The organism is uncultured Apibacter sp. (genome assembly GCF_946479295.1).
In the GTDB taxonomy this organism is placed as follows: Bacteria; Bacteroidota; Bacteroidia; order Flavobacteriales; family Weeksellaceae; genus Apibacter.
In genome coordinates this window covers 1-57,671 of sequence record NZ_CAMLFD010000003.1, presented here as the reverse complement: position 1 = coordinate 57,671, position 57,671 = coordinate 1, and the positions used below count along the sequence as shown (strand labels likewise).

Annotated in this window: 45 protein-coding genes, 3 tRNA genes and 1 riboswitch (1 of these 49 running past the window's edge); of the genes, 30 read left to right on the top strand and 18 right to left on the bottom strand. The window is 28.9% G+C overall.

The genetic code is table 11. The annotated features are described in order from the left end of the window. The 6 genes from purH to Q0T35_RS03950 form a co-directional block, all read right to left on the bottom strand. Positions 1–1,362, bottom strand: partial view of a bifunctional phosphoribosylaminoimidazolecarboxamide formyltransferase/IMP cyclohydrolase gene (gene purH, locus Q0T35_RS03975; RefSeq protein ID WP_295841049.1) — the 5' portion only. It extends 147 nt beyond the left edge of the window; only the first 1,362 of its 1,509 coding nucleotides appear in the window; it begins with the start codon at positions 1,360–1,362; its stop codon lies beyond the left edge, outside the window. A 16-nt stretch (positions 1,363–1,378) separates the two neighbouring features. Then, the gene (locus Q0T35_RS03970; RefSeq protein ID WP_295841048.1) at positions 1,379–2,359 is read right to left on the bottom strand and encodes a hypothetical protein; all 981 of its coding nucleotides are present in this window, start codon (positions 2,357–2,359) and stop codon (positions 1,379–1,381) included. 239 nt (positions 2,360–2,598) lie between these two features. Beyond that, positions 2,599–3,003 (bottom strand): DUF1573 domain-containing protein, encoded by a 405-nt coding sequence (locus Q0T35_RS03965; protein WP_293918238.1) that lies wholly within the window; start codon positions 3,001–3,003, stop codon positions 2,599–2,601. A gap of 33 nt (positions 3,004–3,036) precedes the next feature. Continuing rightward, complete coding sequence (locus Q0T35_RS03960) at positions 3,037–3,396, bottom strand: DUF1573 domain-containing protein (protein ID WP_293918237.1); 360 nt, start codon at positions 3,394–3,396, stop codon at positions 3,037–3,039. A 106-nt stretch (positions 3,397–3,502) separates the two neighbouring features. Then, positions 3,503–4,570, bottom strand: a complete 1,068-nt coding sequence (namA, locus tag Q0T35_RS03955; RefSeq protein WP_293918235.1) for an NADPH dehydrogenase NamA — start codon at positions 4,568–4,570, stop codon at positions 3,503–3,505. 771 nt (positions 4,571–5,341) lie between these two features. Next, a complete protein-coding gene (locus Q0T35_RS03950) occupies positions 5,342–6,067 on the bottom strand; it encodes a DUF6882 domain-containing protein (protein ID WP_295841047.1) in 726 nt (241 codons plus the stop codon). Positions 6,068–6,184: 117 nt separating this feature from the next. On the opposite strand from Q0T35_RS03950, the gene Q0T35_RS03945 reads away from it, so the two are divergent. From Q0T35_RS03945 to Q0T35_RS03900, 10 genes are all read left to right on the top strand, one after another. Then, positions 6,185–7,558, top strand: a complete 1,374-nt coding sequence (locus Q0T35_RS03945; protein ID WP_295810919.1) for a TolC family protein — start codon at positions 6,185–6,187, stop codon at positions 7,556–7,558. Positions 7,559–7,566: 8 nt separating this feature from the next. Further along, positions 7,567–8,559, top strand: a complete 993-nt coding sequence (locus Q0T35_RS03940) for an efflux RND transporter periplasmic adaptor subunit (RefSeq protein ID WP_293918229.1) — start codon at positions 7,567–7,569, stop codon at positions 8,557–8,559. Further along, positions 8,559–9,725, top strand: coding sequence for an ABC transporter permease (locus Q0T35_RS03935; RefSeq protein WP_293918227.1), 1,167 nt, complete (start codon positions 8,559–8,561; stop codon positions 9,723–9,725). Before Q0T35_RS03940 ends, Q0T35_RS03935 begins: the two co-directional genes overlap by 1 nt. After that, entirely contained in the window at positions 9,718–10,908 is a 1,191-nt protein-coding gene (locus Q0T35_RS03930) for an ABC transporter permease (RefSeq protein WP_295841046.1), read from the top strand. Before Q0T35_RS03935 ends, Q0T35_RS03930 begins: the two co-directional genes overlap by 8 nt. Positions 10,909–11,116: 208 nt before the next feature. Next, positions 11,117–12,709 carry a phosphoenolpyruvate carboxykinase (ATP) gene (gene pckA / locus Q0T35_RS03925; protein ID WP_293918223.1) on the top strand — a complete coding sequence of 531 codons (1,593 nt, stop codon included), beginning with the start codon at positions 11,117–11,119 and terminating at the stop codon, positions 12,707–12,709. Positions 12,710–12,847: 138 nt separating this feature from the next. After that, the gene (locus Q0T35_RS03920) at positions 12,848–13,432 is read left to right on the top strand and encodes a DJ-1/PfpI family protein (protein ID WP_295841045.1); all 585 of its coding nucleotides are present in this window, start codon (positions 12,848–12,850) and stop codon (positions 13,430–13,432) included. Between the two features lie 712 nt (positions 13,433–14,144). Then, positions 14,145–16,466 (top strand): ATP-dependent helicase, encoded by a 2,322-nt coding sequence (locus Q0T35_RS03915; RefSeq protein ID WP_295841044.1) that lies wholly within the window; start codon positions 14,145–14,147, stop codon positions 16,464–16,466. 596 nt (positions 16,467–17,062) lie between these two features. Continuing rightward, positions 17,063–18,505, top strand: a complete 1,443-nt coding sequence (locus tag Q0T35_RS03910) for a catalase (RefSeq protein ID WP_295841042.1) — start codon at positions 17,063–17,065, stop codon at positions 18,503–18,505. Between the two features lie 64 nt (positions 18,506–18,569). Beyond that, positions 18,570–19,049, top strand: coding sequence for an ankyrin repeat domain-containing protein (locus tag Q0T35_RS03905; protein WP_295841041.1), 480 nt, complete (start codon positions 18,570–18,572; stop codon positions 19,047–19,049). Between the two features lie 146 nt (positions 19,050–19,195). After that, positions 19,196–21,127, top strand: a complete 1,932-nt coding sequence (locus Q0T35_RS03900; RefSeq protein ID WP_295841040.1) for a site-specific recombinase Gcr — start codon at positions 19,196–19,198, stop codon at positions 21,125–21,127. 61 nt (positions 21,128–21,188) lie between these two features. Here the strand turns inward: Q0T35_RS03900 and Q0T35_RS03895 are convergent, their stop codons facing one another. The 3 genes from Q0T35_RS03895 to ribA all read right to left on the bottom strand — a co-directional run bounded on the left by Q0T35_RS03895 (position 21,189) and on the right by ribA (position 24,953). Further along, on the bottom strand, positions 21,189–22,754 hold the full coding sequence (locus Q0T35_RS03895) for a S8 family serine peptidase (protein WP_295841038.1): 1,566 nt from the start codon (positions 22,752–22,754) through the stop codon (positions 21,189–21,191). Between the two features lie 20 nt (positions 22,755–22,774). After that, the gene (gene pepT, locus Q0T35_RS03890) at positions 22,775–24,019 is read right to left on the bottom strand and encodes a peptidase T (protein ID WP_295841036.1); all 1,245 of its coding nucleotides are present in this window, start codon (positions 24,017–24,019) and stop codon (positions 22,775–22,777) included. A gap of 346 nt (positions 24,020–24,365) precedes the next feature. Next, positions 24,366–24,953 (bottom strand): GTP cyclohydrolase II, encoded by a 588-nt coding sequence (gene ribA / locus Q0T35_RS03885; protein ID WP_295841034.1) that lies wholly within the window; start codon positions 24,951–24,953, stop codon positions 24,366–24,368. A gap of 157 nt (positions 24,954–25,110) precedes the next feature. On the opposite strand from ribA, the gene Q0T35_RS03880 reads away from it, so the two are divergent. The 9 genes from Q0T35_RS03880 (at position 25,111) to Q0T35_RS03840 (ending at position 36,238) form a co-directional block, all read left to right on the top strand. Continuing rightward, positions 25,111–26,292, top strand: a complete 1,182-nt coding sequence (locus Q0T35_RS03880) for a sigma-54 dependent transcriptional regulator (protein WP_295810892.1) — start codon at positions 25,111–25,113, stop codon at positions 26,290–26,292. Between the two features lie 513 nt (positions 26,293–26,805). Continuing rightward, positions 26,806–28,338 carry a glutamine-hydrolyzing GMP synthase gene (guaA, locus tag Q0T35_RS03875; RefSeq protein WP_295810890.1) on the top strand — a complete coding sequence of 511 codons (1,533 nt, stop codon included), beginning with the start codon at positions 26,806–26,808 and terminating at the stop codon, positions 28,336–28,338. A 181-nt stretch (positions 28,339–28,519) separates the two neighbouring features. Then, on the top strand, positions 28,520–29,581 hold the full coding sequence (locus tag Q0T35_RS03870; protein WP_295841033.1) for an ATP-grasp domain-containing protein: 1,062 nt from the start codon (positions 28,520–28,522) through the stop codon (positions 29,579–29,581). 72 nt (positions 29,582–29,653) lie between these two features. Further along, the gene (locus tag Q0T35_RS03865; protein ID WP_295841031.1) at positions 29,654–30,307 is read left to right on the top strand and encodes a DUF2461 domain-containing protein; all 654 of its coding nucleotides are present in this window, start codon (positions 29,654–29,656) and stop codon (positions 30,305–30,307) included. Between the two features lie 222 nt (positions 30,308–30,529). Next, entirely contained in the window at positions 30,530–31,759 is a 1,230-nt protein-coding gene (locus Q0T35_RS03860) for an FtsX-like permease family protein (RefSeq protein ID WP_295841113.1), read from the top strand. A 2-nt stretch (positions 31,760–31,761) separates the two neighbouring features. Next, the gene (locus Q0T35_RS03855) at positions 31,762–32,886 is read left to right on the top strand and encodes a DUF3810 domain-containing protein (protein ID WP_295841029.1); all 1,125 of its coding nucleotides are present in this window, start codon (positions 31,762–31,764) and stop codon (positions 32,884–32,886) included. 240 nt (positions 32,887–33,126) lie between these two features. Continuing rightward, complete coding sequence (locus Q0T35_RS03850; RefSeq protein WP_293918271.1) at positions 33,127–34,737, top strand: Ig-like domain-containing protein; 1,611 nt, start codon at positions 33,127–33,129, stop codon at positions 34,735–34,737. Between the two features lie 35 nt (positions 34,738–34,772). Continuing rightward, a complete protein-coding gene (locus tag Q0T35_RS03845; protein WP_295841028.1) occupies positions 34,773–35,222 on the top strand; it encodes a heme-binding domain-containing protein in 450 nt (149 codons plus the stop codon). Positions 35,223–35,317: 95 nt separating this feature from the next. Continuing rightward, positions 35,318–36,238 (top strand): LD-carboxypeptidase, encoded by a 921-nt coding sequence (locus tag Q0T35_RS03840; RefSeq protein WP_293918275.1) that lies wholly within the window; start codon positions 35,318–35,320, stop codon positions 36,236–36,238. Between the two features lie 197 nt (positions 36,239–36,435). Here Q0T35_RS03840 and Q0T35_RS03835 read toward each other — a convergent pair whose 3' ends face one another. Then, a complete protein-coding gene (locus Q0T35_RS03835) occupies positions 36,436–36,855 on the bottom strand; it encodes a GtrA family protein (protein WP_295810881.1) in 420 nt (139 codons plus the stop codon). 133 nt (positions 36,856–36,988) lie between these two features. On the opposite strand from Q0T35_RS03835, the gene Q0T35_RS03830 reads away from it, so the two are divergent. Continuing rightward, complete coding sequence (locus tag Q0T35_RS03830; protein WP_295841027.1) at positions 36,989–38,077, top strand: agmatine deiminase family protein; 1,089 nt, start codon at positions 36,989–36,991, stop codon at positions 38,075–38,077. 287 nt (positions 38,078–38,364) lie between these two features. Here the strand turns inward: Q0T35_RS03830 and Q0T35_RS03825 are convergent, their stop codons facing one another. The 4 genes from Q0T35_RS03825 to Q0T35_RS03810 all read right to left on the bottom strand — a co-directional run bounded on the left by Q0T35_RS03825 (position 38,365) and on the right by Q0T35_RS03810 (position 43,649). Next, entirely contained in the window at positions 38,365–38,745 is a 381-nt protein-coding gene (locus Q0T35_RS03825; RefSeq protein ID WP_295841026.1) for a VOC family protein, read from the bottom strand. A 143-nt stretch (positions 38,746–38,888) separates the two neighbouring features. Beyond that, on the bottom strand, positions 38,889–40,283 hold the full coding sequence (locus tag Q0T35_RS03820) for an NADH-quinone oxidoreductase subunit N (RefSeq protein WP_295841024.1): 1,395 nt from the start codon (positions 40,281–40,283) through the stop codon (positions 38,889–38,891). Between the two features lie 214 nt (positions 40,284–40,497). Continuing rightward, on the bottom strand, positions 40,498–41,622 hold the full coding sequence (locus tag Q0T35_RS03815; RefSeq protein ID WP_295841022.1) for a DUF5074 domain-containing protein: 1,125 nt from the start codon (positions 41,620–41,622) through the stop codon (positions 40,498–40,500). After that, entirely contained in the window at positions 41,619–43,649 is a 2,031-nt protein-coding gene (locus Q0T35_RS03810) for a TonB-dependent receptor (protein ID WP_295841021.1), read from the bottom strand. Before Q0T35_RS03810 ends, Q0T35_RS03815 begins: the two co-directional genes overlap by 4 nt. Before the next feature lie 118 nt (positions 43,650–43,767). After that, positions 43,768–43,959, bottom strand: a riboswitch (cobalamin riboswitch). Positions 43,960–44,077: 118 nt separating this feature from the next. On the opposite strand from Q0T35_RS03810, the gene Q0T35_RS03805 reads away from it, so the two are divergent. After that, complete coding sequence (locus tag Q0T35_RS03805) at positions 44,078–44,410, top strand: MerR family transcriptional regulator (RefSeq protein ID WP_293918287.1); 333 nt, start codon at positions 44,078–44,080, stop codon at positions 44,408–44,410. Between the two features lie 21 nt (positions 44,411–44,431). Then, complete coding sequence (locus Q0T35_RS03800; RefSeq protein ID WP_293918289.1) at positions 44,432–44,668, top strand: hypothetical protein; 237 nt, start codon at positions 44,432–44,434, stop codon at positions 44,666–44,668. 182 nt (positions 44,669–44,850) lie between these two features. Here the strand turns inward: Q0T35_RS03800 and Q0T35_RS03795 are convergent, their stop codons facing one another. After that, positions 44,851–45,879, bottom strand: a complete 1,029-nt coding sequence (locus tag Q0T35_RS03795) for a glycosyltransferase family 2 protein (protein WP_295810868.1) — start codon at positions 45,877–45,879, stop codon at positions 44,851–44,853. 4 nt (positions 45,880–45,883) lie between these two features. Then, positions 45,884–46,837, bottom strand: a complete 954-nt coding sequence (locus Q0T35_RS03790; RefSeq protein WP_295841020.1) for a glycosyltransferase family 2 protein — start codon at positions 46,835–46,837, stop codon at positions 45,884–45,886. Positions 46,838–47,347: 510 nt separating this feature from the next. Between Q0T35_RS03790 and Q0T35_RS03785 the strand changes: the two genes are divergently transcribed. Continuing rightward, positions 47,348–47,908 (top strand): 1-acyl-sn-glycerol-3-phosphate acyltransferase, encoded by a 561-nt coding sequence (locus Q0T35_RS03785; protein WP_293918295.1) that lies wholly within the window; start codon positions 47,348–47,350, stop codon positions 47,906–47,908. Positions 47,909–48,253: 345 nt separating this feature from the next. On the opposite strand, the gene Q0T35_RS03780 is transcribed toward Q0T35_RS03785, so the two are convergent. Then, positions 48,254–48,952, bottom strand: a complete 699-nt coding sequence (locus Q0T35_RS03780) for a hypothetical protein (protein ID WP_293918297.1) — start codon at positions 48,950–48,952, stop codon at positions 48,254–48,256. Between the two features lie 75 nt (positions 48,953–49,027). On the opposite strand from Q0T35_RS03780, the gene Q0T35_RS03775 reads away from it, so the two are divergent. After that, positions 49,028–49,405, top strand: a complete 378-nt coding sequence (locus Q0T35_RS03775) for an RNA-binding S4 domain-containing protein (protein WP_293918299.1) — start codon at positions 49,028–49,030, stop codon at positions 49,403–49,405. 13 nt (positions 49,406–49,418) lie between these two features. Here the strand turns inward: Q0T35_RS03775 and Q0T35_RS03770 are convergent, their stop codons facing one another. Next, positions 49,419–49,937, bottom strand: coding sequence for a shikimate kinase (locus tag Q0T35_RS03770; RefSeq protein ID WP_295841016.1), 519 nt, complete (start codon positions 49,935–49,937; stop codon positions 49,419–49,421). A 115-nt stretch (positions 49,938–50,052) separates the two neighbouring features. On the opposite strand from Q0T35_RS03770, the gene Q0T35_RS03765 reads away from it, so the two are divergent. The 6 genes from Q0T35_RS03765 to Q0T35_RS03740 all read left to right on the top strand — a co-directional run. Then, positions 50,053–50,125: transfer RNA gene (locus Q0T35_RS03765), tRNA-Lys, on the top strand. Between the two features lie 54 nt (positions 50,126–50,179). Then, positions 50,180–50,252, top strand: a tRNA-Lys gene (locus Q0T35_RS03760). Between the two features lie 46 nt (positions 50,253–50,298). After that, positions 50,299–50,371: transfer RNA gene (locus Q0T35_RS03755), tRNA-Lys, on the top strand. A 1,841-nt stretch (positions 50,372–52,212) separates the two neighbouring features. Further along, a complete protein-coding gene (locus tag Q0T35_RS03750) occupies positions 52,213–54,063 on the top strand; it encodes a leucine-rich repeat domain-containing protein (RefSeq protein WP_295841014.1) in 1,851 nt (616 codons plus the stop codon). A 296-nt stretch (positions 54,064–54,359) separates the two neighbouring features. Beyond that, positions 54,360–56,081 (top strand): T9SS type A sorting domain-containing protein, encoded by a 1,722-nt coding sequence (locus Q0T35_RS03745; protein WP_295841012.1) that lies wholly within the window; start codon positions 54,360–54,362, stop codon positions 56,079–56,081. Positions 56,082–56,377: 296 nt separating this feature from the next. After that, positions 56,378–57,671, top strand: a 1,294-nt coding sequence (locus tag Q0T35_RS03740) for a leucine-rich repeat domain-containing protein (protein ID WP_366937724.1), incomplete at its 3' end; no start/stop codon positions are given.

Sequence of the window (57,671 nt, the reverse complement as noted above, 5' to 3'; positions counted from 1 at the left end):
AAATGGAAAAAAAGCATCGGAAGCCAAAACCAAATGATCTGTCCTTTTTTCTTTAGCACGTTCAATTGCCTGTTGAGCTGCCCATATTCTGTTAGTTTGCCCGGAACCGATTCCTATGGCTTGTTGTTGAGAAGCAACAACGATGGCATTTGATTTAGCATGCTTAACTATTTTTTGAGCAAAAATTAAATCTTTTAGTTGATTTTCATTTGGAGATGTATGAGTTACTTGCTCAAAATCCCTAGTAGTACCTTTATCAACATCTTGTACTAAAAGTCCTCCATCCACTTTTACGAATTCTATAGAATCGGATAAAGAATTATTGATTTTTATGACTCGTAAACTTTTTTTTGTTGATAATATTTGTACTGCTTCAGCTGTAAATGCCGGTGCTATAACGATTTCTAAAAAAACGGTAACCAATAATTGTGCAGTTTCTTCATCAACAGTTCTATTAAATGCTACAATTCCACCGAAAATCGATATTGAATCACATTCGAACGTTTTTTTGTATGCTTCAACAACATTATTTCCAATGGCTACTCCACAAGGTGTAGAATGCTTAACAGCGCAACAACAAATTTCTGAAAACTCATTGACTACTTTATAAGCCATATCCATATCACGAAAATTGTTAAATGAAAGTTCTTTACCTTGTAATTGTTCAAAGTTTTTCATTGCCCCGTTTTTAGTTTTATCTATATAAAAAGCAGCCTTTTGGTGAGGATTTTCACCATATCTTAAATCTTCTATTTTTTCATAAGAAGTATTTAAGAATTGCGGATAATCATCGTTTAAAATATAATTGGAAATGGCAGCATCGTAGGAAGAGGTTAGATTAAAAACTTTACCTGCTAACTGTTTACGTGTAGCAAGAGAAGTATTTCCATCTTTTTTCATTTCTTCTGTTACTAATGCATAATCTTCAATCTGACAAACTACAGTTACAGAATAAAAATTTTTGGCAGCGGAACGCAACATAGTAGGTCCACCTATATCAATGAATTCAACCATTTCCCCTTCGGATAAATCAGTATTTAATTTTTCGAAAAATGGGTATAGATTTACTACAACTATATCAATAGGACGTATTTGAAGGGTATGGAGGGATTGTATATGTTCTTTATTCTTTCTTGAAGCAAGTATTCCTCCATGAATGGTTGGATGTAAAGTTTTTACTCTTCCATCAAGGATTTCAGGGAAACTCGTGTAATCACTAACCTCTGTAACTTCAATGTTATTAGATTTTAAATGCCTGTAAGTTCCTCCGGTTGAAATAATTTCATAGCCTTGAGATTTTAAAAAAATTGAAAAATCTATAATGTTAGTTTTGTCTGAAACACTTATCAAAGCTCTTTTCATAAATATAATTTTACATTTATTCGGTAATTAAATAAAAGGCCTTACCCTTAATATCATCGTCAATGGATGATGGATATTCTTGATATTCCTCCCAATAAATATTTTTAAGTTTAACGTCGTTGTCTTTAGCGTATTCCTCTAATATATAGCGAGCATTAAAAAGATTGTGAACTTTTTCATTTATAGGAGTTGTAATTGCTTTTCCATTAGGAAGTGTAATAAAATTCATTGCACTACTAGGTGGAATTATTGTTGCATCTATGGCATAGCCTGAATAAAATATAGTCTTATTAGCTATAGTATCCACCGTAGTATAATAAATTATAGGTTTTTTAATTTCATTACTTGAATACTTTAAACTATCTGTTAGGTATTTTGAAATATCCTGTAAGGATTTATGTGCGGCATTATAAACATCGGAATATTTGGATGATGTTTCCCTTTTTATACATAAAAGTTGGATTCCTTGAAAGTCAATATACTTGATGCCACCACCCTCAGATATTTGTTTACGGGAATGTACAACCTCTAATAAATTTGTAAGTTTTTCAAGACTTTCAGCTAAACTTTCTTTAAATTTATGAGAATATAAATAAGCAAAAATACGGGTAAAGTAAGAAAAATCTTCTGTCTTCAAGTGAATCGAAACGGTAGTCATATTTTCGTTAGATTCAAAATCAATATCTTCAATACAAACAACTCCAGTTTCTACAAATATAATTTGAGATTTTATATATTTATTTAATTTACTTTTTAATATTTTATATTCTCCTTTACCAATAGTATTATTTTTGGAATTGCTCCAAGTTAAGCTGCTACCGGTTCCCTTATAAGGAGAAAAATAATTTATTCTTGTATTGAGAGAATCGTCATTGATTAAAAGCCCCCAAGCTGCATATTTCTCCAATTCATTAAATTCTGCAAAAACTTCACTGATAGGATTGTTAAAATCTTTAGAAATAGTAATTTCGATATTTTTAGAAAGAAATGATGGCATTATACAGCCTGCTACAATTATCAAAAAAACTAAAAATAGAAAAATATTAACGATCTTTTTCATGTAAATTAGAGAATATTAGAGATAAAAACGAATTTAGTGTATTAACTTTTTGTTAAAACACAAAACTACAAAAAACAAACGTACACAGGAATAAAATAATTTTTAATTTTAAAAAGAAAGGACATTGTCATAAGCAATGTCCTTAGTATTAGCATAATAAATAATTAACACTATTTTTAAGGGTTAGCTGCAGCCGGAGTTTCAGGATTTATGACAGTACCTTCCACTTTAACTATGAAACTGGACTCATTTATGTCGTTAGATAAAATAGTAATCTTCCTGTTAAATTTACCGGCTATAGATGTATTGTAGGTAACTGTAATTTCTCCTTTTTTTCCTGGAGCTATAGGTTCATTTGTCCATTGAGGTACAGTGCAGCCACATGAAGTTCTAATATTGGAAATAATTAATGGTTTATCTCCGACATTTTGAATTTTAATAATTCTTTTGCCATCAGAACCTTTATCTATTGTTCCATAATCTACCGTATTATTTTCATAATTGATAATTTTTATCTCCTGAGCATTGCTGAAAAAATATGCTCCCAATAGGAATGCTGAACTTAGAATGAATTTTTTCATATTTGATTAATATTAACTATTATTTTTATAAGATTATTGTACTTCTCCTTTAATTTTTAAAAGTTTTCTGGAAATTTTGGGATCATTACTAAAAACTTCAATCGATTTTGAAAACTTACCTATATTTTTTGTATTGTATTTTACAGTTATTTCTCCTTTTTTTCCTGGTAAAATTGGTGATTTTGTCCAAGTAGGAACAGAACATTCGCAAGAAGATTTGACATTAGAAATAATTAAAGGTTTATCACCCTCATTAGTAAATTTAAAAGTTTGATAACCGTCTGAATTCTTTTTTATAATTCCATAATCTATTTGGTCTTTTTCAAACGAAATAGACTGAGCTGAAATAAAATATCCTAAAAATAAGAAAAATAATATAGCAGTTTTTTTCATGAATGCAAAGTTACGAATTTTAATTTTACTTTAGCTTGTTTTAGCTTCAAAAATAATACCATGTATATTAAAAAAGATGTAAATAAACAATTATTTTTCAATAAGCTTATCGGAATTTAGATAATTCATACTGGGGTGGCCAATCAATAGTATTCTCTAATATATTTGCTGCCTCCAACACAAAATATGGATTGCGTAATAGTTCTCTACCTACAAAAATTAAATCAGCTTCTCTGTTTTCTAGAATTTCCTCTGCTTGAATTGCATTGGTGATTAGCCCAACAGTTCCGGTAATTATTTCTGAATTATTTTTTATCTTATTAGCGAATGGAACTTGGTAATTTGGCTTGTTTGGTATTTTTGCATAAGGAATTAACCCGCCTGAAGAAACATCCATTACATCAACTCCTAATTTTTTAATTATTTCAGCTAATTCTGTAGATTCATCTACAGACCATCCATCTTCTTCCCAATCAGTAGCAGAAATTCGTACCCATAAGGAGACTTTTTTAGGAATGATTTTTTTAATCGACTCAATGATTCTGAGTAAAAACCTAATTCTGTTTTGAAAATTACCTCCATAATCATCTTTTCTTTGATTACTTAACGGTGATAAAAACTCATGAATTAAATATCCATGAGCAGCATGGATTTCAATAATATCATAACCTGCTTTAACTGCTCTTTCGGCACCTTCCTTAAAATCATTTATAATAATATTTATTTCATCAACGGAAAGCTCCCTAGGTTTTTGATAATTTATATTAAATGGAATGGGAGAGGGTGAAACTATTGCCCATTTACTATAGCCCTCCTCCAGCTTTTCACTAGGATTCCATGGAATAGGAGTACTTGCTTTTCTTCCAGCATGCGCTAGTTGTATGCCGGCTAAACAATTGTTTTCGTGGATAAAATGTACTATTTTGCTTAATTCAACAATATGTTCATCTTTCCAAATCCCTAAATCTTTATATGTAATTCTTCCTTGTGGCGAAACGGCAGTAGCTTCTTGAATGATTGCGCCAACTCCTCCTACTGCTCGGGCACCATAATGGACAAGATGCCAATTATTTGCAAATCCATCATGTGCTGAGTATTGACACATAGGAGACATTACAACTCTATTTTTTAAAATAATATTTCCCAGTTGTAGGGGGGTAAATAGTTTCGACATAATATTATAATATTTTTATAATTGTAAATAATTTTTAAATTTTTTAAAATGATGTTGTCAATTTGCTACCTGCTATTTCAGCGATCAAGTAGGAGAAATAACCTAAACCTTTTTATCATGGCTCATTTCCGGTTTTACATACTCAATTATTAAGCCAACGATTAGTGTAGTCAAGTTAACTATTCTTATGTAAAATCGTAGAGATGAAGATGATAAAATCTATTAAGGTTTTCGCTACCTTTTGGTGAACTTCCGTTATAAAACTGGTTTAATTTTCACTTGATAAGTTGCTTCGCGATATCGAACTTATCATAATACTTACTCAGTTTATTACTCATATTGGCTATTACGGTTAGGATAGATTAGAAATGAATACAAATAATGGTGGTTTGCATGATTTGATTTCATGTCACTTACACCACTTATTAGGCAAATAGCCTAAGCTGCGGTTGGGATAAATTGGAAATGAATGCAGGAAATAATGGTTTACCTGATTTGATTAGTGATATGTTTAACTGGATACCAAAAACAGAGAGAGGAATACGGCTATGTAACTATATGTAGCTAATAATTAATTTTACAAAAAGCCGGATGGGGATCCGGCGGTTAATTGTTCTTAATATAGTATATGGATTTCATATCTCAGTACAAAATCACTTAATATCAATCCCCATCGATAATTAACTAACGCGAGTAATTCATCAATGTTTTAAAAATAATAACGTTCTTTTGTTAATAAACTTTTATCTGTGTTATCACTAATAATCGTTTTTAGCCTTCTAGTCCAATTAAGCGCGATGAATTGTCAAATTCTGCGCTAATTTGGTTTTCACCTTTAATTGCGACCAGCTTTAAACCATCATCAAAGGTTATTTGATAATCTTTAGCTAGCAAATAGTGTTTTATTGCAGCATAGTGATTCACTTCATAATTGGCAATTAATTGCGGGATTACGCTAGCAATGCGGTGATGAGTGTTGTTTTCTTGATGAATTTGGTTAATATTCTCATTATTAAAAGTTAACACAAGTACACCTTGACCATAATCAGCAACATAATAACCACTTGAATCAAACATACCACTAGCAATAAGTCCAATTAGGTGTAAATTCGCTTCAGAGGTTTCAAATTTACGAATTTTAAATAAATCAATATTGTGCTCTTCACCATATTTTTTAAGCTCAAGAGACTGCTTAATAACACCTTGCGGAAGATCAGATTGTTCATTGCCCCAAGCCCAAAGCCAAGTCGTGGTCGAATGCGAAAAGGTTCCCAATAGCTGAAAAGAACAATATAAATCACCGCCAAAAACAAGTTGCTGAGCATCCATATCAATTTCCCAGGGCTTATCGTCAATAACACCATCTAAATCGATTTGCTTTTCAAAACCAAGCCCTCCATATTGTTCAATAAGTGCTTGGAATGGTTGTTTTTCTTGATGTTGTTCAGTTTGGTCGTGTTTTTTACTTTTTGAAAATAATTCTTTCAAGAATTTCATATGTATTGTTATTAAAATATTTAAAATCCAAAGTTAATAACTTTGCAATGCATACTTCAATAAAAAATAAATTATATTAAAAAATATTTTATTTTTGCACTTAAATATACAAAAAATATGATAGGATATATCAGAATTTCCTTGACATTAGTGGTATCATTTAGTTTATCCTTAAAACTCTGTTCACAATCGCTATCATTTTCTGAATCTCAGATTATTATGTACAAAGAAAATAATCTGATTAAAGCTGTCGAAAAACAGGAAGAAGCTTATCAATTCGATTTTAAATCTTCTAAAGGATTACGTTATCCTCAATTAGATGTATTTGGTGTTGGGATATATAGGGATAAAAGAATTGGGAGCAACTTAAATAATGCAAGGTCAGAAGTTGCTAATATTTTGAATATTTCGGATCCCGAAGAATTGGGTAATTGGGATGTAAGGCTTCTAAAAAGAGATATTTTGTTAGGAGGGGTAAAATTTACTTGGCCGATTTTTACAGGTGGTAAAATTAATGCAGCAATAGAAGCTTCAAAAATAAAAGCTGAAATAGGAAATAAAGAATTAGTAAGTACTAAAAACAAGCTCATTTCAGAATTGGCTCAACGATATTTTCAGGTAAAACTTGCTGAGGAGGCTGTTATAGTAAGAAAGCAAGTATTGGACGCTATGAATAAGCATTTATATAATGCATCAAAAATGGAAGAACAAGGATTGATTGCTCCTGTTGAAAAGCTTCAAGCAGATGTAGCCGTTTCTGAAGCAAATCGTCAATATCTTGCTGCCCAAAAAGACGCTGAATTGACACGACTGGCTTTGGCAAATACTTTAGGAATAGATGGGATAAGTCAAGAATTATCTACTCCTTTCTTTATTGTTCCGCTTTTACAGCCATTAGAATATTATCAGAATTTTGCTATTGATAATTATCCTGAGTTACAGAAACTTCAGCTACAAATTGATTTAGCTAATCAAGGGCTAAAATCCAAGCAATCTACTTATTATCCAACAATATCAGCATTAGGTAATTCAATTTTAGTACATAACAATCCGATAGGCGGAGTGGAAAAAAATAAAAAACCATGGTCTTTAGGAGTAGGGTTGTCTTATAATATTTTTAGCGGTTTTCAACATAAAAATGAGATAAAAGCCGCTAAGGCAACTAAAGAGAGTATTGAATTTCAACAAGAGAAAGCGAAAAAAGATATTCGTACAATGATTGAAAAAATATTTCAAGATTTACAAAAGCAGGAAGAGCAGATACAAAATTTGGAGGTTCAGATTGTACAAGCAGAAGAATTAGTAAGAGTTAGAGCAAGAGGTTTTTCTGAAGGAGTACAAACTTCTACGGATGTAGTAGATGCAGAAGTTAATTTATCAGGGATAAAACTACAAAAATTACAGGCCAGTTATGATTATGTAGTTGATTTAGCATCTTTATTAGAATATAGCGGATTAAGTCAAGATTTTATAAAATATACGAATCAATAGTCATTTATATGAAAAGTAAACTTATAAGTTCAATCATAAGTATTATTATAATAGTAGCAATAATAGGACTATCCATATGGTTTATGAATAAACCAGCAAAGGAAACTATTCAAGGACAAGTAGATGCTACTCAAATTAATGTGTCTCCTAAAATAGCTGGAAGATTGGAACAAGTTTTAATAAAAGAAGGAGATATGGTGAAAGAAGGAGATTTATTAGCTGTTTTAAGCACACCTGAGTTAGATGCGAAATTAGTACAAGCTGAATCAGCAAAAGCTGCTGCAGAAGCTCAAGATAAGAAAGCGAAGACAGGAACCAGATATGAGCAGATCCAAGGAGCCTTAAACCAATGGCAACAGGCAAAAGCTTCTGCTGAATTAGCAGAAAAAACTTACCAAAGAATGCAGAATTTATACAATGATAAAGTTATTTCTGCACAAAAAAGGGATGAAGCCTATACACAAAGTAAAGCATCTAGAGAGCAAGAAAAAGCAGCTTATGCAAATTATGAAATGGCCTTAAACGGATCTAGAAGTGAAGATAAAGAAGCGGCATCGGCACAAGTAAATCAGGCACAAGGAGCAATTGAAGAAGTGCTGGCCTATAAAAAAGAAGCAAAAGTTTTGTCTCCCGCAACCGCAGAAGTTTTAAAAATAATTCCTAATAGAGGGGAGGTGGTTAGTGCTGGATATCCTATTGTTAACCTTGTAGATTTAAATGATGTCTGGGTTGTCTTTAATATTAAAGAAAATTTAATGGGAAGCTTTAGTAAAGGAACCACTTTCGAAGCTCAAATTCCTGCTTTAAATAATAAAAAGATCAAATTACAAGTTCGTTATATTGCTGCTCAAGGTGATTTTGCCACATGGAATGCTACCAAGACTCAAGGCGATTTTGATATGAAAACCTTTGAAATTAAAGCCTATCCTACAGAAAAAGTTGAAGGATTGAGACCTGGTATGAGTGCTTTAGTAGATGAAAAATCTTTGAAGAAAAACTAATGCGAAAAGGTTTTTTTCCTATATTTTTAAAAGAATTTCAACGGCTACTGACTAGTCCAAGATTACTGTTTTTGGCGGTTATTCTACCTTGTGGAATATTTCTATATTATGCAAGTTTATTACAACAAGGAGTTCCAAGAAAATTTCCTGTTGTTTTACTGGATCAAGATAAATCTAACACTTCTAGGAAATTAGGAAGAATGTTAAATGCAACTTCTTCATTAAACATTATAACTGAAGTTGAAAATCAGCAAGATGGAGAAAAACTAATTAGGACGGATCAAGCTTTTGCGTTACTTGTCATTCCAGTAAATTTTGAAAAAAATATGTATAGAAACATAAGTTCTCAGTTAGTATGTTTCTACAATAATAATTATTTATTAGCTGGAGGACTCATTAACAAAGCCTTTCAATCTACAGTAGGAACGCTTGCTGCTCAAGCACATATAAACGGATTAACCCAACAGGGTTTAACTCAAAAACAAGCTATAGCAGCGACATCACCTATAAGTACTAAACAGCATATATTATTTAACCCTTATACAAATTATTCTTATTATCTTACTGTTTCACTAATGCCTATGGCTTTGCAGGTTATTATGATAGTAGTATCAATTTATGTATTAGGGTCTGTATTGAAAGAAAGGAAAGGAAGAGAATTATTCGTTGCAAGTAGAGGAAATGTATGGATTTCATTTTGGGCTAAATCATTACCATATACCATTCTATTTTCTATCGTTGGCTTCTTTATGAATAGTTTATTATATTATAAGATAGGAATTACTTTAAGAGGTAATTTTTTTATAGTAAATATTTATTTTATAGTTTTTGTATTAGTTTGCCAGCTATTAGGTTTATTTTACGTTAGCTTTAATAAAGATTTACGTACTGCACTTACGTTAGGTGGCTCTTATTCAGCTATAGCGTTTTCATTTACAGGATATACTTTTCCTAAAGAAGGATTACCAGATGTGATACAATACATAAGTTATACCTTTCCATTTACTTCCTATTTACGTTTTATAATTGATTATGCAATAAGAGGTATAGAAATTGGAAGCTTAAACTTCGGATATATAATAGCTTTTATGGTATTCTGCGCATTAGGATTTATTTCAATGCCTCGTTACAATCGATTATTAAAAAAAGGAGGATATTATGCTTAAAGTTTTGTTAGAATATATATCAGTAATTGGTAAAACATTTCTAAGAGAGATTCGTCTTATATTATCCGATTCCGCTGTAAAATCATCCTATCTTATAAGCCCTATTATTGTTGGATTCTTATATTCCTACATATACTCCCATGAAGTAGTTACAAAAATACCAATTGCTGTGGTTGATCAAGATCAGTCACAAATGACTCATACGTTAACACGTATGTTGAATTCCTCTCAACAGGTAAAAATAAATCATTCAGCTACAAGCTTACTAGAAGCGGAAAATCTTTTTAATTTGGGAAAAGTAAAAGGAATTATTTTATTTCCTAAGGATTTTTCCAGAGATTTACAAAGAGGAGAAGTTCCTTCTATTGCTGTATATTGTGATGCTTCTTATATGCTTTATTATAAACAGTTTTTAACTTCAGTAACGGCTTCCGTTGGAAACTTTAGTGCTCAAATAGAAGTTAATAAACTTATGGCCAGTGGGGCATCTCAAAGACAAGCAGTTGCTTCCCGAAGACCCATAGAAACCATATCTGTACCATTATTCAATATTGGATCAGGATATGCAACATTCGTAATGCCGGTTGTATTTTTAATAGCAATTCAGACATTGCAAATTTCGGCAATGGGTGTATTAGGAGGGACACAAAGAGAAAGAAAATCATTTATTAAATTATATCCTTTTATTAAAAGACCGTTGGGAGCTATTCCTGTATTATTAGGAAGATCAGGAGCATATATGTTAATATCTATGATTCTTATGGTAATACAAGTAGGTTTAGTTATGGGACTTTTTAATTTTCCGCAACGAGGAAATCCTTTTGAAATATTCATTTTTTTAATACCATTTATACTTTCAGTAACATTTTTAGGAATTTTCTTAATGAATTTTTTTAAGCAGAGAGAAGATGCTATCATGGTAGTTACTATTTTTTCTATACCCTCCTTATTTTTATGCGGAGTATCTTGGCCAACATTGGCTTTTCCTGACTGGATAAAAGGTATTTCTTATTTATTCCCGTCTACTCTGGCAGTAAAAGGTTTTTTAGAAATAACACAATTCGGAGCTAGCCTTATTGAAATTAAAGAACTTTGGATGCAAATGTGGCTAACTTGCTTCGTTTATTTTATTCTAGCTGCTTTAACTTTAAAAAGATTAGCTTTTGTTAGTTTAGGAAAATAAAATAAAAATAATATTATTTAGAATATTTTTTTTAGTAAAAGCAAGTAAATATTACTTTATGTGTTTATTTGTTGAAAAAATATTTTATTTAATGAATATAAATATATTTTCAACTTGTGAGTTATATCATATATAATAGAAAAAATTATGTTGATTTATATTATTAGATTTGTATATACAAAAAAAGAAAATTAATTTATTTTAAATTATGGAAGACTTAATAAAATCACTAGAGAAACATGGAATCTCAGGTATTACAGAAATTGTTCACAATCCTACCTATGAACAACTTTATCAAGCTGAAATGGACCCTAAAAATGAGGGATATGAAAAAGGAGAATTGACTACATCGGGAGCCGTAGCAGTTAAAACAGGAGTTTTTACCGGACGTTCGCCTAAAGATAGATATATTGTTAAAGATTCAGTAACCGAAAATACTATATGGTGGGATGGAAAAATTAATGTTCCAACAACTCCACAAATTTTTGATAATCTAAAAGGTTTAGTTGCAAAACAACTTTCCAACAAAAAACTATATGTAGTTGACACATTTTGTGGAACCAATAAAGATACAAGAATGAAAGTTCGTTTTGTTATGGAAGTGGCATGGCAGGCACATTTTGTTACCAATATGTTTATACGTCCATCCCAATACGAACTTGAAAATTATGGAGAACCTGATTTCTTTATTATGAATGGTTCTAAAGTAACCAATCCGAACTGGAAAGAACAAGGACTTAATTCTGAAAACTTTGTTATGTTTAACTTAACACAAAAAGTTCAGATTATAGGAGGAACTTGGTACGGTGGAGAAATGAAAAAAGGAATGTTCTCTATGATGAATTATTATTTACCATTAAAAGGTATGGCTTCTATGCACTGTTCAGCTAATGTAGGTGAAGCAGGAGATGTAGCTATATACTTTGGTCTATCGGGAACAGGAAAAACAACTTTATCAGCAGACCCTAAACGTTATCTGATCGGAGATGATGAGCACGGATGGGATGACAACGGTGTATTTAATTATGAAGGCGGTTGCTATGCAAAAGTTATTGATCTTTCTGAAGAGAAAGAGCCGGATATATGGAGAGCAATTAGAAGAGATGCCTTACTAGAAAACGTAGTTGTAAAATCTAATGGAGAAGTTGATTTTAAAGATAAATCCATCACTGAAAATACACGTGTTTCTTACCCTATTTACTACATTAATAAAATTGTTCTTCCATCAAAAGCAGGGCATGCTAAAAAAATCATTTATTTATCAGCAGATGCCTTTGGAGTACTACCTCCAGTATCAATTTTAGATGAAGAACAAGCACAATATCATTTCTTATGTGGATACACCTCTAAATTAGCAGGAACAGAAAGAGGAATTACAGAACCTCTACCATCATTTTCACCAGCATTTGGAGAAGCATTCCTATCATTACATCCAACTCAATATTCAAAAACTCTGGTATCTAAAATGAAACAGCATGGAGCGAAAGCATATTTAGTAAATACAGGATGGAATGGAACAGGTAAACGTATATCATTAAAAGATACTCGTGCAATTGTAGATGCTATTATAGATGGTTCTATTGAAAAAGCGCAAACCAATAAAATTCCATATCTTAACTTAACTTTCCCAACAAAATTACCTAATGTATCAGATATATTAGATCCTAGAACAACTTATTCAAATGTATCTGAATGGGAAACAAAAGCAAAAGATTTAGCAGCTAAGTACATTGCAAACTTTGAGCAATATACTGATACTGAAGAAGGAAAAAAATTAGTTGCAGCTGGACCTAAATTGTAATTTCAAAACACTTAATTATAATAAACTTTGAATTCCCTGAATTTTTCAGGGAATTTTTTATATTATGTTATTATATATTGATTAAGAGATAAATAATTTAATAAATTCTTATTTTAGTAAGATAAATGATTATATGAAATGAAAAAGAATATGAAAATTTTAATGTTAGCCGGAGATTTTGTTGAAGATTACGAAATAATGGTTCCATATCAGTCACTATTATCTTTAGGAGTAAAAGTAGATGTAGTATGTCCGGATAAAAAAGCCGGTGATAGCATAGTAACTGCGATTCACGATTTTGTTGGATTTCAAACTTATCAAGAGTTAAGAGGTCATAATTTTATAATCAATAAAACTTTTTCAGAGATTAATCCTGATGAATACAACGGGCTGTTTATAACAGGCGGAAGAGCTCCCGAATATATCCGTTTAAATGATAAAGTGCTTGATATTACACAATATTTCTTTACACAGCAAAAACCCGTTGCAGCAATCTGTCATGGAATACAGGTTTTAACGGCAGCTGGCGTAATAAAAGGAAGAACAGTTACATGCTATGAAGCAGTGGCGCCCGAAGTAAAATTGGCTGGAGCCATTTATAAAAAAGTGGATGCTACAGATACTGTACTTGATGGTAATCTAGTTACTTCACCTGCATGGCCGGGAAATGCTAAAATTCTTAGAGATTTTTATAAAATGTTAGACATTATAATTACAAATTAAAACATAAATATCATCTCACTAATTGTTTATAATATTTAGAATCTAAAAAAGAATAATACTTTATAACGAAAATGCAATATCTAAAAAATATTGATTTGACATTAAGTTTATAAAAGACAGCTATTACATAAAAGATTAGATTAATATTTCACTACTGAAAAAATGAAAGTTAGAAAAGGAATTCGGTTTATTTCCAAAACATGAGCAAAAAGGAATAAAGTTTGATTTTAGTAATACATCCTAAGTAATTAATTCTCATAAATAGTTTACGAGAAATATCTTATTTACTTTTTAATAAAATCCCTTTTAAAATTGATATATAATTTAGAATTCTAAATTATCTTGTTATTTTCCTTAGAATAAAAAATAGAGCTAATCGATTATAACACATAATGATACAATTAGAGGATATATAAGATTTTTTTTAATTTATGATATAAAAGAAAACGAAGTGCATTTTGGTTTAAATGATATTTCATTTAAATTATAGAATTAGCGTTTTCGTCGTATATCAAAATAGCTGCAATAGTAAAGTAAATACCCTCTTAAAATAAAATTCAAATATATATGAACCTAATTAAATCTTTTCATAAATTAATAGTTAGGTCTAATTTAAAATAAGCGTATTCAGAAATAATACTTAACCATTAATAACCTCTTCATTAAGTAAACTGTAGTAATTTTCTTAAAAATTCATACCTTTGATTTTCGTATGAAAGATTTATTTGCAGATTTAAACGAAGTTCAAAAACAGGCAGTTAGCACAACCGAAGGACCTCTAATGATTATTGCGGGAGCAGGTTCTGGAAAGACAAGAGTTTTAACGTATAGAATTGCCCATCTTATAGATAAAGGTGTTGACTCTTTTAATATTCTAGCCTTAACCTTTACAAATAAGGCAGCTCGTGAGATGAAAGAGAGGATATCGTCATTAATTGGGGGTACTGAAGCTAAAAATTTATGGATGGGAACTTTTCATTCTGTTTTTGCAAGAATTTTACGTGCAGAAGCAAATAAGTTAGGATTTCCTTCAAACTTTACAATTTATGATCAGCAAGATTGTCTAAATGTAATTAAAAAGATAATCAACGAATTACAGCTTGATACGGATATTTATAAACCTAAACAAGTTTTAGGAAGAATATCAAGTTATAAAAATAATCTGATAACTGTTCGTGCCTACTTTAATAATCCTGAATTAATAGAAGCCGATACAGCTGCTATGCGTCCCAAAATAGGACAGATTTACCAAGCATATGTAGAACGTTGCTTTAAGTCAGGTGCCATGGATTTTGATGATCTGTTGCTTCGTACCAATGAATTGCTTACACGTTTTCCTGAATCATTGGCTAAATATCAAGATCGTTTTCGTTATATTATGGTAGATGAGTATCAAGACACTAATCATTCACAATATTTAATAGTGAAAGCGTTGGCTTCAAGATTCGAAAACATTTGTGTAGTTGGTGATGATGCGCAATCCATTTATGCTTTTCGGGGCGCTAATATCAGGAATATACTTAATTTTAAAAAAGATTACCCGGATGCCCAAATTATCCCTCTTGAACAAAATTACCGATCTACACAAATAATTGTTGAAGCAGCTAATGAAGTAATAGCTAAAAACCGCGACCAATTAGAAAAAAATGTTTGGACACAAAATCCATCAGGAGATAAAATCCCTGTTTATAGAGCACTATCCGATGCCGATGAGGCGAATTATGTAGCTTCAGAGATTTTTTCACTTAAAATGTCACAACAGAAAAAAAATAAAAATTTCGCTATACTTTATCGAACAAATGCACAATCTAGAGCCATTGAAGAAGCATTGCGAAAAAAAAATATATCTTATAAGGTATTCGGAGGACTTTCATTTTATCAAAGAAAAGAAATTAAAGATCTTCTAGCCTACCTAAGGATTTTAGTTAATCCTAAAGATCAAGAAGCTCTGTTAAGAATAATTAATTATCCTGCTCGTGGAATTGGAGATACTACTATTAATAAACTTATTGTTGGAGCCGATCAACAAGGAAAATCTTTAGATGAAATCTTGGAGCAGATAGAGTTTTATGGTAATTCATTAGGCATTAACAAGTCAACAATCGATAAATTAGCCAATTTTTGGACTATGATTAAGAGTTTTCAAGTATTATTGAAAACTGAAGATGTATATGAAGTTGCCATGCGAGTAGCCGTCACTTCCGGATTATTAAAAACTTTGAAAGAAGACGATACCCCTGAAGGAATATCCAGAGTTGAAAACATTCAGGAATTATTAAATAGTTTACAAGGTTTTGTTGATGAACAAAGACAGCTAGATGGAGGGGATCCAAGTTTGAATTTTTTTCTGGAAAATATAGCTTTAGCCTCTGATTTAGATTCGGAAGATGGAGAAGAAGATAAAGTTTCTTTAATGACTATCCATTTAGCAAAAGGATTAGAATTTCCCATTGTTTTCATTGTTGGGTTAGAAGAAAATTTGTTTCCTTCTCAAATGTCGTTGAATACTCGGCAAGAATTGGAAGAAGAAAGAAGATTATTTTACGTGGCTCTAACAAGAGCAGAAGAAAAAGCCTATTTCACTTACGCTACAACCCGTTTCAGGTGGGGGAAAATAGTTGATGGAGAACCTAGTAGATTTTTAGAAGAAATCAGTGAAAAGCATTTGGAGGTATTAAATATTAATTTTACCAATTCCAATAGAAATAATTCTGGATTAAATTTGGATTTGTTTGAAGATGATTTTGTGCCTCGCTACCCTAAAGGACCTAACCCTAAGTACCAAAAAAACGATGCTCAAGTAAAATCTCCACAAAATTTAAAACCAATTTCGAGTGCTAAATTAACAAATCCGGTTGGCGGATCGATTGCTAATTTAAAAATTGGTGATCATGTATTGCATGATCGTTTTGGTAAGGGAAAAGTCATATCAATTGAAGGTGATCCTGAAAATGCAAAGGCGCTTATTAATTTTGAAAATGAAGGGGACAAAAAGCTATTATTAAAATTTGCTAAGCTAAAAGTGTTAGAATAGAATAATATTGATTAAACTAATTAGAAATAAATATAATCAAAAAACGACCTATAAAGTCGTTTTTTTTGTTGTTAATATAATAAATTTACTACCTTAAGTCCTCATTTTTTATTTAATTCAATAAATCTATGGCGTATATACATTTTTCAAAAATATATAATAATAAATTACATTTGAGTAAGAAAATTTGTTTATAATTTTCCATTTATTAACCAATTATAAAAGATATAACTCAAACATTTCGTTAAAAGATTTATTTATCTTAAAAATATACTTTTATAAGTATAAAATAAATATTTTTTTTTAATTATTGTAATTTGCTATTTTATTTTTAAAATCAATATAATTTATATGTTATATATTATAATATATCAATTATAGTAACTTTATTTTTTTATATACATAATGTGAATTTTTTAAAATAAAAATAAAATTAGATAATAATTTGCAATTTGGCATAGTAATAGCTATATTGCATGTAAATATTATATTATGAGAGATATTTATACTATATTAAAATCATTCAATGATTTTAAGTAAAGGTTTTATTAACACTCATATAAAAAAACTTTATTAAATAATTTAGAACAATTAGAATGAGCAACGAGAAGTTGACTACTACTGCCGGTAATCCGATAGCTAATAACCAAAAATCATTGACGGCAGGATTAAGAGGTCCGGTTCTTATGCAAGATTACCAGTTAATTGAAAAATTAGCTAATCAAAACAGAGAACGTATACCTGAGAGAGTAGTTCACGCTAAAGGTTGGGGGGCTTTCGGGACCTTTACAGTGACTCATGATATTACACGCTACACAAGAGCAAAGATTTTTTCTGAAATAGGAAAAAAAACCAGAATGTTGGCTCGTTTCTCAGTTGTTGCTGGTGAGTCTGGTGCTTCAGACCTTGATAGAGATGTTAGAGGCTTTGCCTTGAAATTTTATACTGAAGAGGGAAATTGGGATATGGTTGGAAATAATACTCCCGTATTCTTCATAAGAGACGGGTACAAATTTCCTGATTTTATACATACTCAGAAAAGGCACCCCAAAACTAATTTAAGATCAAGTGAAGCCATGTGGGACTTTTGGTCATTAACACCAGAGAGTTTACACCAAGTTACTATATTAATGTCAGATAGAGGTATCCCTAAAAGTCCTATGCATATGCATGGATTTAGTTCACATACTTTTTCGTTCTGGAATGATAAAGGGGAAAGATTTTGGTTTAAACTTCATTTTAAAACTCAGCAAGAAATAAAAAATTTAACTAATAAAGAAGCTGAAGAAATAACCGGAAAAACAAGAGAGTTTTATCAAGAACAACTATATGGAGCGATAGAAAAAGGTGATTTCCCAAAATGGACAGTATATGCCCAAATTATGCCTGAAGAAGATGCTTTAAAGACACCTTATAATCCTTTTGATTTAACTAAGGTCTGGCCTCATGCTGATTATCCATTAATTGAAATAGGAATTATGGAATTGAATGAGAATCCCAGCAATTATTTTCAATATATTGAAAATGCAGCATTTTCACCTTCAAATATAGTCCCTGGTATATCCTTTTCTCCGGATAAGGTACTACAAGCAAGAATATTCTCTTATGCAGATGCACATCGTTATCGATTAGGTACTCATTATGAATTATTACCTGCTAATCATGCTTTAGTAGAAAACAATCCGTATTATAAAGATGGACAAATGCGATTTTTTGAAAATTTAAATGAAAATCCTGACGCTTATTATGAACCCAATTCTAAAAATGGTCCAGTAGAAGATCGTTCGTTTCAAGAGCCACCTTATAAAATCCATGGAGATGTTGAGAGATATGAAGAAAATGATACATACGGTGATTTTAAGCAGCCCGGAGATCTTTTCAGATTATTTACAGAACAAGAAAAGCAAAGACTATTTAATAATATTAAGGATGCCATGCAGGGGGTGTCAAGAGAAATTATTGAAAGGCAATTAAAATTGTTTGATCAAGCAGATCCGGAGTACGGGAATGGAGTAAGAAAAGCATTAGGAATTATATAATTAATGATAAATTATTTAGGTCTGCCGAATAGAATTCGGCAGATTTTTTTTAATAAAATTTTATATGGGAACAAAGGAAATTTTATTTCAAGCAATAAGAGAATATGATTTAGATTTAATTACTAAAATTTTGAAAGAAGATATATCTTTATTAAACAGTAAAGACAACCGAGGATACAATCCTTTACTTTTAGCATCTTATTATGGATATGAAGATATAGTTGATTTCATATTAGAGTTAGATCCTATGATTGATGATAAAGATACTAGCGGAAATACGGCTTTGATGGGAGTGTGCTTTAAAGGATTTGAAAATATCGCAGTCAAATTAATTAATGCTGGAGCAAATGTTAATGAAACGAATAATTGCGGTGCTACGGCATTAATTTATGCAGCTTCTTTTAATAGACCTTCAATGGTTAAATTATTATTAGAAAGGGGAGCCGATCATACGATTGCAGATATTAGAGGTAATACGGCGACCTTGCATGCGAAAATACAAGGTTTGAAAGAAATTTTAGCTTTATTGGAAAAGATATATTAACTTTATAAATTCAATACGTTTATTTTAAATTATGCGACATTATATTTATAGAAAATATATAATGGTGTATAATATTAATCATTATTTAAGTTGAATGATAAAAAAATAATGTATAATGAGTCTTATAAGTTAGTTTGAAGATAAAGATGGAAGATAATTTAAAAAAGATATTAGATACACGAGAAGAGCGTAATATTCTACTGAGCATACTGAAATACGGAAGAAAAAATTTTGATAATTCAATTGATTTTATAGATCATATCACACAAATGCTCTATAAAAATCCTTCCATTAAAGAAAAATTTATTGAGCGCCTTGTTCCTTTATTCCGAAATATATATATGCAGAAGTTTATCACGGATTTCGGAATATTTACAAATGATAAACTAATATCTTTATTTTTTAGGCAAATCGGTAATAAAATATTACCACAAATCTCAGATGATCAAACATTGTTATCGTTAGCAAATGAAGTTCTTTATTCTAATGTTAATCACAATTTTTTGAAATTAATTCCTCTTGATCGTTGGCAAAAGTTTTATGAGGTTTTATTTAGTGACGATATTGTCATTTGCAATTGCGGATATGTAAAAAAACAGATAAGAGAAGGTGCCCTTATATTAATAGATAGAGTAGTGGGCGGAGCTGCTGATCCAGAAGTATTTAAAATGAGTTATATAAGGAATATAGAAGAAAATCCTTTTCAAAAATTAACGAGTCGCTTAATAAAAATATTACAAGACCATGAATTTATTGATTTAGATAAAATAAATGTTTTATGTGAACAAATAAAATTATGTAAAATCTACCTAGATAATATTATCGACCAAAAAGAAAGTAAAGGAATATCATTGGCCATTACAATAAAAGTAACCTGTTTAAGACAACAAATTGATCGTATACTTATTCTAATAAATGCATTGTATTTATTGGATAATAAGCCATTATCCTTGGCTATGGCTAATTTAACTAAAAAATTATTGGGAATATATTCTACAAAAAGTAGTGTCACAAATTCGTTTCAAAGCACTCTTTATGTGGTAACATCATTAGTAACGTGGCATAATAGACAAGCGGGAGAGAAATATATAACTAATACTTCAAAAGAATATATGCAAATGCTTTATTCGGCGATGGGAGGTGGATTTCTAGTTGCCATATTGTGTTTTATAAAGGCACAAATAGGCATGCATACCTATACACCATTCATTCAAGCATTATTATACAGCTTAAATTATTCTTGGGGTTTTGTCTCAATATATTTAATACATTGGACATTAGCAACTAAACAACCGGCAATGACTGCAGCAACATTAGCACATGCGTTAAATCAGGATGAAAAATCTGCCAGTGATTATAAAGAATTCGGGTTGTTATTTACACGTATATTTAGAAGTCAGTTTATCGCTTTTATAGGAAATGTATTTGCTGCATTTATTGTGGGCGTAGGTTTGTATTATTTGTTATCCTATTTTACGGGTATCGAATTAATAAATTTACATAAAGCGACAGATTTTCGTGATGAAGTAGTACATATGGATTATAAAATTTTTTGGTTTGCATCCATTGCTGGAATTTTCTTATTTATATCCGGTTTAATTTCCGGTATTACAGAAAATTATACTCGTTACCATAATATTCCGGAAAGACTTTATAATCATCCCTTATTAAAACGATTTATAAAAGAAAAAAGAAGAAGAAATTGGGTTAACTGGTACAATAATAAAATTGGAGGGATTTCAGGAAATGTATTTTTAGGTATATGTTTAGGCAGCGCTTTTTTAATAGGCAATTTTCTAGGAATACCTTTTGATATTCGTCACATCACATTCTCAGGAGGTAATTATGCAATGGCACTTTCCTATTTTAATTTTAATATTTCTTGTACGGACTTTATTTTAGGTTTTATAGGTATATTTGGAATTGGATTATGCAATTTTTTGGTAAGTTTTTCTTTATCATTATGGGTAGCTATGAAATCAGTTAATGTTCCTACTAAAGAAATGGGAAAAATCTTATATTCGGCTTTAAAACTATTTATTAGAAATCCTGCGCGTTTTTTCTTGCCAATTGATTAAAAAAAAGCAACTTTCAGAATTACTGTAAGTTGAAATTATAGTTAAGGGGGGGATTTCAATTTTATTTTATAATAATTATTTTTTTATTTGTTTTCTTTCCATTTTCAAGTTTAAAATGTATGTAATAAATTCCGGGATGAGGAATATAGAAATTTTCATTTATCAAGCCATTAATCTTTTTTGAAATAACAACTTGTCCTAACTCATTAAAAATGGTAATTTGTTTCGTATTAATTGGAAAATCACAACTAAAACTCTGTCTAGCAGGATTAGGATACACCCTTATCTTATTTTTATTAGATTCATTATCTTCATTTTTAATGTTACTGGAAAGTGCTCGATAGGCATTTATTCTTCCGTACCCATAGTATTTATCCCAACCTGGCGTGTCTTCAGAAGGATCTCCCATTTGATCATCGGCCGTTTTTTCAATAATTGATTTAATTTCAGAAGGAGTCCTCTTTGAATTTTGGGCTAATAACAAAGAAGCTAATCCGGAAACATGAGGTGTAGCTTGTGAAGTTCCACTCATGTAATATACTACATTTAAAAGATCGTTGTTTACCAAGCCGAAAATAACGTCTCCAGGAGCTACAACAGATATGTATTTACCATAATTACTACCTGAAAGTAGAACATTATAAAATGGATTCGAACGATTTGATTCAGCATTTATGGCACCTACTGCTATAACCCCGGGATAAGCTGCGGGGTAGTTTATTTTTTCATTGTTATCATTACCCATAGCAGCGACTACAACAACATTGTTTTTTAATGCTTTCTCAATAGCTTTACTCATAAGAATAGAATTTTCGTGCCCTCCCAAAGATAAATTTATAACTCTGGCACCATTGTCAACAGCATAATGTATCGCTTCACTAATATCAGTATTATAACCTTCTCCATTGTTGTCTAAGGTTTTTAATATCATTAATTTACAATTCCAATCTATCCCAGTATAGCTTAATTTGTTGTTAGCATGAGCACCAATAATTCCTGCTACGTTAATAGCATGATCATTTTTGGAAGATAAATCATTAGAATCCTCATTTTTAATAAAGTTTTTACCCTTTTTGATCCACAATCGATCTTTAATCTCAGGATGATTTACATTTAAACCGGTATCTATTATTGCTACTATAATTGAGTCATTTCCTGTTTCAATTTCCCAAGCTTTTTCTATATTAATATCTACTCCGTTTTTAGAGTGAAAATTTCTTAAAGCAGTAGAGATAAATCCATCATTATTTAACCCCCACTGATATCTGTAATTGGGATCATTAGGACTAATCACAGCTTGTTTAATTTGGTGGACTTGTGTTTTATAAATATAGTTTGGCTCTGCATACTCAATCTCTCCTGTTTTATAATATTCATCTATAATTTTCTGAATATTGGTTTCGCTTGAAAATTCAACGGTATATATGCTTGAATTATCTTTTTCACTGAGTATGATTTTCTCTATTTTATTGGATGAGAAGAGCTTATTTATTTTAGATATTCCTTTTGCTTGACTTATTTCTCCATTAGATTTATCTTTTAATTTAACGATGATTTTAGTAGGAGTTTGTCCTTTAATGTAAAGCAGTGATAATATAAAAAAAAGAACAAAATATGAATTTTTCATTTCGATTTTAAAAATAGTTTCTAATATATATTTTGAGATATCTCAATAATGACTTTTGTAGCCTTAATCATTGATTCAAGAGGAATAAATTCATATGGACCGTGAAAATTAAGTCCACCCGCAAAAATATTTGGACAAGGTAAACCCATATATGAAAGTTTAGAACCGTCAGTTCCTCCTCTAATAGCTTTTATATTTGGTTCAACACCTGCTTTCTCCATGGCATTTTTTGCAATATCAATGATAAACATTTTATCTTCTATTTTTTCACGCATGTTAAAATATTGATCTTCAATCTCAATTTTGAAAATTCCTTCCCCATATTTAGAGTTGAGCTGTTTAATAATATTCTTCATTTTTTCCTTACGTGATTCATATTTTTTTAAATCATGATCACGAATGATATACTGTAATTGAGCCTTTTCAACATTTCCGGTAATTTTTGTTAAATGATAAAATCCTTCATATCCCTCTGTGTTTGCAGGCGTTTCTAAAGGTAATGAATTAGAAAACTCAACCGCAAGTAATCCTGCATTAATCATTTTCCCTTTAGCTGATCCGGGATGAACGCTTTTTCCTGTTATAGTTATTACAGCAGCGCCGGCATTGAAATTTTCAAATTCGAGTTCTCCCACTTCTCCACCATCAACAGTATATGCCCATTTTGCGCCAAACTTTTTAACATTAAATAGATCGGCACCTTTTCCAATTTCTTCATCAGGAGTAAATCCTACAGCTATTCTTCCATGTTTAATATCATTGTGTTGTAGCAAATATTCTGCAGCCGTAACAATTTCGGCTATTCCGGCTTTATCGTCAGCTCCGAGTAAAGTTGTTCCGTCTGTAGTTATTATTGTTTCTCCGATGTGATCTTTAAGTTCCGGAAATTCGTTAACTCTTAATGTGAAACCTGTAATTTTATTCAAAATTAAATCTTCACCCTCATAATTTTCCCATATTTGCGGGTTTACATTTTCGCCTGAAAAATCAGGTGAAGTATCATAATGAGATATAAAACCGACAGTTGGCAAATCTTGAGAACTATTAGAAGGTACATAGCCCATTACATATCCATTTTCATCAATTGAAACATTTTCCAAGCCTATAGACAGTAATTCTTCATATAAATAATTAGCTATTTTCCACTGTCTTTCAGTACTTGGTATTTTATCAATACCTGGTTCACTAGTTGAGTGAAAACTTACATATTTTAAAAATCGATTAAGAAGTTTGTCTTTCCAAAGAGATGATAAATTTGTTGACATTAGATTATGATATAGTGATAATTTTATCAAATTTATAAAAAAATCTATTTGTTAGTAAATTATTTAATCTAAATATACATACCGTTAATCAAATCTTATAAATATGTTTTTAGATTGAATATTATATAAATGATGTAAAAAACAAAATAAGATTTCTTTAAATATGGAAAAAGAATAATTTTTATCTGTATTGAAGTGAATAATATAAATTATTTTCAAATAAAATTTATATATTATAAGTTTCTTATATTATTAATCCCCCAAAAATGGGATAATAAGCCTTAGTGTATATTCTAAGATCTATTTAATAAATAAGGAAATGAAAGTCTTTGAATGGAATAGATAGCTAAATATTATTCAGTAAATGGCCAAAGTAATCTTTTTTAGTTTTCAAATAATCCAGATTTTCTTTTTCAGGATTTATTTCTAGAGGTATTCTTTTTACTAATTTAATTGAACTTTCACTTATATAGGAAATTTTTTCGGGATTATTAGTTAATAAATTTATAGAAGTGATTCCTAAATCTTCTAATATTTCCACCGCAATTTTAAAATCTCTTGCATCTGCAGGAAAACCCAATTCAATATTTGCCTCTGCAGTATTGAGCCCTTTGTCTTGAAGATTATATGCCTTTAATTTATTGATGATGCCGATATTTCTTCCTTCTTGTCTTAAATAAAGAAGAATACCTCCATTTTCATGTATATATTTCATAGCTGCGTCAAGCTGCTTTCCACAGTCACATCTTTTAGAGTGAAATAAATCTCCAGTTATGCACTCAGAATGAATACGAATATTTACGGTTTGATTTAAGTTGGTATTCGCACTTATCATAGCTAGATGAGGCATCCAGTCATTTTCATTATCCGAGTAAGCTATTATTTGATATTGTCCCCATTCAGTGGGTAATTTTGCTTCCGCTTGTCTTTTCATCTTCATTATTTACAAAAAGCAAAATTAACATAATTATTAATATTAAAAATGCAGATTCCAAATTAATTCATTAATTAGAGTTCAAAATGACTAACTATATAGCAATCAATTTTTAACCTAAAAACAGTATCTTTGTATATATAAATAAATTAATTTTATGACTAAAATTTTAATTGTTGAGGATGAGGAAACTATACGAAGAGTATTAAAAAGCATACTTTTAGAAGAGGATAAAAAATTTGAGATAGACGAGGCTCAAGATGGATTAGAAGCTAAACAATTAATTGATAAAAATGAGTATGACTTGGTAATATGTGATATTAAAATGCCTAAGATGGACGGTGAAGAATTACTTTGTCAAGTAATGGAAGAAAAGCCGCTTTTACCTTTTATAATGATTTCAGGACATGGTACTATTGAGATTGCGGTAAATTGTATAAAGAAAGGTGCATTCGATTATATCTCTAAACCTCCCGATTTGGGTAGATTGTTGAGTGCCGTACGAAATGCATTAGATAAGAAAAATCTTATAAGTGAAAATCAAAAACTTTTTTCACAGAATAAAATTTTGAAGAAAAAAGTAAGCAAAAAATATGAGATGATCGGTAACTCTAAAAAACTTAGAGAAATTAAAGAAATGATTGAAAAAATTGCTTTAACTGATGCGAGAGTTCTCATAACAGGGCAAAACGGTACAGGAAAAGAATTAGTTGCCCATTCTATTCATGAAAAAAGTGAGAGAGCAGCTATGCCTATGGTAGAGGTTAACTGTGCGGCCATCCCTTCAGAATTAATTGAAAGCGAGCTTTTCGGCCATATGAAAGGCTCTTTTACAGGTGCAGTAAAAGATAAGCAAGGTAAATTTGAATTAGCTAATAAGGGTACTCTTTTTCTGGATGAGATAGGAGATATGAGCTTATCCGCTCAAGCTAAAGTACTGCGAGCTCTACAAGAAGGAAAAGTCTCCAGAGTAGGAAGTGATAGTGAAATTTCTGTAGATGTACGTGTACTTGCAGCTACTAATAAAAATTTAAAAGATGAGATAAAGGATGGTAGATTTAGAGAAGATTTATATCATCGATTATCAGTTATAGAGCTTAAAGTTCCTTCATTAAAAGATAGAATTGATGATATACCTATCTTAATCGAACATTTTTCGGAAATTATTGCAGAAGAATACGGATCTAAAGCTAAGAGATTCGATATAGAAGCGATTGATTTATTAAAAACCTTTGAGTGGACGGGTAATATTAGAGAACTTAGAAATGTGGTTGAAAGATTAATTATTTTAGGAGCTGATCCTATTACTAAAGAAGATGTGGAAAATTTTTGTAAATAACAGGTAATTAAACTAAAAAACTTTTAGCATACATAACACAAAAAACAGTTAAATTATTATTTTTTATAATTTATGAAAAAAGGAAATAAATTATTATAGTTTATTAAAAAAACATTTTATTTATTTAATTCTGATTACTAGAGGCTTCGTTAAAAAAAAAATTAATAGTTTGTTTATAAAATGTTAAAATAGCTAAGTCATTTTTTTAAAAGAAAAAATAAGTTTATATTTATAAATTATGTTAATTTTTATTTGAAAAATAAAAATATGTTATAAAACTATACAAGCATATTATAAAAAAACGATATGAAAATTTTTTAAATTTGTAAGATTAAAAAGTTACAACTTTATTTATAATTAAAGTCGATGCTTAGATTAAGTAATGTAAACTCTTAATAATTATTTTGATTTTTATTTGCAAGAATAAATTTGCAATTAATGTATACAGATTATAAGATTTCCTAGTTAATAAAACGTCGACATAAACATACAATTTTATATATACGATACTTGATGAAAAATGGAATTATCATTTTGGATTTTGGTTCACAATATAATCAATTGATTGGACGGCGAATCCGAGAATTTGGTGTATACACGGAAATTTTGCCTTATTATGCTCCACTAGATGAAATACTATCTCATCAACCCAAGGGGATAATACTTTCGGGAGGTCCTTCTTCGGTAAATTCTGAGAAAGCTCATTTGGTGGAAGAACAATTATTTGAACAAAATATACCGATTTTGGGTATCTGCTATGGGATGCAGCTAACGGCTAAACTTTTAGGAGGTGTTGTATCTGAAGGAACAAAAGGTGAATATGGAAAATCTGAATTTACAATTGTTAAAGATAACGTTTTACTTTCTAATCTTCCACAAACTTCCATAGTTTGGATGAGTCATTTTGATGAAGTAACGGTGTTGCCTGATGGTTTTGAACTTATCGGAACTTCAACTAATTCTATGGCAGGTATGGCAAACGATCTAAAAAAGATATATACTGTTCAATTCCATCCGGAGGTTTCTCATACTGAATACGGAGAGCAAATTTTAAAAAACTTTGTTTTTAGTATATGTGGATGTACTAAAAATTGGGAAATTTCGAATTTCATTGAAACTGAAGTAAAAAAGATAAGAGAAAAAGTAGGAAATAAAAAAGTAATGCTTGGTCTTTCGGGAGGTGTGGATTCATCTGTTGCAGCAGTTCTAATACATAAAGCAATCGGAGATCAATTAAACTGTATTTTCGTTGATACGGGTTTATTACGCAAAAATGAAGCAGAGAAAGTGATGCAAGTTTATGGTGAGCATTTTAATATGAACATAAAAAAAATCAATGCTGAAGAAAGATTCTTCTTTAAACTTAAAGGAGTAGATGAACCCGAAAGGAAAAGAAAAATTATAGGCAATGAATTTATAAGGGTTTTTGAAGAAGAAGCCTTTAAATTGGAAAATATTGATTTTTTGGCACAAGGGACTATTTATCCGGATGTTATCGAATCCCAGTCAGTAAAAGGTCCTTCAGCCGTTATTAAATCTCATCATAATGTAGGTGGACTACCTGATGAGCTTAAATTAGAATTATTGGAGCCTTTGCGAGAATTATTTAAAGATGAAGTTAGAAAAGTAGGGATAGAATTAGGAATTCCTAAAGAGTTGGTATATCGCCATCCATTCCCGGGACCTGGTTTAGGTATTCGAGTAATAGGTGAAGTAACGGAAGAAAAAGTAAAAATACTACAAGAAGCTGATGATATATTCATTGAAGAATTATGTAACCATGATTTATATAATAAAGTGAGTCAGGCATTTGTAGTTCTATTGCCTGTAAAATCCGTTGGAGTAATGGGAGATGAAAGAACTTATGAATATACGGCAGTAATTCGTTCTGCAAATACCACTGATTTTATGACTGCTACCTGGTCTAAATTTTCTTACGAATTTTTAGAATTAGTTTCGAATCGTATAATAAACGAGGTAAAAGGTATCAACAGGGTCGCTTATGATATTTCATCTAAACCCCCTGCCACAATTGAATGGGAATAAGAATTATTAATATAAAATCCTGGATAATTAGATTCAGGATTTTTTTATATTTTACAATATTTTTAATGACAATTATATCTATATTAATGTAGAATGATATCTATATGAAAAAAATATTTTAAAATTTAGAGTTCTATGTGAAAAATTCTAAAAATCAAATAAAATATGAATAGAGATAATTATGAAAAATTTAAAAATAGCCATCTTATATCAGGCAAATAATCCTCCATTAGTGGATGGAATTTATAAGCCGATGAAACCTGGCGGATATTCAGACAGTGGAGCAGATATAGCTTTTGCTTTATATAAAGATTCCTTTCCCATTATAACTCCGGTAAAATTTCCTAATATTACTGTTGATATGGATTGGGTATTTCCGGATACCGAAGAAGGTATAAATCATGCTATTAATAAAGGAGCAGAGTTGCTATGGCTGAATACAGTATTATATAAGGGACATCCAATTGAAAAATTTTTTTCTAAAAATATAGGTTTTATTGGTCAGTGTCCTAATAGAGTTGATAGGTATGATAATAAAATTATCACTAATGAATTACTAAAAGATAATGGAATACCTGTTCCCGATTTTTTATTATTAAACGAGGTGAAAAAAATAAACTTAAATTTTAATTTTTCATATCCCATACTATTGAAACCGGTTCGAGGTAGGGGAAGTCAGGGAGTGATAAAAATAGATTCCGGTAAAGAATTATGCGAATGTCTCCAACAAAATCAGAAAACATATTCAAAAGATCATTCGTTTTACATTGAAAAATATTTATCTGGAAAGGAATTAACGATTACTGTAATGCCTCCAGGAAAATATAGATTTGGTAACCAATATAAAATTATGTCAGATTATTGGAGTCTTCCTCCGGTCAGGAGATTTAATCATATCAATGGAATTGTTCCCTATAATGGAACAGTTGCTGTGGTGAAAAATAGTGAAGTTTTAAATAAAGATGAGATTAAGAATAAAAAAATTAAAGAGTTATTTTCTCATTGTGAAAAAGCTGCATCTTTAGTAAAAGCTAAAGCTCCTATTAGAATAGACTGCCGATCAGATGAAAATAGTGATTATTATTTATTTGATTTAAATATGAAGCCAAATATGACAGGAAATGTTAGACCACATAGAAAAAACCAGATAAGCCTTACGGGTATTGCTGCTCAAAGCATAGGATGGGCTTATCAGGATTTATTATTTAATATGATGAATCAATATTGGTACGCAAATAAATAGAATATATATCATAAATTAAAATTAAATATAAGGTAAAACTCTATATTTATAACATTAGTAAATAAGAATATTATGTTACAAAAAGAAACTTTAAATTTCTTATCGGAATTAGAAAAAAATAATAATAGGGAATGGTTTGCAGAAAATAAAAGTTGGTATGAAAATTCTCGTAATGATTTTGAGCATTTAGTATCTGAGCTTATTCAATCAATGGCTCAAATAGATTTACAAATAAAATATTTAAATCCCAAAAAGTGCATATTTAGAATTTATAGAGATATTCGATTTTCTAAAGATAAAACACCTTATAAAACTCACTTTGGTGCAGTTTTAAATGAAAAAAAGGGTTGCGGTTATTATATACATATCCAGCCGGGAAATAGTTTTCTGACCTGTGGGTATTATGATCTAACATCTAGCCAGCTAAAAAATATACGAAAAGGAATCTATGAAGACTATGAGTCCTTTCAAAATATCATTTCTGAAAAAACATTTAAAAAAGAAATAGGGGATTTGTCACAAGATGATACGAAGCTAAAAAGGATTCCTAACGGTTTTGATAAGGATAGTCCTGCTGCCGAATATTTAAAATTAAAAAATTTTTACGTTATCAAAAATCTACCTCAGGAAAAATTATTTAGTAATGATTTTATAGCATATGCTACACATATCTATACATTAATGCAACCCTTCTATGAATACCTTGAGGAATTTGCTCGCGATTGATTATTTTTTTATTCAAACGAATCTAATTTAGCTAATTATAGGAGTATTTGTTGATAATTAATTAAAATTTTTAAGGGCGATTGGAAGGTTGGCACTAGGTGTGAAATATTTTTTATAATCAAAAAATAATAATGCATTATATAATGCTCTCAAAAATAATCAAATAGAGTAAAAAAGGTAATAATAATAAACAATTGAGTATATTTGAAAAAAATATTCGAGTTGAACTTTACCTGGTTTATATCCAAGAAAATTGCTTTATCTAAAAGCAATAAAAACAACCTATCTCAAACTATAATTCGTATAGGTCAAACAGCTATAGCCATAGGAATTATTGTTTCTGTTATAACAATGGCTATAGGATTTGGCTCAAAAAAAGCAATTAAACAAAAAATGGCCGATTTTAACGGCCATGTAACTATTAGAAGTTTCGACAGTAACAATTCCTTTAATAGTTCAAAATTAAATAAAAGTAATGTTTTATTACAGAAAATAAAGGAAGATCCCGATGTTTCCAACGTTCAAGCATATGCTACAAGAAGTGGAGTTATTAGGACAGAATCAAGTTTTGCCGGAGTAATATTAAAAGGAGTTTCAGATGATTTTGATCGAAATCGATTTAAAGAATTTATGATTAAAGGAGATATTCCTAACTATTCTAAAGATTCAATAAGTAATGATGTAATATTGTCTGAAAAAATAGCAAAAGAAATGAAACTTGATATTGATTCTTCTTTTGTAATGTTTTTCGTAAGAGAAAATACAACTCCAATATATAGACGTTTTATTGTAAAAGGTATTTTTAGAACGGATATTAAGCAAATTGATGATGTTTTTTTAATAGGAGACATACAACATATACAGAAATTAAATCATTGGAATCCTGAAGATATTGGAGGATATGATATTTTTACTAAAGATATTGAGGATTTGGATCATGTTTTTCCTGAAATAGAGGAATGTGCCGGATTTAATAATTATGCAGAAAAGGCTACAACTACCTTTTCGCAGATAAATGATTGGATTCGAATTTTTGACACAAACATATTTATTATTATGTCTATAATGATGATAGTTGTTGGTATCAATATAATAATGGTGTTACTTATCTTAATTATTGAGCGAACAAATTCTATAGGAATGTTGAAAACCCTGGGAGCTTCCAACAAACAGATTAGAAGTATATTTATAAATTATACTCTTTTTATTATGATTCCCGGTTTACTGATAGGAAATTGTATTGCTATTGCATTGCTATATATTCAAAAATATTTTGGGGTTGTAAAGTTAGATCCGGATAATTATTATGTAAGTTCTGTGCCTGTTTATATAAATTTCAGCTATATTTTTTTAATTTCTTTGGCAACCTTAGTCATCAGTGGAGTCGTATTGTTGTTACCTTCCTTTATAATTTCTAAAATGACTCCAATAAGATCTATAAAATTTCAATAAACATGTTAGTTAAAAAAAAAATAAAAGTAAGTATAAACGGTTTATTGTCTTCACTTTTATTACAATTTTTCCTATTTCAAGTGTTGAAAATGAGTTTAAAATCAACTAATAGTTGGTATTTTCATTTTGTCATAAAAGTTAAGCATATATTAAATACAATTTTTGGAATCACATCTTTTTCTATAGGAGATTATTTGTATATTTTTTTGTCGGCACTTATCATAATTTGGCTTCTACTTGCATTCATAAATTTTATTAAAAAAAATAAGGATAAAATAACCTCTTATTTTATTAAAATTTTGTTTCTTTTAAACATTTTGTATGGATGGTTTATGCTTTCCTTTGGCCTATTATATAATTTTAAAACCTTTATACAATTTGAAAATCCTCAAGAAAAATTTTTTTTAAACGATTATAAAATAGTTGCGAAACATTTATTTAATGAATGTTTGAAGTTAAAAGAAGAAGTATCCAATAATAAAAAGGGAGAATTTACTGTAGATCGTTACAAAATGATTAGAGAAATTAATATAGAACAAAATGCTTTTTATGGAATATCCAGACAAAAAGAAAATGTAAAGGTATCTTTATTCAATCCCATTATGAATAAGTTAGGTATATTAGGTTATTATAACCCATTTACCGGAGAAGCACAGGTAGCAAAAGGAATTCCAGATACATCAGTTCCCTTTACTATAGCACATGAAATGGGACATCAGGCAGGAGTAGCAAGGGAGGACGAAGCTAATTTTTACGCCTTTTATATGGGAGAGTCTTCTCTTAATAAAGATTTTCAATATAGTGTTAAATACAAAGCTCTAAACTATTTATTGAGAGAAATATACGTGAATGATTCTGCCTATGTACATATAATTATAAAAAATTATTCCGAAGGAATGAAAATGGACCGAGAGAAAGAAAAAAAATATTATTTAAGAATGTCGAGGGGAGGATCTGATGTATTTTCATATATCAATAATATTTATCTTAAATCAAATTCGCAAAAAGAAGGAATTATTGCTTATAATAATGTTTCAAAAATGATTGTCAGCTTTTATAAAAATCAATATCCGTCTCTTTTTGAAGAAGAAAATCCAATTTATGGAAAGGATTTTAAAATGGAATAATTTTTATATATTATAAACGTAGCTGTAAAATAAATTAAATAATTATTCCATGAATAAAATCTAAATGATGAAATACAGTAGAAAACCTAATATCAATTTATAATTATCTTTTTCATTACTGCTATCTTGATTACTTTAATCAATAATAAACGGGAAATAAGATGAAGATAAAATAAGAAATAACTAATAGAATGGTTACAATAAGTATATTTGTAAACACTATACTAAACTTTGTTTTATATGTATAAAATAATTAAATTTTTAGTACTAAGCAGCCTAATAGTTTCATGTGCAAGGGTAGGCTCACCAAGTGGAGGAGCGAAAGATATTACCCCTCCTAAATTTATAAGCTCAAAGCCCGATACCTTAGCGACCCGTGTTAATCCAGCAATTAAAGAAATTGTTGTAAATTTCGATGAATATGTACTACTTAAAGATATAGCACAACAAGTGATCATATCTCCATCTCCCAGAATTACTCCCTCTATAACACCGTTAAGCACAGCAAGAAAATATGTCACCGTTCGTTTTTTTGAGCCTTTATTGGAGAATACGACATATACTATAAATTTCGGATCAAGCATTCAAGATAATAACGAAGGAAATAAATTAGATAACTTTTCTTTCACTTTTTCAACAGGAGATAAAATTGACAGTCTTCAAGTTAACGGAAATGTTAAACAAAGTTTAAAAAGAGAGCTGGTAGAACCAATTATAATTTCATTATATAAAGTTGATAAAGATAAATCAGGTAAAGATTCAATTAATTTAAAAAATAAGCCTTATTATATATCAAGAGTTGATTCTTTAGGAAATTTTAAATTGGATCATCTTCATGAAGGTAAATTTCGATTGTTAGCCTTTAATGATTTAAATTCTAATCTAATTCCCGATACCGAAAAGGAAATTATTGGGTTTTATCCTGAATATATTTCTCCGGGGAAGGATATGAGATACGATATTGTTCTCTCTCCGGCAAAAGAAGTATATAAAGTTTTAGGAGCTGAACAAGATGGGCAAGGCTCTATAAAAGTGAAATTAAAAGGAAATCCCGATAAGTTATCATTGACTCCTATAGATCCGTCAATAACTTCCTATAAAGTACAGCACCAACCTTTCTCTGATAGTTTGTATTTCTATTTTAATAGTAATGAAATAAAGAAAACAGAAAAGAAGTTTAGAGTAAAATTATTATTAAAAAATAATCAAAAAGCTGATACGATTAATCTATTATACGATAATACGCTGAAATCAGATCTAGCTTTGTCACCTGTTGAAAAAGAAATTACACCTACCTCCTCATATTTAACGTTAAAATCGTCTAATTTTATTAAGTTAATCGATAAAAATAAAATAGAAGTATCTAAAAATAAACAACCTATAGATTTTAGTTCACAAATAGACTCTCTAAACGCTAAACAACTTATCATTAAATTTCCGGTTTCTTACGACACAGAATATAAAGTTACCTTGAAAGACGGTGCATGTAAAGATTTTCTAGATCAAAAAAACAAGGATACATTATCATATATTATTAAAACTAAAAGACAGAATGAATTTGGAAATTTAAAAATTCAATTAAAAAATAAACCAAGCTCAAAATTTTTCTTTCAACTTTTAAATGAAAAATATGATATTCTGGAAAATATATATGGTTCAGAGGATACTTTTACTTTTCAAAATTTGAATCCAGGTAAATATTTGATTCGCATTTTGGTTGATGAAAATAACAACGGTGTTTGGGATAAGGCAGATGTCGATATTTTTAAACCGGCTGAACCCACTTATTTATATCCAAATATGATAGATGTTAGACCATTATGGAATATAAATGAGGTATGGATACTATAATTTAAGAAATTTCTTATTTTATTGACTAAATACACATGAAAAAAATTTTAATATATGCTATCATAGTTTTTTTTATAATACAATTTATTCGAATAAATAAAGATAATCCTCCAGTAAAAAAAGAAATGGATTATACTTATATTACTAAGGCACCTTCTGAAGTGAAAGCGATTTTGAAAAAAGCATGTTATGATTGTCATTCTAATGAAATAAATTATCCTGGGTATGCGAATATTGCTCCTATTTCTTGGTATATTAAAGAACATATCAATCAAGGCAAAGAATATGTTAATTTTTCAGAATATGGTAATTATAATCAGTATCAAAAAGAACATATAAACTCAGCATTACATAGGGTAATTGAAAATAAATCAATGCCATTGTCCAGTTATATATGGATGCATAAAGAAGCTAATTTATCCCATGAAGAAAATAGAATTCTCTTACAATGGTTTAGTTCACTTCATATTAATAATAAACAATAAATGCATGCATTTTGTATTTAAACCTATAATAATAAAGTAAGTGTTGGAAATACGTTTAAATTTAAAGAAGAGCCATGCATATATATCATAGATTTATGAAATCAATAAATGAGGGAGATACATTATTAATTGTAGCTCCGGCAGGAACAGTAAAAAAAGAAGATATTCAATCGGCAATAGATTTAATTAGCGCACAAGGATGGAACTATGAAATAGGTAAAAATACATTTAATCATTATTACTTTGGATATAATTATTCAGGTACAGTTAAAGAAAGATTGGAGGATTTACAATGGGCACTGGATCATCCTACAGCAAAGGCGATATGGTTTGCAAGAGGTGGATATGGAGGAGTACAAATAGTTGATTTTTTAAAATTAAATAAATTTAAAGAAAATCCTAAATGGTTAATAGGATATTCAGATAATACGGTCTTTCATCAGCATTTTAACAGGAGAGGTATCCCCACGTTACATGCTACAGTATGCAAACCCTTGCCTGAAGGTCATTCAGAAGAGACCTATACAACAATGATTGAAGCATTGAAAGGCAATGTATTGCATTATGAAATTGATACTCATTCCTTTAATAAGGAAGGAAAAGTTGAAGGAATTATTACCGGAGGAAATTTATCGATTTTATATAGCTTATTGGGAAGTCGATCTTTGGATCATTTTGAAGATAAAATATTATTTATTGAAGATTGGCATGAAAACTATTACCATATTGATAGAATGATAATTGGAATGAAAAGGGCGGGAGTACTCAATAAAATTAAAGGGTTGTTAGTAGGGGCATTCACTAAAATGGATTCTAAAGATGAGAATAAATTTTATAATGATCCCTATGATGAGGAAGCTTATAGTGTTATATCTTCCAGATTTCAAAAGTATAATATCCCCATGGCATTTGGTTTTCCGAGTGGTCATGTTTTTGATACACGTGCTATTATAATGGGGGGGAAGTCCTTGCTGGAAATTAATAAAGATAATGTGAAGCTTAGTATTGAAATCTAAGTAAAATAAGCATGTATTAAATTTAGTTTTATATAACTTAGAAGTCCTTAATCATATAGCGAGACAGAATAATTATCTAATGTTATTTCTTAGTGAAAGATGTTTGTAAAAGAACATTTAATTTAATTAATAAACTTATCAAAGTTTATAAAAGCTATATTTTTTTGAAAAAATAAGCGTGTATTATAATCAAATTGTTAATTTGAAAAGACTAATTTCTTTTTTGCAATATAGTTTATTAAAGAAATTGCAAAAATTGCAGCGGCTTTACAGAAAACAATATCACCCATAGTATAAAAATATAGGTTAATAGGTTTATGTATAAAATAATGAAATATTGCGAAAGCTCCCCAACTCATAAACATAGTAATTATGGAAAGTGAAATAAAAAGCATAAATTCCTTTTTTTTGGAATGTTTGCCCCGTTCAAAAACATAGCGAATACTAAAAAAATAATTACTTAAAATACCTGCGCCGGTAGATAATAGATTGGATAATGGATATGCGTTGGATTTATTTTCAAAAGAAAAAAAACTAGGCAGCATATTAGGGGAACATAAAATTTTCATAAATAAAATTTCAATTACTGCACTTAAAGCTCCTGCTATAAAAAACAAAATCAATTGTTTTTTGTGCTTTTTTATGGAAGTGATCACTTATAATTTATTAAAATTTTTTACAAAAATAGATTAATTTTTTTTATTTGAGTAATTTTGAAATAAATATTTAAAGAATTAAACATGTAACTATATGTCAGATAAAGATTATATGAAATATACACCTCAAGAGTTTAAAAATAAAACACCTAAGGAATTGGGATTTTTTTTTCCTGCGGAATTTTATCCGCATAAATCTACATGGTTATCTTGGCCACATAAAGAATTATCCTGGCCAGGAAAAATTGAAAAAATTTATGAGCCCTATGCGAAGTTTATAGCTGAACTTTCAAAAGGAGAGGAGGTTAATATAAATGTTGGTAGCATTGAAATGAAAGAGTTTGCTATGGGGTATATTGAGAAAACGAATGCAGATCTTGATAAAATCAATTTTTACATACACCCAACCAATGATGCTTGGTGTCGCGACCATGGACCTGCATTTGTAATAAATCCCAATTCATTAGAACATAAAAAAGCTTTAGTTAATTGGAATTATAATGCTTGGGGAAATAAATATCCTCCTTATGATCTTGATAATGAAATACCGTTACATATAGCAAAAGAGGAGAGATTGCCAATATTTAATCCGGGAATAGTTATGGAAGGAGGATCAGTTGAATTTAACGGTAAAGGCACCGTTCTAACGTCAACATCTTGTCTTTTGAATATAAATAGAAATCCTCATCTAACTCAAGAGGAAATAGAAGAATATCTGAAAAATTATTATGGAGTAGAACAAGTTCTTTGGGTTGATGAAGGAATTGTTGGTGATGACACAGATGGACATATTGATGATACTGTTCGTTTTGTAAACGAGAATACAGTTCTTGCTGTGGTAGAAACTAATAAAGACGATGAAAATTATGAATTATTGCAGCATAACTTAAAGCAATTGAAAGCAATGAAGTTTTTAAATGGTACCCCATTGAATGTAATTGAACTGCCTATGCCGGAACCTGTCTATTTTGATGGATGTCGATTACCAGCTTCATATGCTAATTTTTATATAGCCAATAAATCTGTAATTGTACCTATTTTTAATTGCAAAAATGACGAAATAGCACTTACCATTATAAAAAAATGTTTTCCTGATAGAAATGTGATTGGGATTGATTCAACAGATATAATATGGGGACTAGGAAGTTTTCATTGCTTGAGTCAACAAGAGCCTGCAATATAAGCACGGTATATGAAGAGGCATTACATGAATTAAAAGCTAATTTTTAATGTGTTTATGTAATAAAAATAATTCGAATAAATCATATAAGGATAAAAGTCGCACTAATGTTCGACTTTTATTTTTTAATTAAAGTGTAATAATCTTATATTTTAAGATTATTACACTTTAATAATACTTTTATAATTTATAAGAATTCTTGTGATTATTTAACAAAGAATCTATTTATAGATAGTTTTTTTGCTTTAATTAATCAACAGTTAATTAAAAGCTTCGTTTGGATTTTATACTTAGTTACAGTAATTTGATAATTCAACAAGGTTACCGTCAGGGTCTCTTATATATAAACTCTTAATTTCGCCTTGCGACCCATGTCTTTTTACAATATCTTCTATGATTGGATATTCTTTTTTTTCAATCTCTTCTTTTACTAACTCAATCTCTTCTTTTACGATCAAACAATAGTCTTGACTTCCGTATTCCACATGTAAAGCAGCAGGTTGAAACTCACCCTTCTTTAAATGGATATTAATTTTCTGATTACCAAATATAAATGCATGTCGCCCCTTATTTTCTACATGTTTCATGCCGAGAAGATCCTTATAAAATGCAATGCTCTTCTCTAAGTTTTTAGTAGTTATAACAAAATGGTCTATTTTTTTAATTTTCATTTTTTCTTGTCTTTTATTAAAATATAAATTAGGGCAGCTTACTAAATCGATTTAGTAATCAGTCAAAACCAAAACCTCTATAAAAAATGTAATAACTTCTAAAAAAATCTGTGAAAAATATTTACCTATTTTATTACTAACGATTAATTAGTAAATGCTAAACAGGTAAAAACAGGTTCAGGATATACTCCTAAAAGAATAATTAAAATAACAATTACAATAGCTACAACATTATAAATAAATGGAGCTTTTTTAGCATTTTGTAATTCCTCGTATTCAGGCTTGAAATACATGGCTATTATTAATTTAAGGTAATAGCCAATACTAATTGCAGAACCTATTATTGCAATAATAACTAAAGTAGGCTGTGTATACAAGGCTTGCGAAAATAAAGTAAATTTGGCAATGAAACCGGATGTCAATGGTATTCCTGCCATAGAAAGCAGAGAAAGAGTGGTTACCAAGGCTAAAATAGGTTGTTTTTTTGCTAAACCATTAAAAGCGTTAATATCCGTAATTCCGTGAGAAATTCTTTCAATATAAATAAGGCTAATAAAAGCACCTACTGTAGAAAGCGAATAAGCTAGTAGGTAAAATGCTAAAGTATATATAGAATTAGCATCGGTATTAAAATAAATAAGTAATAGATATCCGGCATGTGAAATACTGGAGTAAGCCAACATTCTTTTTGCATTTTTTTGTAAAACACCCACAATATTTGCCGATAATAAAGTTAAAATCGCTGCATAGAATATGATATATTGCCATTGGTTTAATTGACCAATGAAAGCTGTTTCAACTAATTTATATAAAGCTACAAACCCGGAAATTTTTACCACAGATGCCATAAAAGCTGTGATTAATGAAGGAGATCCTTCGTATACATCCGGCGCCCAAAAATGAAAAGGTACTATAGATATTTTAAATAATAATCCTATTAATAGCAAAATAATACCGGTTATGTAAATGGTTGGATAATGAGTGGTTTGGATACTATATAAACGTATAGTTTGAAGATCAAATGAACTGGTAATGCCATAGATTAAAGTGATTCCGAATAGTAAAAATCCTGTGGCAAAAGCTCCTAAAAGAAAATACTTAATAGATGCCTCATTTGAACGCAAATCATTTTTATTACTTCCAGCTAAAACATACAACGGTATAGATAATATTTCGATTCCTAAAAATAAGGTAATTAAATTTTGATATGAGAATAATACAATTCCACCGCATAAAGCAAAAAGCAATAAACTATACACTTCTGCCTGATGATGGTCTATAAGACGGAAAGCATATTTTCCTAAGAAAACGATTAATAACGTGGTTATTAACGATATTTGAGTAAATATCTTTGCCGTTTGGTCAAACGCAAACATAGAAGCGTATCTTGTGAAGAAAGGAAAATCTCCGTAAAAAGAAGTTATTAAAGCAATAAGTAGCCCTATAATTGCAAATGGTTGTGAATATTTTCCATGTCCGAAAACTCCTGAATAAAGACTAAGGATGGCTGCTGCGAAAATAATGATGATAATGCTCATTATATTTTTAGTATATTTTAAAGTTTTGCAGCCAAAGTTACAATTTTTGATTAAAATGTGAAATTAAAAAAATGATAAAATAGATATCAAGGAATATTTATCTTGCTAAATTTGATGAATTTATAAAGTTAAGCAAGTCATTTATATATTTACAAAATGAAAAAGTTGTTATAACAACTCTTTCATTTAATTCAATTATTTCTTAAATAATGATTTATTTGTTTATAAGAGCCAAATGTCCAGGAATTAAACCGGTTAGTTTACACCATTGTAAATTTCCGTCTTTGGAAAAGTAATAAAGCTTACCATTTGAAGTATAATCCAGTGCATCTGTAATATAAAAACTTCCGTCAGAAGGATCCGCCAAAATACCGTAAGGAGACATAATTTCTGAATTATTTATTGAATTTATTAGATCTGACGAGATAATTTTTTGGGTATCTATATCAATAATTCCATAGGTATTTACTGTTGCTCCAGATGTATATTCAGTTCCATAAAAATAAAGTTTTTCTTTATAAAATGTTAAATCTGAAATATTGATATCCAGCTTATTGATAATCTCATCTGTGGACGGATCAATGACTGCTATAAAAGGCTTTAAGTTCTTATAATCTCCTCTGGAAGTAACCCATATATGATTATTTTTATCCGTTCTTATTCTATGCAAATTTTTGCCGACCTCTACCTCATGGACTTTAATAAAAGAATTTAAGTCAATTACTGTTACAGTATTGTCGTATTCCGGTGCATGATATCCACCTGAATTGGCAACATAAAGCTTGTTATTAGCTATAGTCATTTCTTCTGGATTAAAGCCGACAGTTATTTCATTTACAATTTTTTGGCTGTTTATATCAATTTTGGCTACATAACCTTTACCGTTGGGCGTATTACTTGCATAAGAAGTAACATATGCATAATCTCCAGAAAAAGCAATATAACGACAATTTGGTATAGCTATTTTGCCCAAATGTTTTGCAGTTTTGGAATCCATAATTTCAACGTAGTTGGACATATTGATAACTGCATACAATTTATCTTTATAAATTTTTAAATCATTTCCAGTATCTCCTAATCCTCCTTGATTAGGATTGATTTTTTCAAAATAATTATTGAAAAATTCACCCGTATCATAATTAAGATAGGATAATGAAGAGTTGTTTTGTTGAAAACTGCCCTCATTTAATATGTATAACCCTTTTTTAGCTCCCGGTTGAGGTGCAATATTATTATCAGACCAGCTGTCGTCACTATTACAAGAGATAAGGAACGTTGTAATAATAAATAAAAATGAAAATATAAATTTTCTTAATGTCATAATTAATTGTTTATTCATATGTTAAATTTAAAGCTAATTTTATAGTTTCTTCCCGGCATGGGATAATTGGCTATTATGTCATAATATTTATTAAAGATATTGTTGATTTCCAGAGATGCCCTACTTTGTATGGTCTTAAAATATAATTTTTTGGAAAGTTGTATATCATGTGTATACCAGGCTTTCACTAAATTATCATTAGTATTGGATGGAGAGTTATAACGTTCTCCGGTGTACATAAAACTATAATTGAAATTCCAATCTTTGTAATTAATCCCAAGTAAAAGAGTGCCACTGTTCCAAGGTATGTAAGGAAGCTGATTTTTATAATTTAGTACCGGAGACGTTAGGTTTTGAGCATCTTCGTAGGTATAGGTAACTTTAGTAGTGAAAAGAATATCTTTAAGTAATAAAGAAACTTGAGAGGACATATCTATGCCTCGTATACGGGTTTTACCAATATTGCGCATACTCCAACGAAACTGTTGTCCTTTCGGATAGGCTATAATCTTATCTTTAACCGTATTGTAATATCCATCTACGGTAAAACCTATATGAGAAACCACTCCCGAAGTAAAGTTTTTATTATAAGTGACGCCTATATCGAATTGGTTAGTATATTCTGGCTTTAAGTTAGAATTTCCAATATCTGTATAATATAAATCATTAAATGTCGGCATACGGAATATTCTTTTATAAAAGCTATGGAAGCTTAATTCATTTGATTTGAAAGGTTGGTAATTAAAAAAGAATGCAGGTGTAAGCTCATTTTTATCAGAAGCGCCCATTACGTTACTTTTGTGATCTGTCCTATCTTGTACAAAAGTGCCTAGTAAACTCGTTTGTAATTTAATTTTGGTAAACTGAAGAGCAGTGGCAAAAGCTACTAATTCTGTATTTCTTATGGGATTAGCAAAATTCACTAAATCAGCTTTCATGCTATTATACTGATAATCAGCGGAGATAGATATGTCCCAAAAAGAAAATAATGAATATTGTTGAGCTGTGGAGATATAGAATTCATCCTGTTTATAGGTATTATTTATAAGATAGGAAAACTTGTCTCCCCATTTAGAATCTTTATATATCTCAATATTTTCATAATGAGTAAAATCATGAGCATATTTAGCATTTATCATTATTTTATATTTTTTACTAAACAGCTTTTCCAATGAACCTTGCATAAAGAAATTTCGATCCTCTTGTTTACCGAACTGATATTTTTCGTAAGAATTTTTTATAACGGCTCCGGGGATTTTTCTGCTGGAATCGTAATAATATCCTTTCAAATTCCATTTACCGTTAGTAAGTTTACCAAATAACCCGGCTTCAGTCCGTAAAGCACTGATATTTCCGTTTTGTCTTATGGCTATGGTATCCCATGTACCTTTTTTCTGCCGGTATTTATATTTTCCGTCAGAATTAATGTATTCGATATTGAAAGAAGAGGTAAGTACAGATGATAATTTTTCTTCCCATACAAGGGATGGGTTTATTAAGTTAAATGATCCTGAGCGATAAGTAGAATTTATATTCGTTTTTTTATTACCCATAAAAACCGGTCGTTTAGTGGTAAGATATATTGTTCCGGCCGATCCGAAATCTTTTGCTGATTGAAATATTTGACATTTTTGTCCATTATAGATAGAGATAGATTCTAAATTATCCATCGAAAATTTACCAAGATCTACCATTCCGTTTTGCGCATTTCCTACAGGTATTCCATCGTAAAAGACCCCTACGTGTTCACTCCCCATCCCTCGAATATTGACTGTTTTCATGCCTCCAACTCCTCCATAATCTTTTAATTGTACTCCCGAAAAAAGACGTACGGCATCTGCAACAGAAAAACTATTAATATTTTCCAATTCTTTTCCTTTCAATTCTTGAAAGGGGATTATTGCTTTATCATTCCTCTTTCCAATAGTAACAATCTCCTTCAATTCTGTTATTCTAATGCTATCTTTTTTTTCCTGCGCATTAATAAATGAATAGACCAAGCTTATTGGTAAGGCAAATAAAATATTTTTATAATTATTTATCATTTTTTTGATAAATTATCTTAAATCACTGATATAGCCATATAGTTTCCGGAAAAAGTAAACAGGAAAAGTAAATTAGATGTGCTTTTAATGTTTTCAGCCTTGTTCCACGAAAGCTTTTAAAACTATATTTAAATTTGGCAGGTCTTCTGACTTACTTCATCTTAAGAACCTTCCCAAGCAAAACGTACTTAGTGGTATAATCTTAAAACCTTTTTTGAAGATTACAGCAGCGGGCCTGTTTCGGACTTTCACCGAATTCCCTTTTAAGACTGCTTTTTTAATAACAGTCACCAAATTCAGGCAAATATAAATATTTTTTAGTAGCCTCCCTAAAGCTCATTTTTAAGGTAATAAAATTATATTTTAAAAGAGATTGTTTTTTTTATTAAAATTTAGAAAGTTGTAGTAAAAAATCTTAGATTTGAATAATGAATGTACAGCTTCCTGAAAAATTATATTATTCTATTGGAGAAGTAGCGCAAGCTTTTCATGTTAATACTTCTTTAATAAGATTCTGGGAGAAAGAATTTGATAGTATTTCACCAAAAAAGAATAAAAAAGGAGACCGTTTTTTTACTCCAAAAGATATTGAAAATCTTAAAATAATTTATTATTTAGTTAAGGAAAAAGGATATACCTTAGAAGGAGCAAAAGTTGTTTTACAAACACAAAAAAATTTACCGAAAAAAGTAGAGATAATCTCACGCTTGGAATTAGTAAAGGAAGAATTACTTAAGTTGAAGGAGTTATTAGATGATTAAAATTTAAATAAAGACAATAATATGAAGTTACCAAAATTTTTAATGGCAGACAATTCGGATTTTCCGGAAGATTTATTTGTTGTGCATACAGAATATCCAAGATTTATTTTAAATGTAGAGGAAGAAGAGGTAGAGTGGTTTGATGATTTGGAAGGAGAAGAAGAAGAAGTTGCCAATGAAGTAAATTCTCTGATAGAACAAGCTTTTAATTTTTGTGATGCAGAAATTGAAAGATATGAAGAAGATGATGAAGATTAATTCTTCTTTGGTTCTTTTATAATATATAAATAAGCAGTTAATACTGCTTATTTTTTTATTTAAATATTAAATTATTTTATAAATAAATGAGGATGAAATTTTTGTGTAATATAATTGTAAAATAATATAATTATTTAGGTATACTCATAAATTTACTAGAAAATTTATAAATAAGTTCCAATTTATTCGTCAACTGAACAACCCTGATTTCGATATTGATCTTTGAACTTGTTTGTCCATTTTTTCCATTCTTCGGGTTTAATTTTTTCATTATTTTTATTTTCTAATAATGATAAAATATAACTTTCAGAAAAATCCTTCGGAAAATTCTCTAATGGATCGAACTGATCGTTATACCATTTTTCATTTACGACATGATTAAACTGATTTACATCGAAGTTAAAACCATAGCTATGATACGAATTAGTAGCAGAAGATGAAAAAGTTGTTTTCAACGTTTCCTTCTTCAATTGCGCAATCATCGTTTTATTATGTTTATATTTTCGATAATACATAATAGCATTAAATAATTGTTTTTTTTCATCGACTTTTCCGTTAATATTCTGCCATGTTGCTAACCAAAATTCTTTTTTATGAATTCCCATCAGTATGGAATTTAGTATCCAATATTTTGTTTTAGTGTTGTTAGTAACTAATCCTAATTTATATAATAAGCTAAAAAATTTATATTTATTATAAAAAAAACATTCCATAAGGAAAGGTGGGAGGGTAAAAAGATCAGGATAAATTGCAAACATCTCAGAAGTAATATCTACCTGTTTAAATTGATTTACAAAATTTTCATTTCCCAGCCATCCCAATCTTAGTAATGAAATGTCTTCTTTGCCCATTATTTCATTTAATTCATTAACATTTATTTTTCGGATGAACCAAACGTCGTCTTCTGTAATTATAAAATAAGGAGAAGCATCTTTTACTGTATTAATCCACATTTGAGTAGGAATTTTAAAACCATTAATATCTGCTCCGGTTTTTAGATTTTCTTGTATTGCTTCTGTTTTTTCATCATAATTTTCAGATCTTACAATTTTAATAGACGGATATTTAGTTTTTATTTTAGTTAAATATTTTTCAGGTGTTCCATCATCTAAGACTGTGATTGTATAATCACCTTCTACAAATTTTTGAATGCTATACAAGCATCTGTCTAAATAGAACGGACGATTAAATGATTTTATGATTATATCCATAATTTTAGATCTTAGAAAAAAATTTACCTAATATAGAGAAAATACTTTTATTTTCTGATACAAGATAATAAAATATAAAGTATAAAGAAATGGGGTAATTTTTTTGATATTTTTTTAATAAAAAACGCATAGTTTCCCTATCTCGTCTATATAAACAGATTTTTAAAGCAAATAGGCAATCGTCTTTTATGATAGGATAATTTATATTATATATCTGAGTAAAGGATTTCGGATCAAATGATTCATAGGAATCTTTACCGGTGGAGAGTCTTTCATTATAAAAAAAACGGGCTTTGTTGATAAATAGCCATTGTACCAATCTATTTTTAGTTTTAGACAAAGAATTGGAAGTTTGTCGATAAGAAATGAGAATATCTGAAAGATTATCAATCTTTTTTCCTTCGGAAAATAAACGTAATATTAGGTCGTAATCTTCACAATAGATCATCTTCTCGCGGTAAAAAACGTTCTCATTTCTAAACATAACTGTAGAATGATATATAAGATTGTTTTTATTAATATTATTTTTTAATTTCTCATATCCTGTTGGAGCAATAAAGCTGTTTTCTACCTTATCATTTTCTTCAATAATATAAGCACTGCTGCCAATTAAAAATATATCCGGATTATTTTCCAGATATTTAACTTGATATTCTAATCTATTTGGTAATGCTAAATCGTCAGAATCTAATATGGCAATATATTTACCTTTTGCCTTTTCAATTCCTTTATTGCGAGATTTGATAACAAAAAGATTTTTATCATTATTTAATAAGATAATACGGGAATCTTTTTTACAATATTCTTTAACAATAGATTGTGTATTATCCGTAGAACCATCATTAATTACTAATAATTCAAAATTATTAAAAGTTTGATTAATTATCGATTCTATAGATGCAGATATATGCTTTTCTGCATTGTAAGCAGCCATAATAACTGATACAATTGGAGCCATAGGATAAGTATATAGTTACAAAAGTATAACATTTTATTTAAAGTGCTTATATTCATAAGTTTTTTAATAATAAGTATATAATCAATATTAAATCGAATGTTTTTTATAAAAAAAAATAATTATTCAATGAAAGAATAACGAATAGTATAAAAGAAAAGATTAGAGAGGGAAGAAAAAAAATTAACTCAGATTATTTATGATAAATTTTATTTATATTCAGAGAAAATTTTTAATTTAGCAAAAAATTAGGGTGTTCATATAATATAGGGATTCTGATAATTAAAACTCAGGGTTTTATTAATTATAGATAATGCCTGTATACATATTATAGTGTTTTTAATTAATAAGAAAAAATAAAAGATCATGGTACAAATTCTCTTTAAGATGGTATTAGTTATTATGGATTTCATAATGTCAATGTTCAGTTAATAAGAAAATTATATACATGTGAAATGTTCAGCTAAAACATTGGCTGAATTTTTTAATTATTTTTGTAGTTAAAAACGAAATATGAAAAAAATACTAGGAAGATTAATGCTGTTTGTTATGGGATGGAAATTTAAAAATAAAGTTTCTGTTAATGAATTAAGAAAATGTGTTTTAATATGTGCCCCCCATACTTCTAATTGGGATTTCTATTATTGTTTAGCTAGTTTTTGGTGTTTAAATATTCCTTATAAAGTAATGATTAAAGATTCGTATACCAAACCATGGTATGGAGGCTTTTTTAAAGCATTAGGGTGTATAGGGGTAGACCGCAGCCAATGGAATAATTTAGTACAATATTCGGCAGAGCTTATAAAAAATTCAAAATCAATGGCTCTTATTAATACTCCAGAAGCCACACGCTCTTGGTCTTTAAAATGGAAAAAAGGTTTTTATTATATTGCTAAACAAGCAAATGTTCCTATAGCCCTTGCCTATGCAGATTATAAAAATAAAGTAACGGGCGTAGATAAGATGATATATATTGAGGATAAAACCATTGATGAAATTTTTGATGAAATTGAAGGTTTTTATAGACCGGAAATGGCTAAATTTCCTGAAAAATATAATCCTAAAATTTACTAATTTTTTAAAGCCTATAGATAATAGGATAGGATATAGAAATCAAGACGTTATTTACTTTTGTTAGCTATATTTTAATAAATTTCGGTTCAAGAATACTTATCTTCAGTTTTTTGCGCATGTTTAGAAATTTTAAGACAATTAAATTCAAAAGAAAAGTTTAATGTTCATACGTAATTTAGCATTTACATTCTATAACTAAAAATATGCTAAATTACTATGGATTTTTTTTAAAATCAATTCCGAAATATAAATTAATTCCAATTCTTTATATTGCTAATAAATATTAATAATTTATTTATAGAATATAAATTGAATTAATTGATGATAAATGATTTTATAAAAACTTTAATTACAAGATTGATCTTTAGGACAAACTTTGTATAATTCAAAATTTAGAATGAAAGTAGCATTTTTACTATTCGTATAATTCTCTTCCCTACCGTAAGCTAATCGTGAGGGAACAATTATTACTCCTTGTAAAACATTATAAAGGTCATTTATAGATTTATTTGTGGGTTTAAAGTCTTTTAAACCGTCTACAATTCCTTTAATTACATAATAATTTTCACTCTTAATCGTATCGTTTTTAGGTTTTTTATAAAAGAAAGGATCTTCTTGAGCAATGCCCGAATTATCTATAGAACTTGAAGAAGTATATAAGGTAGAATACCCATTTCCGCCTTCGCTAGCAATAAAATATTTAAGAGAATAATGAATTAGAATGTTATTTTTTCCGTCTGCCGTTAGGGAATCGTTTATGCCTTTATCCGCGTTTGGATTTGTTACAATCCAATATCCTAAGGATGATTTTTTTGCATTTTTACTTAAAGGTTCTTTGTCTTCAGGAGTTACTGCATCTGAAAATTTAGTTACTTTTCCAAGATCATCAAAATAATAACTATTCAAAAAATTTATAATAGCAGTATCATCAGCCGTATTTTGCTCCTCAATGGATAAAGAAGAAGTATTATTGTCATCGCTACTGCATGAAACAAGAAATAACAAAATAAAGAAATATCCGGCTACAAAAGATTTTCTAATCATGTAATTAAAATATGTTAAATTAGTTGCTAATTTACAATTAAATTTAAAATTTAAAGATTTAATTTTATCAACCCTATGAGAATAGATAAATTTCTATGGTGTGTACGTTTTTATAAAACACGAGCAATAGCTACGGAAGAATGTAAAAAAAATAGAGTTTTTTTGGAAGATGTTCCTTTAAAACCTTCAAAGGAAATATTAGTTGGTGAAACATATAAAATAAGAAAAAATCAAATTGATTACAAAATTCAAGTAATACAAATACCACCTAATAGAGTAGGAGCTAAATTGGTATCGTTATATATTAAAGACCTTACAGATCCTGAACAGATTGAAATGATGAAGACCAGAGCTCAGTCACAAAATTATTACCGCCAAAAAGGAGTAGGAAGGCCTACCAAAAAAGATAGGAGGGATTTGGATGATTATACTCTAGAATGGGAAGATGAATAATTGTAATATGTGTTTATTTCTCAAGTTGGAGTAAGTCGATAATTTCGTCACATAATTCATTCGGATTTTTTTGTTTGACTTGTATTTTATAAGTAGACAATTCGTAAAAGGGAGAACGCTCAAATAAGTGTTTAGCAATAAATTCTAATAAATCTTCATCTTCCAGATGAGAAATAAGAGGACGATGTTCTTTTTCATTACTCAGCCTTAAGGCTAATTCCGAAGGATTCATTTTTAAGTAAAAGGATAGGCTTCTCTTATTTATCAAATTCATATTATTATGATATACCGGAGTACCTCCTCCTAAGCTCAATACCCTATGATCTTCATCTAACAGTTCTTTTAAATAGAAATTTTCTTTTTTGCGGAAATAAATTTCTCCGTATTCAGAAAAAATTTCATGAATAGACTTTTTTTCTTGTGCGCTTATATACTCGTCCAAATCTATAAAGTCTAGTTGTAGAGAGTTTGCTAAACTTTTTCCTACAGTGGATTTTCCACTTCCCATATAACCCAGCAAAGTAATATTCATAATTTTTAGATTTTTTACAAATATGAGATTTTTTATTATATTTATTTGCATACCCGAAAAAAGTCACTATATTTGCACTCGCTAAACGAAAATGCTTAGCGAGTACTAAAATAAAGACCTGGTAGCTCAGTTGGTAGAGCACAACACTTTTAATGTTGGGGTCCTGGGTTCGAGCCCCAGCCAGGTCACATCAATTGTTATATATTGATGGTAAAGTCAATATAGAATACTAAAATTAGGGAGACCTGGTAGCTCAGTTGGTAGAGCACAACACTTTTAATGTTGGGGTCCTGGGTTCGAGCCCCAGCCAGGTCACATATAGTAAATTTTCGCTTGAGTTTCTCAAGCTTTTCTTGTTTTTGACTCCGTAGCTCAGTTGGTAGAGCAACTGACTCTTAATCAGTGGGTCGAGAGTTCGAGCCTCTCCGGGGTCACAAAGCCTAAAACCGCACCATATATGCATTTAGGCTTTTTTTATTTCTTGATCAAGTGTAATCACATAATTCAAATAATGATTTCGGCAATGTAAAAATCATTTTAAAATATATAATTTATATATGTAATTATTCGATAAATAGATGTTTTTTTCTGAAGTATGAATGTTCCTTTATAATTTGAAAAAATTTCTAAACAAAAATTAAATACAAGGGTAAATCATGCTGTTATTTCATTCAAATTATAAAAAATATCCCAATTATTTTTCTTGCAAAAAAATTAATGATGAGACATTAAATAAAGCCATTAATGTATATAAATTATCTGAACTATGCTTTCATATATTTATATTTTTAATATTTATTATATATCTGTAAAAAATAAGTATTATTAAAAGTGTTGGATATTGGAATTATAAAATATAATCTATAATTTTTGACTATTCGGCTATTATTTAGAGGGCATAACTTTTAAGTCTCTATATAATCATTTAGAAATGAGAGGATTTTATATCTATAATTCTTTTTATTACTAACGCTGTTGGACTCATTTATTTATATAAATTTATTTTTAAGCATTTATCAAATCATACAATATTAGTTATAGTACTATGTAATATTTATGAACGAGTTTCTTTAATTAATAATTTTAACAAAGTTGGAATTTTAAAATTACTGATCATAGATTCTATATGATGGACTGATTCAGTAAATAGTATACTTTCATAGCTAATATATGAAGGCTACTATTTCCTGAACTAAATTTTTACTTCTTAAAAAAGGATTTTATACTACTCCAATAATCGAAATTTTATTATCTAATGCTATCAAATAAATAGTTTCCTAATTTTGGTTTAAATAAACAAAACTATAAACAATAATCAGCTCAATATTAGCTGGGTTTACTTATTTTAGCAATGTTAAAATATAAGGAAGCGCTCGCTTATAAAATAATCTGGATTCGTAAGCTGAAATTTCTGTAATATAAATAATTATAATCTCATCGGGTTTGGGGTATTTCCAATTTTGAAACAATACACCTGTTGCTTTTGCATGTTGTAGCTAAAAATACACATCTACGGTTAATTCTATAGTATTAAGTTATATACTTAACTTTTTATTTTTTATTTAGGATAATTTTCAGGAAATATGGGTGTTAAAATTATATAATTAGAAATACTATTGATCTTACACAAATTTCATTTTACTTTATTTTTATAAATTAGAGTTGAAAAAATTAAATGATTATCTTGTTTGTATTATATTTCAGTCGTTATTCAAATTGCAAATTAAAATTATTTAGATATTACTTTTATCTAAGTAATAAACTAATTGTTTATTTTGACTACAGGATAACATAAATAAGCAATATTGTTTTTCTACATATTTTTACAATAGCTCATAATAAATAATTGTCTCAATTTTCTGATTTTATCGAATTTATATTCTCTATTCTTTTTAATAAAAAAAATAATTTACAATATTCACTAAGAGTATAATATACTTGAATTTAACATTATTTCATTAAAAATAATAAGTTAAAATACTACTGTAATATATATTTTTTATATGATATAAAAATGTTTAATAAAATTGAATGCTAAGGTACTCGCGTTAGGTGGTAAAAAATAATTCTATTCTGATCTTTTAGTTAATTAAGATCTTATTGTAAATTCATGTACTTGTCAATTTGATTATTAATTAAAAGCTAGTTAAAATATTTAAAATACTTATTTTGTATTAATTGTTTAATTTAATATTTAATGTTATATTGATAATATTTTATATATTTATTAAATTATTTTAAATTAGCATTAATAAAATTAATAATATATAAAAACATGAAAAAAACTTTATTTTTTATTTTAGTATGTTGTTTAGTTAATACCGTAGCATTAGCTTCAAGCAGTATTTCAGATAAACAAAATTATTTAAAAAAGAATTATGTGTCTTCTGCAACTTCTAATTACGATGCTTTGGATGTTTATGGAATTTTGAATTTTTTAATGCAATATTCTGAAGAAGATCGAAAATGGAATTATGAGTTGACAGATCTTACGTGGGACGAAATAAGCAGAGCAATAGATGGTGAACCTGAAGTAATTTTTAATAAGTTAATTGGTAGATTTATATGGAAAGAAATCAATGGTTATAAAGTGTTAGTAAAATTATATATAAATCAGAGAAAATTTAATGGGGTATTTAATGGTGAATATTTTAAAAATCTTGAGGAATTATATTGCCAAAATAATAAACTAACCAACATAGATGTGTCTAAAAATCTTAATTTACAGTATATAAATTGTTCTTATAATCAATTAACAATATTAGATGTTTCCAAGAATTCAAAATTAAGAATATTATATTGTTATTATAATCAATTAACGGAATTGAATGTATCTAATACTATAAACTTGACAAAGTTGGATTGTGAAAATAATGCATTGGCTGAACTAGATTTATCGAAGAGTAAAAAGTTAGAATATTTACATTGTATTAATAATCAATTTACTACGCTAGACTTAACCCATAATATAAATTTAGAAAAATTATATTGTCAAAATAATAAAATAAGTCAATTGGATTTGTCAGCGAATACTAAATTAGAGTATTTAAATTCCAGTTATAATAATTTAACTGAATTAGATGTATCTAAAAACATTAGATTAGAAACTTTGAATTGTGAAAATAATCAGCTTACTTCCTTAAATTTATCTAGTAATTATAATTTAATTTATTTATATTGTTATAACAATCAGATCACTTCATTAGATTTATCTAATGTTACACACTTAAAATATTTGTATTGCTTCTCGAATAAATTAAAAACAATTGATGTATCTAAAAATATTTATTTAATTGATTTATATTGTTATTCAAATCAACTCAGCACATTAGATATATCCAAAAACACTAAATTGGTGTATCTATATTGCTATTCTAATTTAATAGAAGCTTTGGATGTGTCTAAGAATGTTAATTTAACCTCATTATATTGTTATTCCAATCAACTTATTTCATTGATTTTGCCGAAGATGAATAAATTATCTAAACTAGTTGGGGCTACAAATCACTTAAAATTTTCTACTTTACAAGGGAATTTTATTTCAATTAAAAATCTTACTTTAACTCCGCAAGCCACTTTAGATGGGGGAACAAAAGGATATTTAGAAATTTTGGATCTTTCTTCCGAATATCTTATTGATGGAAAAATTACCACATATAATTGGTATGATAAAGCAACCAATGAAGAAGTAAATATGTATGCGTTAAATGGTAAATTCTATGCAAGCCCTGAAAATGCAGGAAAAACATTAGTTTGTCTCATGACCAATGAACTATTTCCGGACTTTTTATTTGAGTATGAGGTAACAATAAAAGATGAAATGATTTCATCAAGGAATGTTAAAACAACCATACCTGAAGGTTTCAAATTAGTAGGTTCCAAAGGCAAACATAAAGCATTAGAATCTGTACAGCTTACTCCTAATCCGGTTGTAGATATATTGAAGGTTAATACCGCTTCAAAAGTAGAATCAGCAAATGTTTACAGTTATACAGGAAAAGAAGTAAAAAGAATTCCCACAGTATACAATAACGAATTAAATTTACAAGACTTACCCTCAGGAATTTATATGATAAGTATAAAAACTGAGCAAGGAATGGTAACCCAAAAGGTTATAAAAAAATAAAAAGTTAAAAAAATCATAAAAAACCTGCATATTATTAATGCAGGTTTTTTTTGTTAGTTAAAAAGTTAAGGATAATAAATATCTAAAAAATGAGATGAATGATTTATGTCATAAATGATTGTAAAAGTAAAAATTGAATTATTAAAAGTTTACCAATTAGAATAAGGTTTTTAGAGTAAATTGTAGGTGTTAATTTGATAATAAATGTTAATGATGTTAAATTATTTATTTTATAAAAATATTTTAAATAGATTAAATTATCTTAAATTAGCCTAAAATAATAAAAAATATTTCTTATGAAAAAAACTTTACTTTTTGTAATAGTGTATTGTATAGTTAATACCATCGCACTAGCTTCAGGAAACGTTTCTGATAAGCAAGAATATCTGAAAACAAATTATGTAGCAACAGAAAACTCAAATTATGATGCTATGGATGTATTTGGGATATTGAATTTTCTTATGCAATATTCCAAGGAAACTCAAAAATGGAATTACGAATTGTCGGGATTGACGTGGGAGGATATGTCAAAAGCGATAAAAGGTGATTTTAACGTGATATTAGAACATTTTCCAGATTCTTTTATTTGGAAAGAAACTAATGGTACAAAAATTTTAATTGAGATGAATATCTTCTATAAAAAATATACCGGAAAATTTGATGGTAGATATTTTAAAAATTTAGAAGTACTGTCTTGCGGTTTCAATAAATTTTCATCCTTAGATCTTAGTAATAACACTAAATTAATTCGATTAGGTTGTTCTAGTAATGAGCTTACTGAATTAGATTTGTCAAAAAATGTAAATTTGGAGATAGTAGAATGCAGGGAGAATCAGTTAACCTCACTAGATATGTCCAAGAATGTTAACTTAAAACGGTTAGGTTGTGAATCAAATCAACTAACCTCCTTAGATGTATCAAAAAATGTTAACTTAGAAATATTATATTGTTCATCAAATCAACTAACCTCCTTAGATGTATTAAAAAATGTTAACTTACAAGAATTAAATTGTTCATCAAATCAACTTTCTAAGTTAGTGACTGATAATCCTAAATTAATATATATAAGCTGCGATGACAATCAGTTAACTTCCTTAGAGGTATCCCAAAATGTTAACTTAGAATTCTTATATTGTTCTTCAAATCAGTTAACCTCCTTAGATGTGTCAAAAAATGTTAACTTAAAACGGTTAGGTTGTTCTTCAAATCAACTAACTTCCTTAGATTTATCAAAGAATGTTAACTTAGAAGTGTTAGGTTGTTATTCAAATCAACTAACTTCTTTAGATGTATCAAAAAATGATAAATTGTACTTTATATTGTTTAATTCTAATAATATTACCTCATTATCTATACCGAAAGAGCATAATATATCTATTTTTGGAGCTTCTGATAATCAATTAAAGTTTTCCACTGTGCAGGGAAATTATCAAGCAATTCAAATTCCAGTTTGGAATCCACAAGCTACCCTTCAAGGAGGAACAAAAGGATATTTTGATGTATTGGATCTTTCTTCCGAATATCTTATTGATGGGAAAGTTACCATATATAATTGGTATGATAAAGCAAATAAGGAAGAAGTAAATATGTATGCTTTAAAAGGTAAATTTTATGCAAGTCCTGAAAATGCAGGAAAAACATTGATCTGTCAAATGACTAATGAATTATTTCCAGGATTCATATTAGAGTATGAAGTAACGATAAAAGATGAAATGATTTCATCAAGGAATGTTAAAACAACCATACCTGAAGGTTTCAAATTAGTAGGTTCCAAAGGCAAACATAAAGCATTAGAATCTGTACAGCTTACTCCTAATCCGGTTGTAGATATATTGAAGGTTAATACCGCTTCAAAAGTAGAATCAGCAAATGTTTACAGTTATACAGGAAAAGAAGTAAAAAGAATTCCCACAGTATACAATAACGAATTAAATTTACAAGACTTACCCTCAGGAATTTATATGATAAGTATAAAAACTGAGCAAGGAATGGTAACCCAAAAGGTTATAAAAAAATAAAAAGTTAAAAAAATCATAAAAAACCTGCATATTATTAATGCAGGTTTTTTTTGTTAGTTAAAAAGTTAAGGATAATAAATATCTAAAAAATGAGATGAATGATTTATGTCATAAATGATTGTAAAAGTAAAAATTGAATTATTAAAAGTTTACCAATTAGAATAAGGTTTTTAGAGTAAATTGTAGGTGTTAATTTGATAATAAATGTTAATGATGTTAAATTATTTATTTTATAAAAATATTTTAAATAGATTAAATTATCTTAAATTAGCCTAAAATAATAAAAAATATTTCTTATGAAAAAAACTTTACTTTTTGTAATAGTGTATTGTATAGTTAATACCATCGCACTAGCTTCAGGAAACGTTTCTGATAAGCAAGAATATCTGAAAACAAATTATGTAGCAACAGAAAACTCAAATTATGATGCTATGGATGTATTTGGGATATTGAATTTTCTTATGCAATATTCCAAGGAAACTCAAAAATGGAATTACGAATTGTCGGGATTGACGTGGGAGGATATGTCAAAAGCGATAAAAGGTGATTTTAACGTGATATTAGAACATTTTCCAGATTCTTTTATTTGGAAAGAAACTAATGGTACAAAAATTTTAATTGAGATGAATATCTTCTATAAAAAATATACCGGAAAATTTGATGGTAGATATTTTAAAAATTTAGAAGTACTGTCTTGCGGTTTCAATAAATTTTCATCCTTAGATCTTAGTAATAACACTAAATTAATTCGATTAGGTTGTTCTAGTAATGAGCTTACTGAATTAGATTTGTCAAAAAATGTAAATTTGGAGATAGTAGAATGCAGGGAGAATCAGTTAACCTCACTGGATATATCCAAGAATGTTAACTTACAAGAATTAAATTGTTCATTAAATCAACTAACCTCTTTGGATGTATCAAAAAATGTTAACTTAAAAATATTATATTGTGAATCAAATCAACTAACCTCCTTAGATGTGTCAAAAAATGTTAACTTACAAAAATTAAATTGTTATTCAAATCAACTAATTTCCTTAGATGTATCCAAGAATGTTAACTTAGAAGGTTTACATTGTTCTTCAAATCGACTAACCTCCTTAGATGTGTCAAAAAATGTTAACTTAAAAATATTATATTGTGAATCAAATCAACTAACCTCCTTAGATGTATCAAAAAATATTAACCTAGAATGGTTAAGTTGTGAATCAAATCAACTAACCTCCTTAGATCTATCAAAAAATGTTAACTTAAAATCGTTAAGTTTTTCATCAAATCAACTAACTTCCTTAGATGTATCAAAAAATATTAACTTACAAGAATTAATTTGTTCATCAAATCAACTAACTTCTTTAGATGTATCAAAAAATGATAAATTGTTTATTTTATGGTTTGATTATAATAATATTACCTCATTATCTATACCTAAAGAGCATAATATAGGTCTTTTTGGAGCTTCTGACAACCAATTAAAGTTCTCCACTGTGCAGGGAAATTATCAAGCAATTCAAATTCCAGATTGGAATCCACAAGCTACTCTTCAAGGAGGAACAAAAGGATATTTTGATGTATTGGATCTTTCTTCCGAATATC

What these genes read in the sequence shown, in the direction of transcription:
- Q0T35_RS03920 (WP_295841045.1), top strand. Translation starts at nt 12,848, where the DNA reads ATGAAAAAGAATATGAAAATTTTAATGTTAGCCGGAGATTTTGTTGAA.
- Q0T35_RS03865 (WP_295841031.1), top strand. Translation starts at nt 29,654, where the DNA reads ATGTTACAAAAAGAAACTTTAAATTTCTTATCGGAATTAGAAAAAAAT.
- namA (WP_293918235.1), bottom strand. Translation starts at nt 4,570, where the DNA reads ATGTCGAAACTATTTACCCCCCTACAACTGGGAAATATTATTTTAAAA.
- pckA (WP_293918223.1), top strand. Translation starts at nt 11,117, where the DNA reads ATGGAAGACTTAATAAAATCACTAGAGAAACATGGAATCTCAGGTATT.
- Q0T35_RS03790 (WP_295841020.1), bottom strand. Translation starts at nt 46,837, where the DNA reads ATGGCTCCAATTGTATCAGTTATTATGGCTGCTTACAATGCAGAAAAG.
- Q0T35_RS03880 (WP_295810892.1), top strand. Translation starts at nt 25,111, where the DNA reads ATGACTAAAATTTTAATTGTTGAGGATGAGGAAACTATACGAAGAGTA.
- Q0T35_RS03830 (WP_295841027.1), top strand. Translation starts at nt 36,989, where the DNA reads ATGTCAGATAAAGATTATATGAAATATACACCTCAAGAGTTTAAAAAT.
- Q0T35_RS03820 (WP_295841024.1), bottom strand. Translation starts at nt 40,283, where the DNA reads ATGAGCATTATCATCATTATTTTCGCAGCAGCCATCCTTAGTCTTTAT.
- Q0T35_RS03785 (WP_293918295.1), top strand. Translation starts at nt 47,348, where the DNA reads ATGAAAAAAATACTAGGAAGATTAATGCTGTTTGTTATGGGATGGAAA.
- Q0T35_RS03800 (WP_293918289.1), top strand. Translation starts at nt 44,432, where the DNA reads ATGAAGTTACCAAAATTTTTAATGGCAGACAATTCGGATTTTCCGGAA.
- Q0T35_RS03775 (WP_293918299.1), top strand. Translation starts at nt 49,028, where the DNA reads ATGAGAATAGATAAATTTCTATGGTGTGTACGTTTTTATAAAACACGA.
- Q0T35_RS03960 (WP_293918237.1), bottom strand. Translation starts at nt 3,396, where the DNA reads ATGAAAAAAACTGCTATATTATTTTTCTTATTTTTAGGATATTTTATT.
- Q0T35_RS03870 (WP_295841033.1), top strand. Translation starts at nt 28,520, where the DNA reads ATGAAAAATTTAAAAATAGCCATCTTATATCAGGCAAATAATCCTCCA.
- Q0T35_RS03745 (WP_295841012.1), top strand. Translation starts at nt 54,360, where the DNA reads ATGAAAAAAACTTTACTTTTTGTAATAGTGTATTGTATAGTTAATACC.
- pepT (WP_295841036.1), bottom strand. Translation starts at nt 24,019, where the DNA reads ATGTCAACAAATTTATCATCTCTTTGGAAAGACAAACTTCTTAATCGA.
- Q0T35_RS03965 (WP_293918238.1), bottom strand. Translation starts at nt 3,003, where the DNA reads ATGAAAAAATTCATTCTAAGTTCAGCATTCCTATTGGGAGCATATTTT.
- Q0T35_RS03930 (WP_295841046.1), top strand. Translation starts at nt 9,718, where the DNA reads ATGCTTAAAGTTTTGTTAGAATATATATCAGTAATTGGTAAAACATTT.
- Q0T35_RS03950 (WP_295841047.1), bottom strand. Translation starts at nt 6,067, where the DNA reads ATGAAATTCTTGAAAGAATTATTTTCAAAAAGTAAAAAACACGACCAA.
- Q0T35_RS03780 (WP_293918297.1), bottom strand. Translation starts at nt 48,952, where the DNA reads ATGATTAGAAAATCTTTTGTAGCCGGATATTTCTTTATTTTGTTATTT.
- Q0T35_RS03855 (WP_295841029.1), top strand. Translation starts at nt 31,762, where the DNA reads ATGTTAGTTAAAAAAAAAATAAAAGTAAGTATAAACGGTTTATTGTCT.
- Q0T35_RS03915 (WP_295841044.1), top strand. Translation starts at nt 14,145, where the DNA reads ATGAAAGATTTATTTGCAGATTTAAACGAAGTTCAAAAACAGGCAGTT.
- Q0T35_RS03815 (WP_295841022.1), bottom strand. Translation starts at nt 41,622, where the DNA reads ATGAATAAACAATTAATTATGACATTAAGAAAATTTATATTTTCATTT.
- Q0T35_RS03945 (WP_295810919.1), top strand. Translation starts at nt 6,185, where the DNA reads ATGATAGGATATATCAGAATTTCCTTGACATTAGTGGTATCATTTAGT.
- Q0T35_RS03940 (WP_293918229.1), top strand. Translation starts at nt 7,567, where the DNA reads ATGAAAAGTAAACTTATAAGTTCAATCATAAGTATTATTATAATAGTA.
- Q0T35_RS03850 (WP_293918271.1), top strand. Translation starts at nt 33,127, where the DNA reads ATGTATAAAATAATTAAATTTTTAGTACTAAGCAGCCTAATAGTTTCA.
- Q0T35_RS03900 (WP_295841040.1), top strand. Translation starts at nt 19,196, where the DNA reads ATGGAAGATAATTTAAAAAAGATATTAGATACACGAGAAGAGCGTAAT.
- Q0T35_RS03935 (WP_293918227.1), top strand. Translation starts at nt 8,559, where the DNA reads ATGCGAAAAGGTTTTTTTCCTATATTTTTAAAAGAATTTCAACGGCTA.
- Q0T35_RS03840 (WP_293918275.1), top strand. Translation starts at nt 35,318, where the DNA reads ATGAAATCAATAAATGAGGGAGATACATTATTAATTGTAGCTCCGGCA.
- Q0T35_RS03805 (WP_293918287.1), top strand. Translation starts at nt 44,078, where the DNA reads ATGAATGTACAGCTTCCTGAAAAATTATATTATTCTATTGGAGAAGTA.
- Q0T35_RS03970 (WP_295841048.1), bottom strand. Translation starts at nt 2,359, where the DNA reads ATGCCATCATTTCTTTCTAAAAATATCGAAATTACTATTTCTAAAGAT.
- Q0T35_RS03895 (WP_295841038.1), bottom strand. Translation starts at nt 22,754, where the DNA reads ATGAAAAATTCATATTTTGTTCTTTTTTTTATATTATCACTGCTTTAC.
- Q0T35_RS03795 (WP_295810868.1), bottom strand. Translation starts at nt 45,879, where the DNA reads ATGGATATAATCATAAAATCATTTAATCGTCCGTTCTATTTAGACAGA.
- Q0T35_RS03770 (WP_295841016.1), bottom strand. Translation starts at nt 49,937, where the DNA reads ATGAATATTACTTTGCTGGGTTATATGGGAAGTGGAAAATCCACTGTA.
- Q0T35_RS03825 (WP_295841026.1), bottom strand. Translation starts at nt 38,745, where the DNA reads ATGAAAATTAAAAAAATAGACCATTTTGTTATAACTACTAAAAACTTA.
- Q0T35_RS03750 (WP_295841014.1), top strand. Translation starts at nt 52,213, where the DNA reads ATGAAAAAAACTTTATTTTTTATTTTAGTATGTTGTTTAGTTAATACC.
- Q0T35_RS03905 (WP_295841041.1), top strand. Translation starts at nt 18,570, where the DNA reads ATGGGAACAAAGGAAATTTTATTTCAAGCAATAAGAGAATATGATTTA.
- Q0T35_RS03810 (WP_295841021.1), bottom strand. Translation starts at nt 43,649, where the DNA reads ATGATAAATAATTATAAAAATATTTTATTTGCCTTACCAATAAGCTTG.
- Q0T35_RS03910 (WP_295841042.1), top strand. Translation starts at nt 17,063, where the DNA reads ATGAGCAACGAGAAGTTGACTACTACTGCCGGTAATCCGATAGCTAAT.
- Q0T35_RS03845 (WP_295841028.1), top strand. Translation starts at nt 34,773, where the DNA reads ATGAAAAAAATTTTAATATATGCTATCATAGTTTTTTTTATAATACAA.
- guaA (WP_295810890.1), top strand. Translation starts at nt 26,806, where the DNA reads ATGAAAAATGGAATTATCATTTTGGATTTTGGTTCACAATATAATCAA.
- ribA (WP_295841034.1), bottom strand. Translation starts at nt 24,953, where the DNA reads ATGAAAAGACAAGCGGAAGCAAAATTACCCACTGAATGGGGACAATAT.